Below are 45051 nucleotides of genomic sequence, written 5' to 3' on the forward strand. Positions count from 1 at the left end.
GGAAAGGATCAAACGAAAGACGCTCGAAGCGCGCCGCTTGCAACACAGACAACGCGCCGCATAATCAAACCAACAAGATGAGCCAAACTCTCTCTTAGTTTAGGTCGCCATTGGTTCCAAAAACTCTGACGACCGACAGTCGCTCCATCGCTTCCAACGGTTGTAGAGCGTCTTGTGCGGGGCATATTCCTTCGGTGCATCCCGCCAGCGTAAGCCATTGCGGTTGATGAAGATTATCCCGCTCAGGACCCGCCTGTCATTGACGCGAGGCTTGCCGTGAGACTTGGGAAAGAAGGGTTTGAGACGCGCCATCTGCGCATCCGTAAGCCAGAAGAGATCAGACATGTTCACCGCTCGTTTTCGAGCCGTGAATCATGCCGCCAGCTGAAAATCAATGGGTCCTGACCCTAGGGGATGCCTGTGTGTTATTCTCCAGGACCGTTTTGCAGTCCACCAAAAGGGCGGGCCACTTCCGTTTAGTCAAGATAGCGGAGACTCCTGTTCAAGCCAGCGAATGGCCCTTTTGCGCCCAAAGCTGTCGTTCATGCAGCACGCAGCGAATGACCGCTCCGAGCCCAAAGCAGCCGGATCAAAATCGCACCCTTCGCTCTTGCAGCAAACTGAGCGCCTTGGCTACGCGCTGTATCGCAGCTGGAAAAGCAGACATTGGCCGCGACCGCAGCGAATTTCGAAAGGTCTATGACCGAGTTGCGGACATTGCAGCTGGCCGCGTCTGCGACTCCGCTTCACAGCACTTTCCAAGCCTTCGATTCAACCGAGGTCGCGTGCAATTTACGCTCTCCTGACTGTTATTGCCTTGGTCTGATGGACGAATTGAATTGGTCATCTGTGACATTCAGACGAGATGTCAGCCGTATCTGCCGAATATACCAAACGGTCCGGAGCTGTCGAAATAAAATGCCTGAAAGACGCGGCATATATGAGCTTTATTCTGGCTTAAAAAAAGAGCTGACTGTAAACAGTGGAGGATTAAACACCAGCATCTTAATCAACAGGGAGACAGTGATTTGTCTATACAGAAACTATTGTGGCTGAAGGCCGTGGCTATGACTGCGCTTGTGGCGTTGTCGGGTGCCGTAGCGGCTCAGGACGCCAAGCCAAACATTCTTGTGATTTGGGGCGACGACGTGGGCTGGAACAACACCAGCGCGTACAACCGCGGCATGATGGGGTACGAAACGCCGAACATCGACCGAATCGCCAGCGAAGGCGCGCTGTTTACGGACTGGTATGGCCAGCAAAGCTGTACCGCCGGACGGGCGGCTTTCATCACAGGGCAAAGCCCGTTCCGTACAGGTCTGCTTAAGGTTGGTTTGCCGGGGGCGCCTGAAGGCATGTCAGAGCTGGACCCGACGATTGCGGGTCTGTTGAAAAACCACAATTACATGACCGGTCAGTATGGCAAAAACCACCTTGGCGATCTAGATTCGATGCTGCCGACAAACCACGGCTTTGACGAGTTCTTCGGCAACCTGTACCACCTGAATGCCGAAGAAGAGCCTGAACACCCCGACTATCCACAGGACCCCGAGTTCCGAGAAAACTTTGGCCCACGCGGCGTGATCAAGTCTTCGGCAGACGGTGAGATCGAAGATACCGGCCCGCTGACTAGAAAGCGCATGGAAACGGTCGACGAAGAGATTGTCGCTGGCGCTCTCGATTTTATGGACCGAGCTGTAGCCTCTGATCGCCCGTTCTTTTTGTGGGTCGCCGCGACAAGGATGCACGTGAACACGCACCTCAAGCCTGAATCCCAAGGCGTGACCGGCCTTGGCGTTTACGCAGATGGAATGGTTGAGCATGACGGCCATGTCGGTCAGATTCTTGATAAGCTCGATGAGTTGGAGATCGCTGACAATACGATCATCATGTATTCCTCGGACAACGGGGCTGAGATGTTCACTTGGCCGGATGGCGGCAGCACGCCGTTCCGGAACGAGAAGAACTCAAACTGGGAGGGGGGATACCGCGTACCTACCATGATCAAATGGCCCGGTGTGATTGAACCTGGCACAGTATACAACGATGTGTTCAGCCACGAAGACATGTTACCCACTCTGCTCGCAGCCGCGGGTGAAACTGACGTTAAGGAAAAACTTCTGGAAGGTCACTCAGCTATAGGTCGCGACTATAAGGTGCATATCGATGGCTACAACTTGATGCCCTACTTCAGCGGTGAAACAGAAGAAGCGCCCCGTAAGGAGTTCTTTTACTGGACTGACGACGGTGAGCTGGCAAACTTGCGCTATGACCGCTGGAAGATGGTCTTCATGGAGCAGCGCGAGGAAGGTTTCTCTGTTTGGGAAGAGCCACTCATCACGTTGCGTCTGCCCAAGCTAATGGACATGCGCGGCGACCCGTTTGAGAAGGCGGATGAAGAGTCAGAGAACTATGCCATGTGGCGCTTTGACCGGGCGTTCCTGATCTTGCCTGCGGTGAACTACGTGGCGCAGCATCTGGCGACTTACCAGGAGTTCCCCCCGCGTCAGGAGCCAGGCAGCTTCAACCTGAATGCGGTGCTGGAAACGCTGCGCAGCAATCCAGGCTCGAACTAAAAGACTGAGGTATCCGCTGCTGGCTGGTTGGCGGGTACCTTTCATTTTCGATAGTGTTTTTTCCTGCCGCTGTAACATGATTTTCATCACCTCAGCTGATACCATGCCACTCCCATTCACCACATTGAGTGCTGCCGGTCTTGAAATCGAACTGTTTGCCGCGCAGTTGACCGGACAGGTACAAGATATGCCGCTACTGTTCTTTTAGATCGCAGTGGACAAGTTGCGAGACCGCGTCATCGACCGCTTTCCCGAATGCTTAAATACGAACATAGCCGATTTGTACCTAGGAGTACGGATTTGAGCTGCGGTTCTAACGGGTGAATTCAGTGCAGCGAAGTCTGTCTTCACTGTTCAGTCTCCGAAATGAGGGGCGGCTGTGGGCTCAGAGTGGACTTGCGGCGGTGCAGCGGGGCAAGCTTGAACTGCGCACCGAAAGCGGCCACTCCCTAAACATAGGAAGTTTAACGCTTTCAGCGGGGTGACCCGATGCTCGGGCATTCGGCTGTTCGGAGCGGTCGTAGGACTAAAGGGTCCGGAATGACTGCTCCGAGCCCAAACAAGACAACTCCGTCTGAGCTCAGCAAGAAGTTAGCCCGCTCAGCTCATTCGCGCATATTAAAGCAGATTGGCGGCTATAAGCCAGGAAAGTGCCGCGAAGGCCGAAGCGGCGGTCCGAATGTGGTTCAGCCACGTCCAACGCTTTACATAGTCCGCCCAATAGATGGCCATGTCGCCCGATCGCTCGGATGTGGCATCCAGACGGTTGTTCATCGGAACATTTCCAAAGCCAGTCACGGCTAAGACGCCAACAAGGTAGCTCAGCGTTCCTGTGACAACCAAAGACAACGCTGCGCCATCCAATTGCCAATAGGCCCACAAGGCAAGCGCTATGGAACCCAGTACCAACCCCATAAACAAAACCATGAAGATCGATTTATATACCGTGCGGTTAAGCCCGATCATGCCCGTGGCTCCCGCCATGCCGGGGGCTTGTGCAAGCCCTCTCATCACGAAATCAGAAAAGCTCAGGAACACGCCGGAGATCAGAGCCATCAAAAGACCAGAAACCAGTAGAATCCAAGTCATCATGTCCACCCCCATCAGCTCGACAAGCCAACGGCGCGGCCCAGATACTGCGAGTCGATCACCTGGCGGGTCAGGAAACGTGCCAGTTCTCCACGCGAGATTTTCAGGTCCAGTCCGCGTGCGCTGTTCGGCACATCCTCAATAACAGGGCGCCGGGTAGCCTCATCGGTGAAGGCCGCAGGGCGCACGATCGTCCAGTCGAGTCCGCTGGCCTCGACCAGTTGCTCTTGCAGTTCATGATCGCGAAAAACCGGGGCCAGGAGCGCACCGAACATCACCCGCTTCCACCAGAAGTTTAGATTGGACCAGCTGTCACGAGCGCCAAGCGTGGACTGACAGATAAGGCGCTTCACGCCTTGAGCCTGCATCGCCCGGATGACGTTCATTGTGCCTTGTGAACGAATGACGCTTTTGCGCGACAAGCCCGACCCAAGCGTAATCACAGCAGCGTCATGGCCTTTGACCGCTTCAAGGACGGCTTTGGCATCCAATGCATCGCCAGCGGTTCGAAACAGGTTGGCGTCAGTCAAACCAAGTTTTTCTGGCTTGCGGGCAAAGGCCGTGACTTCGTGGCCAGCCTCGAGAAGCTCTTTCACAGCCAAGTGGCCAACACTGCCGGTGGCTCCAAACACGATGACTTTCATTTTTGTTCTCCTACGGTTTTGGTGCAAGCCCATTGCTTGACGCTGTGTAAAGTTGACATGGCGTCAATAAGCTATAACTTTACATGATGTCAAGTAAGCTGATTAACACCAAAACCCGCATTCTCGATGTGACGTGGAACCTGTTAGAAAATGGGGACAAAACCGTCCGAATGTCAGATATCGCAAAAGCCGCGGGCATTAGCCGTCAGGCGCTCTACCTGCATTTTCCGAATCGCGCCGAGCTGCTTGTGGCCACAACCCGCCACATCGATGTGGTGAAAAACGTGGACGCGCGACTGGCACGCAGCCGCTCGGCGACGTCGGGGGTAGAACGATTGCACGCCTTCATCGAGGGCTGGGGCGGCTACATCCCCGAAATTCACGGCATGTCAGTTGCCTTGCGCGCCATGTGCAATTCCGACACAGAAGCAGCAGCCGCGTGGAATGACCGGATGCAGGCCGTCAGGCACGGATGTGAAGCCGCAATACACGCCATCTCAGAGGATGGTTTTTTGACAGATGGGCTGACAACGGTAACGGCTACCGACCTTTTATGGACTCTCTTATCTGTCGAAAACTGGGAGCGTTTGGTGCGTGAGTGTGGCTGGTCGCAGTTGGCATATGAGCAAACACTCAAGAAAACTGCTGAAGCCACGCTGATATCGCGAACCTGAAGGTCCGGAAAGTCCGCAACTCAGTCATAGGCACTACAGATTTCGCTGCGGCGAACACCAACGGCTGCTTTTCATGCTGCTTCGCGGCGCTCCGCCGAGCCGGCCAACTTGCTGCAATAGCGATGGGCACGATTTCAATCCGGCCGCTCTGGGCTGAATGCCGACTTGCGGCGGCACAGCATCGTCAAACCCGACCCTTCCCCGAAACCGGACATGCGTTTTTCCGATAGGTTGACCTAGTCAACGCAGTGTCGACGCCAGGAGTGGGAGGGACGGATTGAGGAAAACTCATGTCCAAAATCCAACTCCCCGCTGTGAAACCGAAGCGCTGCCCTTGGAACAAAGGCAGGCTTGTAGGTCAGAAACGTCCATTGCTTCCCAAACAGGTTTGGGCCATTCGCGCACGGCTCGAACTCGCAGGCAATCTTCGGGATCTGGCATTGTTCAACCTAGCGATCGACAGCAAGCTGCGCGGATGTGATCTTGTCTGCTTGAAAGTTAGTAATCTCGTTGTTGGAGACAGGGTTCGCGACCGCGTCACCGTAATCCAAAGTAAGACCAACCGACCGGTACAATTTGAGGTCTCTGAAAACACGCGTGAATCCACATGGAATTGGGTCAGTAGTCGCGAGATGCTCGGTTGTGCCTTCCTCTTTCCAAGTCGGCTTCTAGACAGGCCGCATCTGTCGACCCGTCAATATGCGCGAATGGTCCGTGACTGGGTGTCCGCGATCGGTCTTGAGCCGAGCGGCTACGGCACGCATTCATTGCGACGCACCAAGGCGGCGCAGATTTACCGCAAGACAGGGAACCTGCGTGCGGTCCAGCTTCTGTTGGGTCACGTCAAGGTTGACAGCACGGTCCGTTACCTCGGCGTAGAGCTCGAAGATGCGCTGAGCATCGCCGAGAAAATTGACATCTAAGAAACTGGCGAACGGCAAGACCCGCCGTTCGTCTCCCAAGACCGGTCACAAGTTGAGGGGGCTGCGAATGGCGGCTCCGAGCCCGAAGCGGAATTGTTGTTGGTAAGTGCTTTCGCGGGCGCAGCGCATTTTTCGCCAAAGCTGCTAGCAGCGCCGTCTAAACAAAGTGGTTATTCATTCAGAGCGCAGCCAACTTGGAAGGAAGGTGACAATGTTGATTGCTCTCTTGCAGTCACCGCTTTTCTGGAACGACGTACCTATTAAAGATTGGAACCTGCAAGAAAATGCCCTTTGAATGGGTCACAGTTAGAACTGTCATATTGATGTGAGGAACCAGCGTTGCAAAAGGTTTCACGAGAATGCGGGGACTGATCCATGAAGACTGAAGCACGCGAACTGCTCGAAAGACTTTTGCCAATTGGTGCGATTGCAATTGTCTTCTTGATGGGCGCGCTGACCCTCAGTCCCTTTGCGCAGGCGCTTCTTTGGTCTGTTTTTGTTTCAATTGCACTGCATCCGCTGCACGTCAGCCTGTCGGGAAGGCTTGGAGGTCGTCGCGGATTGGCAACAGCCGCCGTCATCATCGGTTTGATCTTCTTTGTTCTGATCCCGATGCTTTTCCTTTTGCGATCCGTCATCGCTGTTTTTCCAGAAGTCGCGATACTGCTTGTTGAGGGCGGACATCTGGAAAATCTCGGACTGGATTTGCCTGCAAACATGCCACCAACATGGGTCGATCTGTGGAGCGGACTGCGAGATGACTTCGAGGCTGTCCGACGCCTCGTAGGGGATGATCTTAGGCTTCTTTTATCGACTTTAATGTTGGAGGGGCGGCTTATCGGCCATTTTGTGCTCGAATTCCTACTGGGATTGATCCTCGCTGCAGTGATCTTGCAAAATGCGGACCCTCTAATCCGGCTTTCCCTCAAGGCTTTCGAAAAACTGGGAGGCGCGCGCGGCCTGCAACTGGCGGTGCGTTCCGTATTGACAATTCGCTACACCGTTCTTGGTGTCCTTGGTTCTGCGGCTGTTCAGACGGCGACTGCAGCTTTTGCATATGTATTTGTTGGCGTTCCACATTGGCCGCTTCTCGCGTTCGCCACGTTTTTGCTTGGCTTGCTCCAAGTCGGGCCGATACTCATCTGGGGGCCGCTGGCTGCGTGGCTTTGGCTGGACGGTCAGACGGGCATGGCAATCTTTCTCGTCGTATGGGGGCTTTTCGTAGTCGGACTGTCTGACAACGCGGTTAAGGCAATTGTGGTCGCGCGCGGAGCCAACTTGCCTACAACGCTGGTTTTCCTGAGCGCGCTTGGTGGTCTTATCATTTGGGGTGTCGTCGGCATCTTCTTGGGCCCTGTCATACTGGCGCTATGCCTCGAACTGATCTTATGGTGGCTGGAAGAAGACACCACCGCGCCCCCGGATACGGCCGCGCAAAAAGTGGAAAGCTGATTGGGCCAACCGATCAGTCCGATGAAAGTTAGGGAGCCATTCATGGAAGAAACAACGCGCAACACAAGCCGAGAGGACTTGGAAAGGCAATTCCAAGTCATTCAGGATGACATAACAAAACTTTCGAAACTGCTGTGCGATATTGGCGATGAGAAAGCCGGAGAAAAACGAGACGCGGCACTTGCAGAGGCTGCCGAGCTTCTTGAAAAATCCCGTTCCAAAATTAACGAGGGCAAGCTCAAAGCGCGTCAGGCAGCATCGTCAATCGAAGATTATGTTCACAAGCAACCCGTTCAATCGGCACTGATCGCGGCTGGCGTCGGATTTCTGGTTGGCATGATTACGCGCCGCTGAGGTACAGAATGATTAAAAATCTCGTTCACATTTTTCTGCAGGCACAAGCCGGCAGTGTTCGTCGCAAGGCCAAAGGAGCCATTCTGGAGGCGGCAGCCTTGGGCATGATAGGGCTATCCGTCACTTTATTCTTTTTGGGTTCGTTCCTGTGGCTTTCCGTCCAGATGGAGCCTTGGATGGCGGCGGTCTTCCTTGGCATTCTGGCGCTTCTGGCAGGGATCATTCTTATGCTTGTGGGGCGATCAGTTTTCAGGCGGAAAGAAGCTGACCCGCATGAGCAAGCGATGTCGGTTGTGAAAGGCTTGGGTCTGCTTTCCGAAGACGGGCAGACAAGTTTAGGCAAAGCAGAAACAGAGCAGGAGTCGGGGCCGATCATGGTTGCGTCAGCTTTGGCGGCTGGCCTGATACTTGGGCGATCCATAAACCGCTGAGTGCACTTTTCGGCGCAAACACCAATCTGATCATGACGTTTATGCTGAAGTCAAAATTTGCAAGGCAGGCGATCGACCGTTTTGTCCGCAAGGCAGTCATTGGAGCAGACTGCAGCGAATGGCTGCTCTGAGCCCAGAACAGTCAGATCAAATTCGCGCCTTTCGCTTGTGCGGCAAGATCGCTCTAGGGCCAACGGCAGGGAATGTGGAGACAAATAAGCGTTCAGCGCGATGACAATCAGATAAACTGGGGGATAACGGTTGGCTTATCAAAAACCGACCTTGCCAACAGCTTTGACGGAATTACTGTATTGTATCTTTGAGGAGAGTAGAATGGGCCAGACGGAAGATAGCAGCAAGAATGCCAAGGTATATCTCAACGGTCTGGGCCTAGGATCTATATCGGCCGCAGTCTATCTGGTGCAGAAAGCCGGTTTTGATCCGGCGAACATCCATATTTTTGAACAAAACCCGGAGAGAGATCTGGTAGGTGGCTCGATGGATGCCTCAATGAAAATGGTCGATGGCAAGCCTGTCTATTTCATGCGCGGCAGCCGGATGTACGAAGACAAGGTCTACTGCTGCACCAAAGAGCTCTGGTCGTTGATCCCCTATGACGAACATGGTTCTTGCCTCGACGATCATGAGCGCAACCATGAAGAATGCCAGGTCGATACCGTCGTCCGCCTGCTGCATGCAGATGGCGAAAAGGACAGTGGCCACGACCTCGGCCTCGGCCCAATTGAGACAGTTCAGATGGCGCGCTTGATGGCGACACCCGAGTCGTCGATTCCCGATGATGCCAAAATTACCGACTATTTCAGTGACGCATTTTTCCGCAGCAACTACTGGTACATGTGGCGCGCCCTTTTCGCATTTCAGCCATGGCACTCGGCGGTCGAGATGCGGCGCTATATGCGTCTGTTCTTCCATCGGATGTCCGATATGGAGAAGATGACCTCGCTAGAGCGTACCCGCTACACTAATTACCATTCCTTCATCTTGCCGGCGTTGCGTTTGTTGACCGAGAAAGGCGTTCAAATCCACTATAACTGCCGCGTTACGGACGCGGACTTCAAAGTTGACGGCACACAGCGCTGGATTGAGCGCTTGCATTTGGAGAGCTCGGACGGTGAGGTCATGGACCCGATCGAGGTTCAGCCGCACGATAGGGCATTCTTGACGATTGGTTCAATCGTATCCAACCACGCCTATGGGTCCCACGACCAACCCGTCTCGATGTCGCCCCCGGAGAAGCCAGGCGGAGCGTACTTACTCTGGCAGAAATTGGTAGCCAAGCAGGCGGACCTAGGCCGCCCTGAGCGCTTCCTGCGGGATACATCACTCTCTAGGATGATGCATTGCACTGTGACCTTCCGCGGCAGCCTTTTTGAGCGAAAGTTCCAGTGGCTTGTAGAGCGGTTGATGGGACGGCAAAGCCCATTACCCCTTACGCACTCACCTTGGATCTTGCATCTACACACCTATCGGCAACCCTTTTATCCTGGACAGGCCGCTGACACCTGCGTGATCTGGGTTTCAGCCCTCGGCGAGGACAACGAAGGGCAATTCGTGAAAAAGCCAATGTATGAGTGTACAGGGCGCGAGATTCTGGAGGAGATCCTTGGTCATCTCTGGGGCGACCTGGACGGGGACGAAAAAGCAGAACTCCTTGACACCTCGTACTGCGTGCCCTGTCGCTTGCCCTATGGCATTTCTCAGTTTTTGCCTCGTGCAGAAGGGGACCGGCCACCTGTCATTCCCGAAGGGTCTCAGAACTTCGCATTGCTGGGGCAGTTTGTGGAGATCCCCGACGGGATCGTGTTCACCACCGAGTACAGCGTCCTCGGGGCGATCTTGGCGATCAAAGGGCTGGTGAACGCCTCGATAGAACCTCCTGCGATGTACTTTGGCCAGCACGATCCATGGACAAACTTGGCGACGGCCAAAGCTATTCTCAGATAAGGCGTTGTACTGTCCCACCCCCAAAAAATGCCATTAGACTGGCCGCAAGAGGTGGGGCGCACTTGTAGCGAAAGCCTGCTTCGTCCCGCATGTTAGACACTCATGCCCAGCACAGCGAACGTCTGGATTGGGGTTTGGCCGAATTGCACGATTTGGATGTCCGGCTTGGGGAAATCGCGCTGCAGTGCCGCGAAACTTTGTGAATCTTGATTGGGCGGGTCCGCCGAAATTTGCTGCATTTGCATCGGGCCGCTAAGTCCGCAACTCAGACACTCGTGCAAGGTGCAGCGAATGTCCGGTACCGGTAAAAAGCAGGCATTCAAACTCGGATTTTTCGAACGACGCCTCGCAATGTCCGCTTAAAGTGATCCAGCGGTCATCTGAGTAAAACAGTCGGATGACTGCCTTGAGCCCACAGCGGAAGTCTTCATTTTTTGCTGCATGCGCTCGCAGCGCGGAAATTTCTGCAAGTGCTCAGTCTAGCGCGCCGCAGCGCGGCTGGAAACTCGGCCATTCGAACATCGCGCAGCGAGGTTTGTCAGAGCAACTCACAGATCGCGGGACTTTGCTGCCGTTCGGGAAGTAGTCATGAAGGGCAGCTTCCGTTGCCAGCGGTTCAGGCGATCCCTGTGCCGATCAGAACAGGTAAAATCTGCCCATCGGTTTCCATAGAGAATGCTCGTTCAACTCGGATGGATTCAAATTTCGCCTTTTGGAGTGCATTTTGGATTTGGTCCTCTGACAGCCCGAATTCGTCGCCATCGGATGCCTGCCAATCCCATTGAACGAACCGTCCGCCAGACCTAAGAAGTCCTGCCAGTGCCAGCACTGCGCCTTCATAGTCGGGCAAGAAGCCGCAGACGGATGACGCATAGATCAGATCAAACCCCGACTGCAAATCCACCTTGCATGGTTGGTCAGGTGCCAGAATGTCGCCATGAACGGCAATCACATTCGGAATGTGTTTGCTTTCCAAAACCGCAATCATTTTCTCGGACGTATCGACGGCAATCAATTCGCCGACAAACGGCGCAACATTCTGGGCAAGCGAGCCGGTCCCGCATCCAAAATCCAGAACCCGCTTCGATGTCCAGTCTGAGCTACGAATATCAGTCGTTGAAACCAAGGACGCAAATGCGTGATCAGCATAGAGTCTGACGGTTGGGTTTTCGTCCCGACCCTTTGCATATTCGTTCCATGTGTCAGTCATCAGGCAGATACCTTTCCATGAAAACGGTGCTGCCACTTCGGGAAACCTCAGCCCATCCCAAATGCTGATACAGCCGGACATTCTCAGGCATATCGACGTGGGTATTCAGACGCATTTCGGTGGATCCCTGCCGTTTGGTCTCGCGTTCTGAAAGCTCGATCAGCTTGCGCCCCAAGCCCTTCCCGCCATGATCCGGATGAACCGCTACGTTCGCCAGTTTCATAAACCCGTTACTGGCGATCAGTACAAGGCCAGCAACAACCTCGTCGCCTTGCACGGCGACCCAGACTTGATTGTTGGCAATGTCCTCCGAACACCCGTCGGAAACGTGGGCATATCGGAGATGCGCTCCGCGTATTGGGCGTATGCCGCGTCAATGCAGGCTGCCAACGCTCTAGCATCCGTTGCTTGTGCGGGGCGTATGACTGGGTTTTGAGACGCCAAATCACTACCGTCCATCGGGCTTGTTAAAGTTGCCTGCGATCATAGCGCAGAACTCAACATCATTGAAGCGGACCTTGGCTGCTTCGCAGAAGATTGGATAAGTGGGCTCCTTGCAGACCAATGCTCGTGCAGAAGTCGCCCATTTGGTTGGCTTCCCAAAACGGGCCTTCAGCCCTGCATGTACACTCGCCCGGTCAGCGCGGTGCTGATGATTGGGCTGGAGGGAGGATCGGAGGGCATATCATGCCAAGAGTCCAACTTCCCGCAGTCACCCCAAAACGCAAGGCTTGGAACAAGGGGCGGGTTATCGGGCAGAAACGTCCGTTGCTGCCAAAACAAGTGTGGGCGATCCGTGCACGGCTCGAACTTTCGGGCAATTTGCGCGACCTGACTTTGTTCAACGTCGCCATCGACAGCAAACTTCGAGGCTGCGATCTGGTTAAGCTAACCGTGACTGATCTTGTCAAAGACGATCGCCTCCGGGAACGTGTTTCCGTGTTCCAGAGCAAAACCAAACGGCCTGTTCAATTCGAACTGTCGGAAAACACGCGTGAAACCGTTCTGACCTGGGTCAGAAATCCAGAGATGCTTGCTTGCCGGTTCATGTTCCTAAGCCGGTTTCACGACCGACCACACATCTCAACGCGTCAGTACGGTCGACTTGTCCGCGACTGGGTGAAGGCGATTGGTTTGGAGCCGAGTGGATACGGTACACACTCGCTTCGCCGAACAAAGGCTGCCGAGATCTATCGCAAGACTGGCAACCTTTGCGCGGTGCAACTGCTCCTTGGTCACACCAAAGTTGACAGCACGGTGCGTTATCTTGGTGTCGAACTGGAATATGCTCTGAGCATAGCCGAGCGCATCGACATCTAACAAACCCTGGCGAACGGTCTTGCCGTTCGCCATTTCGAAGTGGTTGTCCGTCTGTCATGCGGCGTTCGAGCATTCTGATCCCATGTTTGCCGACTTTCAGAATTGCAGCGAAAGCCTGCTTCCGAGAAAAGGTAAATTATAGCGGGCTCGGGTGCGGCCCTGAACTGACATCCAACGGCAGGCTGCGATGCTGCAGCAAGGCTAGTCATTGCAGACATTTGTTAGACCCGCGAACTGCTCATGTTTCGGCGCGTTGCCTAAGTATCCAAACGAAAAAGACACCACCAGTTAACCCTGTCACAATCCCAATCGGCATGTCTTCCGGTGCCATGATTGTCCGCGCGACGATATCCGCCCACAGCAGAAAGATCGCGCCAAGCAACGCAGACCAGGGCAAAACACGCTGGTAATCGCCGCCAAACAACAATCGCACCACGTGGGGCACCATCAAGCCTATAAAACCAATAAGGCCGGAAAACGCGACCATCACGCCGGTGACAAGTGCGCCCGCAACAAAGACCAGCCTCCGAAAACGCGTCACAGGGATACCCAAGGTGGAGGCCGTCTCGTCCCCCACTGTCATCGCATTCAGCGACCCGGCTTGGGTGAACAGCCATGCACCGCTCAACACAAGGATCGCCAGCGGGTACACCAGCTGATCCCATTGCGCGAGGCCAAGACCACCCAGCATCCAGAACACCACCGTATGCGTGGCGCGCGGATCGCCCAAGAAGATCAGCACATTGGCGCAGGCCATGATGATGAACGACACCGCAACGCCCGCAAGGACGAGCCGGTCAGCGCTGGCCGCATCCGCAAACCGTGTGACGCCCAGCACGATGGCGGTGGCCATCAGGGCACCCAAAAACGCCATCAGCGGCACCGTCAGCAACCCAATGAACAGACCGGTGTGTAATAGTGCAAGGATCGCCCCAAACGCACCGCCAGACGATATCCCCAGAAGATGCGGATCAGCGAGCGAGTTGCGCGTCACCGCCTGCAGGCTCGCCCCCACGATAGCAAGCCCCGCACCAACCATCATCGCCAACAACGCTCTGGGAAAGCGTATCTCCCAAACGATCGCCTCCCGCCCCTGCGACCACGTTTGCTCAACAAGGTCCGGGATCAACTGGTTGGCAAACACGCCCCACACTGTGGACAGCGGGATTTGCACAGCGCCCACCGAGATCGCAACTGACAGCGACAAGAACAGCGCCGCAAAGCCCAGCAAAGCAGCTGTGGATTGCTGACGCAGCCGCTGTCCAAGTGTTTGACTATGGCTCACAGCCTAGGCCTTGCGCTATTCGCTCCAGAACGCTTCACCCAATGTCTTGATCGCATTGATGTTGCGCGGCCCCGGTGTGGCTTCCACATATTCCAGCGTCACGAAACGGTCGTTCTTGACCGCATCAAGATCAGCAAAAGCAGGGTTATTCATCATAAACGCGCGCTTTTCCTCTGCGGTGACGGAACCGTAGTTCACGATCACAATAACCTCCGGGTTCCGCTCGACCACTTCTTCCCAAGTCACGGTCGCCCAGCTTTTCTCGAAGTCTTCCATGATGTTCACGCCACCCGCAGCTGCGATCAGCGCGGTGGGCATGCCATACTTTCCGGCCGTAAATGGCGTGTCTTCACCACTGTCATAGACGAAAACCCGTGGCGGATCGCCGATCTCCAACGTGTCGGAAAAGGCCGCAAGCTCGGCCTTGTATCCATCAATGAGTGCCGTGGCTTTGTCCTCAACGTCAAAGATCGTACCAAGGTTTGCGATGTCGGCGTACATGTCATCAATGGTGACCTTGGCCTTATCCATGATGTGTGTGCAGCTTTCGGTCAGCTCATAGACTTTGACGCCAAAGGGCTCCAAGGTGTCCGGAGTGACTTCGCCGCCCACTTTCATGCCGTAGTTCCAGCCTGCGAAGAAAAAGTCAGCATCCGCACCAACAATGACCTCTTTGCTGGGGTATTTGGCGGACAACTCCGGCAGCTCTTCCACACCCGCGCGCATCTCTTCGTCCAGCGTTTTCCACCCCGACACGCCCGTGTAGCCGACCATGTGATCGGCAAGGCCAAGAACCAACATCATCTCGGTCAGGTTCACGTCGTTCGAGATCGCGCGCTGCGGCGGGGCGTCAAAGGACACGGTGCGATTGCAGCTTTCAACCTCGACGGCCCATGCGCCCGTTGCGCTGAAAGCCAAAACGAGTGGCAAAATGTATACTGTTTTCACTGGGAAACCCTTTCCTCGTATCGGTGAAATGTCAGGTGATCGGTTTGCGAGATCGAAAGCTGTTCGCGGCGCGCCATGACATTAAAGGCGCAAGAAACAGCGTTTTCGGACAACACTTTTTGTGGCGGACCAAAGCCAAGCGGCTTGCCATTCATCAGCAACAGAATGTCCTCACAGATCCCCGCCGCGAGGTTCAGATCATGCAGGGATGTGACAATTGTCAGTGGCAGACTGCGGATCAGGTCCAGCACTTCCAGCTGATGATGGATATCAAGGTGGTTGGTGGGTTCATCAAGGATCAACAGCCGCGGCTCTTGCGCCAAGGCACGGGCCACCATCACCCTTTGACGCTCTCCGCCCGAAAGCGTGCCAAAATAGCGATGCGCCATGTCGTGTAGCCCCAAAATGTCCAGGGCATGGTGGATGACGTCATTGTCACGCGCCAGCGTATTGGTCGCAAAACTGGTGCGATGCGGGGTGCGGCCCAACCGCACAATCTCGTCAACCGTCAGTGCAAAATCAGTCGGCTGTTCTTGCAGGACAGCCGCCACTTTTTTCGCGACAGCACGCGCAGGCAAATCCCAAATGTTCTCGCCATCGATGCGCACGCTACCCGCACTTGGCTGGTGATACCGATAAAGCATACGCAACAGCGTCGTTTTCCCGGCACCATTCGGCCCAACAACGCCTAGTACACGGCCTTCGCGCAAGCCAAAGCTGGTCGGGTGCAAAACCATCTCAGCCCGGCTATTTGGCCGCCAGGCAATGCCATCGACCTTCAGGTCTGCCGCTCTCATTGGTTTGCCGATTGCAATGCTGGCACGCGGGCAAGCGTAGATTTGCGCAGCTTGCTGGGCCGATCAACAGATGAACACCAGCCATCAGACAACAGGGCATAATCGCGGGCGAAGGCAAGTAAATCACCCAGATCTTCAGATGGGTCGATATCGCCAAAAAGATAGCTCGCTTTGCGCGGCGCCTGAAACGCGACCGTACAGGAATGATCACAACCTGCCATGCATGACGCGCCGCCCACCGCATAGCGCTCCGGCATCTCATCACGCGTCTCGGCAAGGGCCGTACGCAGATGCAGGATCAGTTCCTTTCCCGGACGCGTCGCGGTCCCTTTCAAACGACAAGAGGTGCAGACAGTGATGCGATGCGTCATCACGACACCTGCAGACGAAAGACACCCACTTGGCCCTGCGCCGTGCCGAATACGAAGGACCCATCGGGGGCTTCCGCAAGCGCTGTGACAGCTCCGCCGTTCGCCGGGCGCACGATCTTCGCAGTGCCCTTCGTCGTCTCGCCCACGATAATGCTACCGTCGGTATAGCCTGCGGGCATGATAGTACTGTCGCACTGGGGCAGAACCGCGCTGATCGTTTGTTCAAAGGCATAGCCGATCTCAACCGGGGGAATCGTGCCCGGATCAGAAGACAGCGCCCAAGCCACAAGCACATCGGCACCGGTGGAATACAGAAACGGCGCATCGCGGGTCCAGCCAATGGCACCAACTTTGCGTTGATAGCCGCCAAGCCGGTAGTCTTTGTCGGTCACCAAATCCCAGATATGCACCTCTCGGTCCTGCGTTGGCCCCGCCACAAAACGCTCGTCAGGCGAAATCGACACCCCCGTCATCGAACCGCGCCATGTCAGCACGACCGGGCGGGCCAGCTGGGCGTACTCCCAAAGGGAAACACCGTTGTAATGGCTGATCGCAATGCGCTCACCAGCGCCAAAGAACTGAATACCTGTCACAGTCGAGGGCAAATCATCCAGCCGTGCGACAACCTTGCCCTCCGCGATGACCTCAACCCGTTTGCCATATGCGACAGCAAACCGGGTCTTGTCGGCGTTATGGCACAGGCAGGTGATCCAGTCGTCTTTGCCGGAAAGGACATCCTTGCCATCGACGCAGACACGCCCATCTTGCCCCGCCGACACAGGCGCTTCATCAGCCCCAACCGAAAGCGCTGTCACAACGCTCTCATGCTGCCAAAGCGTCGTTGTCTCGCCGTTCTTCAAGCGCATCACACGGCCATCACCAAGGCCGAAAAAAGCCCCGCTTTGCGCCACGCAAAGTGCGGTTACATTCGCGCCCACGGTCACCTCATGACATTCGGTTCCGGGGGCAACACGCACGATCCCTTGGTCGATAGTATCAAGTTGGGTCATGCCGCGACCTTGGCCAAACAGCTTTCAAAGCCCGCACGCAGTTGCGCCTGATCAAGACCGCGCCCGATGAACACAAGGCGGCTATCGCGCGTCTCGCCGCTGTTCCACGCCTCGCCCCACTGGCTATCCATCACCATATGAACGCCTTGAAAGACATAGCGCTTTTCAGCACCATCGAAATTCAGGATCCCTTTGGAACGGAATATCTTGGTACCATGTTCTTTGACGACCTGACGCATCCACCCTGAAAAGCTCTTGGCATCCAGCGGGATGTCCGAGGTGAAAGAAAAGGATGTAACAGTATCATCATGCTCATGATCATCCGGGTCTTCTTCCAAAAGACCCGGTTCAATCGCCAGAATTCGGTCCAGATCAAACGCCCCCTTGTCGAGCACGGCATCCAGCGGCACATCCGAATTCTTCGTCTCGATCAATTTCACCTGCGCGTTCAGCTCTTTCACCTTTGCGCGGACAGCGTCCAATTGCGCGGGCGTGACAAGATCAATCTTGTTGAGCACGATCAAATCGGCAAAGGCGACCTGTTCTTCCGCCTCATGGCTTTCATCAACCTTTTCAAGGAAATGCAGGCAGTCAACGACAGTGACCACCTGATCAAGCGCAACGCGGCCCCGCAAGTCATCATCCACGAAAAACGTCTGAATCACTGGGCCGGGGTCAGCCAGCCCAGTGGTTTCGATCAGAATGCCGTCAAACCCATCAGCCCGGTCCAAAAGGCCCGAGATGATGCGGATAAGATCGCCGCGCACGGTGCAACAAATGCAACCGTTGTTCATCTCAAAAACCTCTTCGTCGGCGCCGATCACAAGGTCGTTGTCGATCCCTTCTTCACCAAATTCATTCACGACCACGGCGTATTTCTTGCCATGCTCCTCGGTTAGAATCCGGTTCAAAAGCGTGGTTTTCCCAGCGCCCAGATAACCGGTCAAAAGCGTCACAGGGGTGGTGGATGCGGCTGTCATAACTGTCTCCTTTGGTAGGCAACGGGCCCGCCGTCATCAGCGGGCCAAGGGCTTTGACCCCAGGGTTTAGAAGGTTTTGTAGGGCAGGAATTTGCCTGTCATCTCGACCTTGACGCGATCACCGGCGGGGTTTTCCTCGCGCTGGATATCCATGGTGAAATCGATGGCCGACATGATGCCGTCGCCAAACTCTTCCTCAATCAGGGCCTTCATCGTGGTGCCGTAGACGGCCACGACCTCATACAGGCGATAGATCAGCGGGTCGGTCGGAACAGCGGTAGGAATAGAGCCGCGATAAGGCACCACCATCAAAAGTGCGATTTCTTCATCGGAAAAGTTCAGGCCAAGGGCATTTCCCGCAGCCGTGGCTTGTTCCTTCGTCAAAGAAATCTGGCCCATCAGTGCAGCTGTGACCCATTCCTTGGATTGTCCCACTGCTGCTGCGACATCTTTCCACTTGATGTCGTTGAATGTTTTGTGGGCGACGATTTTCTCGGTCAGTTCGGCGCGTGTCATGATGATGTCTCCTTAACTTGCAACTTTGTTTGGGGTGCTGCCGTCTGCGACAGGGCGCACAACAGGCGGGTTCTTGGGGTCGTAACTGGCGCTGGCCAGCTCTTCCCGGAACGATTTGGACCGGTTCACAAGGAACTCGATCAGGTGATTGCGCATCGGGTAGTAGTTCGGATGCGTATGCATGTCGGAACGGGTGCGGCTTTTCGGCAGGGTGTTTTCAACAATCTCGCAGACCCGTGCCTCTGGCCCATTGGTCATCAAAACAATCCGGTCAGACAGCAGGATCGCCTCGTCGATATCATGCGTGATCATGAAGGAAGATTGGCCGCGCTCTGCAATGATGCTCAGCAACTCGTCCTGCAGCGACCCGCGCGTCAGCGCATCAAGCGCAGAGAACGGCTCATCCATCAACAGTACCTTCGGCTCAATCGCAAGCGCGCGGGCGATCCCGACACGTTGTTTCATCCCGCCAGACAGCTGCGCGGGCTTCTTGTTCTCCGCCCCCGTCAAATGCACGAGATCGATAAACTGCTGGCAATGCTTGCGCCGTTTATCCTTGTCCCAACCCGGCCACCGGGATGAGACAGCAAAGTCGATATTCGCCATCACCGTCATCCACGGCATCAGGGCGTGACCCTGAAAAATAACAGCCCGATCAAGGCTTGGTTTCTTCACCTCAAACCCATCCGCAATCACATTGCCCGATGTCGCGTGATCCAGCCCCGCAAGGATGTTCAAAAGCGTGGTCTTGCCGCAGCCCGAGTGGCCGATCAGACAGACAAATTCACCTTCATGGACATTGAACCAGACGTCGCCAAAAACCTGCGTGTCGCCCTTGTCTTCGGTAGAGGGAAAGCGGCGCTCCAGCCCTTCGACCTTGATGACCTTCTTTGCATCATTCATCGTCATCACTCCGCATAGGCCACGAGTTTGGCGGCTTGACCGAGCACCAGATCAAGAACCATACCCACTACGCCAATAAAGAAAATCGCGGAGATCACGCCGGTGATGGACAGGTTGTTCCATTCGTTCCAGACGAAATAGCCAATGCCGGTCCCGCCAACGAGCATCTCCGCCGCAACAATGACCAGCCACGCGATGCCGATGGAAATGCGCATGCCTGTCAGGATCGTCGGCGCGGCCGCTGGCAAGATCACACGCCAAGCAGTGCGCAGCGGTCTGACCTCCAGCGTCTTGGCAACGTTCAGCCAGTCTTTGCGGACGGCAGACACGCCAAAGATCGTGTTCAGCAGCATCGGCCAGATCGAGCAGATGAAGATCACAAAGATCGACGAAATTTCACTGTCTTGAATGGTATAAAGCGCCAGTGGCATCCAAGCGAGCGGTGACACGGGCTTCAAAAGCTGAATGTAGGGATTGATTGCTCTGGCCGCGATATTGCTCATCCCAATCAGGAACCCCAGCGGGATCGCAATAAGCGCAGCAAGCCCAAAGCCGGTCAGCACCCGAAAAATGGAATAGGCCAGCTGGATGCCGACGCCTTTGTCATTCGGCCCCGCATCGTAGAAAGGATTGGTGATGTGGCCCCAGATTTCTGACCCCACATCACCGGGTGTGGGAAGGGCGCTTTCGCCCTTCGCCTGTGGTCCGAGCAGTGCAGCAAGTTCGGGATCCATGTCTGGCGCAGGGCCACTTTGTGCGACCACATAGGCATTCCAGGCGATCAAAAAGATCACCAGAAATCCAACTGAGGCAGCAAGGGCCTTAAGCCTGTCTTGAACGTCTTGCGACATGAAATTCCGTACTCCTTGCGTGCCTGTGTCAGCCGCGCTTGATGGCGAAGCTGTTGATGTACTCTTCCGGTGTTGATGGATCGAAGGTCTTGCCCATGATCTCGTAGGATTCGTACGTTGTGGTTGGGGGTGTCATGCCCATGTCGGTCATCACCGTCGCCGCATCCGTGGCGAGGTAGACCTGTTCGGCCAGCCCCGTGTAATCCACGTCGCCTTCGATATAGCCCCACCGCTTCATCTGGGTCAGAATCCAGACCGCAAACGAATGGTAAGGGAATGGATCAAAGTCGATCCGGTCCGGCTCATTCCGCACATTCCCGAGGCCGTCCGCAAAGCGCCCGGTCAGGACCTGTTCGATCACCGTCGTCGGCTGGTTGAGATAGTTCGCCGGTGAGATCGCCGCCGAAATCTCCGACCTGTTTTCCGCCGCCGAACTGAACGCAGTCGCATCCAGAATAGACCGGAAGAGGGCCAGGAACGTGTTCGGCGTCTCGGTGATGAACTTCTGGCTTGCCGCAAAGGCGCAGCACGGGTGACCCGGCCAGATTTCCTTCGTCAGCTTGTAGATAAAGCCGATCCCGTCATAAACCGCCCGCTGGTTGAACGGATCGGGCGACAGATAGCCATCTAGGTTACCAGCCGACAGGTTTGCGACCATCTCGGGCGGTGGAACCACACGGATTTGGATGTCCCGATCAGGATCAAGGCCCGCCTCAGCCACGTAATACCGCAGCAGGAAGTTGTGCATCGAATACTCAAACGGCACACCAAAGGTGAAGCCTTTCCACATCTTCGGGTCTTGTTTGTCGAGGTGTTCGTTCGACAGAACAATCGCCTGACCGTTGATGTTTTCAACAGCGGGCATCGTCCATGGTGTCGCGGCTGACCCGGCACCAGCAGTGATCGCCAATGGCATTGGCGTCAGCATATGGGCCGCGTCATATTCACCGGACAAGGATTTGTCGCGGCTTACCGCCCAACCGGCTGTTTTGATCACCTCAACATTCAGGCCATACTTTTCGTAGAACCCCATCGGCTTGGCCATGATGATTGGCGTCGCACAGGTGATCGGCACGAAACCAACGTTCAGGTCGGTCTTTTCCAGCGGGCCATTGGCATCGAGGATATTCGCAATCGCTTTGTCGATTGGAATGATTGAGGCGATGGCCGCAGCAGCCGTCGTACTGCCCACCGCGCGGAGGAAGTTACGGCGGTTCATGTCAGTGCCAAACAACCCCTTCAACAGAGCGGATTTGGCGACATTGGCCATGACCTCTTCTTGGTTGTCCCAAGACGGGCCTTCTGATTGCGCCGCAGGGCTTTGCAAATCGCTGAGCGTATCAAGCTCAGGCCCCGCATCGCGACGCTGCGCGCCTTCCGTGCTTTCCGCCGCATAAAAACGGCTGCCTTCTGCACCAGACAAAGCTGCCTGATGTTCGTACATGGTGGCGTGCAACCCGCACGGACACCCTTTCCAGAGGATTTCCTCTGGATCATAGACGTTACTTAAAGCTCCCATGAGCTCACTTCCTTCTTGGTCGAAGGTTCGGCCATCCTCAGCCATTTGCCCTCCGGCGCCGCCATTAGCGCTGGAAGACCATTCCAGTGGTTTCGTTGTGCGCCCCCATTAGCGCCGAAACCGTTGCTCGCTGGGCCAAGGCTCAACATAGCAAACTCTCTGCGTCGATGATCTGCCCAGCCATATCGGCCAGTGGCAAATTGCGTTCCATCGACATCTGCTGCACCCGTCGGTGCGCTTCTTCTTCATCAATCCCGTGCCGCGCGATCAGGATCATCTTCGCGCGTGCGATACGTTTGACCTCGCTCAACGCCGTTTCTGCCTGTATCTTATCGCGCTCGATCTGGCGCTGCTTGCGGGCTTGTGCCAGCGCGCTTGATGTGGCGATGCTGAACCGGTCGGCTTGCAGGCCCAGCGGCAGCACATGGTCCGCCCCAGCTTCCAGCAACCTTTCGATGTCCGCCTGTTCAGCTTCATCCACGAGCGCCAGAACGGCACAGGCTTTGCAACGGCGCAACCGCGCTAAATCCGCAAGTTCGCTCCCGCCGGCACGCTCCACATGCACCATCGCAAGCTCCGGTTCCAACCGATCCGCGATAGCTTTGTCGATGCTGTCAAAACATCCCTCAAGCGAGATGTTCCGGTTCCCCAGCATCAATTGAAATGTGTCGCGCCGCGCATCATTGCTATCGATCAAAATCGCACGTTGCTGCTGCGGTTCGTCAAGATGCAGGAACATCACCCTGCCTCCGTCTGCATGGCTTGGCCAAGAAAATCCAACCGGTCCTGTCCCCAGAACCGTTGCCCGCCATAAACGTAGGTCGGAGAGCCAAAGACCTCGCCCGCAATCGCCTCTTCGGTGATCTGCTGCACCTCTGCGGCGATGGCATCCGTCGCAGCAAGGTCCAGCACCTTGGCCGCGTCACAGCCCGCGGCATCCAGAATGTCCGCAAGGGTCTCGGTTTCCGCGATATTGCGCTCTTGCGCCCACACGGCTTTCAGACATCCAAACGTGATGACATCTTGATCCAACCCCAGCTGACCTGCCGCAATAATTGCCTTGCAGGCAGGGCCGGGATCAGTCGGCCAATGCGCAGGCGTCGCCGTCATGGCCAAGCCCTTTTGCGCCGCCCACCGCGCCTGATCTTCGATCCGGTATGATTTGCGCGGGGCACTTTGGGCGAAAGGGGGCGTTGTCTCGCTCGCCGCAAAGACCTTGGCGATCATCAGCGGTTTGAACACCACCTTTGCCCCGTGATCTTTGGCCAATGCCATCAAGGACGGGTGCCCCAGATAGGCATAGCCGGAAATTGGCGCAAAGTAATATGTGATCGTGCCCCCCATGCTGTGCGCTATTCTGCGGCGAAGGGCAGGCCCGCTTCGATCGGCAGGCTTTCGTCGCGACTCCATTCGTTCCAAGACCCGAAATAGATCCGCACATCCTTCACGCCCGCTTCTTTCAACGCTAGGAAACTGTTCGAGGCCCGCGCCCCTTTGAAGCAATAAATGTACACCGGTGTTTCCGTCGTAATGCCCACGGTTGCACATTCAGCCAGCACCTCAGCGGGCGACTTCATCATCGGACCGGCAGGCGTTGGCTTCATCAAGCGATACCATTCAATCCAGACCGCCCCGGGAATCCGGCCCTTGCGCGGGCAAAAGTCTTTGCCGTAAGGCGAAGAGCTGTCCGCGATCCATTCATCCACGTCACGCACGTCCAACAAGGCGACCGAAGGGTCGTCCAGCGCGGCTTTGACGTCTTCAGCCGTCAACATCAGCGCAGCACCGGCCGGATCGATTGGGAAGGTCGCAGGCGCAGGCGTCACAACCTCTGTTGTCAGATCAAACCCGGCGGCTTCCCAGGCGGCCAAACCACCGTGCAGGACTTTGATGCTCGGGTATCCAAGATAGGACAGCAGATAGTAGCCGCGGCAAGACTGGCCAAAGCCCGTGTTCATTGACTGTTCATAGATGACAGCCGTCTTTGTGCCATCAAGCCCGGCTGCGCCAAAGGCCTCGGCGAACTTACCGCTCAATTCCGCCATGCCTTCCGGCGTGGACGTGGCAAGAAAAGTGAAAATGTCATGCAGGTTCACGGCATCCGCGATATGCCCGGCGGCAAAGCTTTCGGGGTCGCGGGTGTCGATGATCACAACGTCATCGGCTGCGTTCAACTCTTCAGGCGTCATAAGTACGGAAGGCATTTCAATCCCCTTTTCGGTCAGGCGTATGGTTCGGTCAGGCTTTTGGTAAATCATGCAGCATCTTGCGCAGCTGCTTGGTCGCAGGCGTGACGATGCCGATGAAATAGGCTTCGCGCAGGCGGCGCTGTGCCGCACCGCCAGAGACATACCCCCGCGCGCCTTGGTGCAGCATCGCGGCATGGGCGGCTTTCATGGCGGTTTCTCCCCCTTTCAGACGCAACGCGACGACGCGGCGGAAATACGAGATCGACGTATCGTAAGGCGTCAACGCAAGCGTAGACAGCTCTGCTTCAGCCTCACCCAATATCTTTTCAAAATCCTCGGGCTGGTCTTCCAGATACTTGTTCACATGACCTAACTGCCCATCAACTTGCCGCATCAGCGCGATGGACGACCGGATCATGCCAATCGCCATGCCGCATTGCATCAAGACAAAGCCGGGGCGGATCTTTTGCAGGTAACCATCAATGGGGTCCGCAAGGATCATCTCGTCAGGGATAAACGCATCCCTGAATTGCACCGCGCGGGTGGCCGTGCCGCCCATCGCCATAAACTCATGATCCAGAACGGTTTTCACACCGTCTTGGGCGCAATCGGCAACCGCCATGATCCGCTTTGACGTCTCATCGGTGGTTTCAAACACCATCCCGAAAAAGCCGTCTTCCCCAACGTTGGACACCCAAGGCAATGCGCCTTTGACGGTATAGCCACCGTCCACGCGGGTGCCTTTGAGCCGCATTTTTTCGATGCCAAAAAACGTCTTCATCGGGTTGGAAAGACCCGTCCCGCCCAGCACCTCTCCGGATCCGGCCTTGTCAGCCAAGGGGGCCAATGCGGTGTTGTCAGACGAGGCGATGTACCAACCCAAGGCATTCTGACACCACATGCAAAACGCGGTTGAAATGCAGTGTTCGGCAACGGTCGAGATCGCTTCAATCGTGTCGGTCAGCGTCACGCCGCCACCGCCCATATGCGCGCCATAGGCCCCGGCAGAGCCCAGCGCGCGCATGATGTCTTCAGGATAGGCACCTTCGTCAATCTCCCGCACGCGCGGGCAAAGCGTTCGATCTGCGATGGCGGACACGTCCGCAAGCATCGTTGAAGGCTGTTCCAATACGGCGGTGGCCGGCATAGCGGTCTCCTTAGATGGTTTCAGCAACCATGTTCACGGGGCGAGAGAAGGTGTTGAATACGGGAGAGTATTTGATGACATGCGCCACCAGCTCATCCACGACCGATTTCGGCGTGTCTTCGCATTCCATATCCACCTTGATGCGCACATCGGTAAATCCAATCGGCTTCGCCTCATTCAGATCGCCCGTGCCCCAAACAGCGGTGATGTTCAGATCACCTTCCAGTTCAAGCTCCAGCTTGTTGACGGTCATGCCGCGATGCACCGCGTTGGCATGCAGGCCGACAGCCACGCAGGACCCAAGGGCAGCAAGCGAGGCCTCCGACGGGTTCGGCGCAGTATCATCGCCAAGCAGGCCCGGCGGCTCGTCCACGATGTAGGGCTCAAGGTCGCGGATATAGTTCGCATGGCGGAACTTGCCCTCAGCCACGGTTTTGCACTTCAGGGTCTTGATGACCTCTGGGTTGGCCTTGCCGTTTTGGATCAGGGTGTTCAACCCTGTCTTGTCAATCGGCGCGAGACAGCCCGTTAGGACAGTTGCAGTTTCAGACATGTGGTCCTCCTTCATTTAACTCTCACGCACCCAGTTCAGGTGCTGAACCGCCTTTAAGCAGATGTAATCTAAGAAAAATCCGATGATCCCGATCACCACCACGGTGGCCGCCAGACGGGAATAATCCAGCGTGTCGCGGGCATCGTTGATCGCGTAGCCAAGGCCGGACGTGACACCAAGGTACTCCGCCGGGACCAGCACGATCCACGCCACACCAAGGGCAAGGCGAATGCCGGTAAAGATATCGGTCGCAATCGCGGGCAGGATCACGGTGGTCAGTTGGTGCCAAGGCGACGCACCCAGATTGCGCGCCACCTTCAGCCACGCCGGGTCAAGCCGGCGCAGGCCGGCAGCCGTGGAAAACATGATCGGCCAGACCGCCGCGACAGTGATCAAGAAGATGATCGCGGCATCCCATGTGGCAAAGGCCATCACGGCAATCGGCATCCACGACAGCGGGGAAATCATACGCAGGAATTGGAACGGGATGTTCGTCACTTCACGCAGGATCACCATGCGGCCAATCGCGATGCCCACTGGCACGCCAATCGCGATGGCAAAAACCAATCCAAGACCAACGCGGTACAGCGACGGGATGGACATCTTCCACACCTCGCCAGATATGATCATGTCCCACAGGCGCGTCAAAGCAGGCTCTGGCGCGAACATGGAAAAGGCAAACATACCGGGTGAATTGGCAACCCACCGGCCACCCAGCCACCAGATGAACAGCAGCCCGGCGACCCCGACGAAACCGCTGACAACCCCACGGTAACGACCGAAGGAAGGCAGGCGGAATGGGTCAGGAATGGCCGGGCTGTCGGTCATAGTTTCAGGATCTCGTCACGGTTGAACGGATCGCCCGGGTTCACCGACGGGTCATTGACCCAGGATGGGTTCGCATCCAGCGCGTTCTTGACGAATTCGTAGTTCACCAGATCATTGGCGACGAATTCCGGGTCTAGGCCTTGCAAGAACGTCGTATCGCCAGACACCACCGTCTCGCCCATCGCCTCCACAATCAGTTTGGTCGCAGACGGATATGGCCACGGCTGGAAGTCGATCCGCCCGTTTTGCCATTCAGCTTGGTGATGGATCACGCCACTTTCCTGATAAGCGTCGTCATCCTGATAAACGGTCATCGCGCGCTGCACGATCGGGGCCGGCGCAGGCAGATACCCCTCGCCGTCCTTCGACAACAACGTGGCCACTTCCATCTTGTTTTCAGAGGCATAGATCGCGCCCCGCACAACAGCGTTCATGACCTTCTGGGTCCAGGCCGCCTTGGCGGTTGTCGCCTCTTCGTGCATGCAGACAACGCAGCACGGATGGTTCTTCCAGATGTCGCCGGTAAAGCGCAGCATCCGCGCGCCCGCCATCAACTCGCCCAAAGCATTGAAAGGCTCAGCCACGATATAGGCGTCCAGCTTCTTGGCCGCCAAGGCAGGCGGCATTTCCGGCGGCGGCATGACCTGCAAATTGCATTCATTCGGCGCCAGCGGCTCACCCTGCGCTTTGATCACAGGGGTCACCCCACTTTGGCGCAAGGCATATTGCAGCACGATGTTATGCATCGAATACCAGAACGGCACGGCGACTTGCTTGCCACCCAACTGGCTGAAATCAGTGATGTCAGTGTGCCCACCCACCACAAGGCCAGATCCGTTGGTATGCGCCCAAGACACTATTTTTACGGGGAAGTTATTGTTATACCGCATCCATACCGGGATCGGCTTGAGGAAGTGCACAAGGTTGAACTTGTTCGACACGAACCCTTCGATCAAAGGCGACCAGCCGCGGATCAGCGTCGGGCGCTCTGCCTCTAACCCTTCGTCTTCGAAGAACCCCTTGGCATGCGCCACCAAAAGCGCCGTTGCGTCAGTGATCGGCAAATAACCGATGCGCACAACTTCGTCGTCTTGCGCGTAGGCCTGCTGCGGCAAACCCGCCATCATCGCGGACAACGAGGCGAAAAGCCCCCCTTTTGCCAGCATATCCAGCGTATCGCGGCGGGTGAAGTCAGAGGCGAAGTATTCCTCGTCATCCCACTCGGTCGTCGTTTTATCACTTCTATCTGTCATCTTTTTCCCCATCATTTACGTCAACCCATGCCCGCGATCTCTGCGTAGAGCGTGCGCAGGCGGGTCGTTTCCAACTGAAATTTCTTGGACTGTGAAAGCCTGTCGGCGTCCGAAACGTCGATCTTCGTATCCCCGGACACCTGCCCCGGCCCGCTGGACAACAAGACAGCTCTGTCTGCTATCTGCACCGCTTCGGTCACATCATGCGTCACCAAGACCACAGTCAGCCCAAGCCTTTTGGCAATGTCGCGCACGTCGTTTTGCAACGCACGGCGCGTGAATATGTCAAGCGCAGAAAACGGCTCGTCCAACAACAACAGCTCTGGCTCCGGCGCGATCGAGCGCGCGAACGCCACCCTTTGCTGTTGCCCGCCAGATATGTCTTGCACGTTCCGGTCGGCGAAATCCGCCATATCCGTCAGATCCAGCACCTCGCGCACACGGGCGTCCACGCCCTCCGTTTTCTTCGCATAACGCAAGCCTAGCGCGGCGTTCTGCGCAACCGTCATCCACGGAAACAGGGACGGTGCCTGAAACATCATCACCCAAAGAGGTGACGGCTTTTCAACACGTTGCCCCCCAATATGCACCGCACCCTCAGAGGGCTTCATCAAACCGGAAATCATATGAAGCAAGGTCGACTTGCCACTTCCCGAACGCCCGATCAAAGCGACAATCTCACCCCGTGGAATAGTCAGGTCGATTGATTTCAAAACCGTGGGGCCGCTACGGGTGTAGGCATGCCCGATCCCCGTCACTTCCAAATAACGACGACTGGCCTCCGTCATCGGACCATCAGACGCAACGCCTGCATCGGTCGATGCGTCGACGGCCTTCAGGCCCTCTTGTTTGGATCTCAGTTGCAGCATTATCCCCACGGCGCAATCAAACAGGTCTGTCCTACCTAAGGGTCAGTCGCGAAACAGATTCGTGTCAAGCAGCGGACGGGGTCGCCCCCGGTAACTTGGTAAATTTGCTCAGTTTGCGTGATTTTTCTTGCCAAAGAGGTCCAACTTGATGGATTTATAGGCACTACAGAATCTCTTGACGCTTTGCAGGAGAATCGAACAGACCGGTATGGAAACGGCAGCGTGACGCAACTAGTCCATGAAAAGACGAAACGATGACAATCGAAATGAAGAGCGAAACATTTGAAACCTCTGCAGCCTGGACGTGTATCGGCCGCCAGGCGTCATCCGCACGGGACCGCGTGGTAAACGCGGCAACGGAATTGTTTTGCCATCACGGGTTTGCAGCCACGGGCGTCGACACAATCGCCAGCCGGGCGGGAACCGCCAAATCGACGCTCTACGCGCATTTCAAGTCCAAAGATAAATTGATCGACGCTGTCCTCGAACGTGAAGGGCAAGCGTGGCGCGATTGGTTCTTTGGTCAACTCGGACAGGTGAAAGGCACGCCAAAAGACAAGCTTTGCGCGGTCTTTGACATCCTGGAAGACTGGTTCGGCGATCCAGAATTCTACGGCTGCCCTTTCATCAACGCAATCGGAGAGGCGACATCAGAAAACGAGTCTCTGCGCAACGCGGCCAAGACGCATAAGTCTCACGTCAATCTGTGGATTCATGCGCAAGCCATGGAACTTGGGCACAAGGACCCAGACACGCTCGTCCGCGAACTGACCGTCCTGATTGACGGCGCAATCGTGGCGGCGCAGGTGACGAGGGATGCAACGTTTTCAAGAGTCGCCAAGTCACTCATCGCGCATCGCCTGACTAGTTCGCTATCGTCGTCAGCGCCATACGGGGTGGCAAAATGAGAATCCGTAGCTTTTTATGTCCACGATCATCTCATTTCGATACCTAAACTCTGCGATGCGCAGTAACCTTAATTGAACGTCTGGCTTCTCGGCCAGGCATCGCTCCTCCGCATACGCATCGCATGTCTGCTTCCGTACTTGGAGTTATCGGCCGCGCAAGCAGTCTATCGAAAGCGGCCATTGGTTGACAAAGCTCAGAGGTCGGTTTCGTCCGCGTCTGAGTTGTAGGATCAAGGCGCAGCGAAAAGGCGGTTTCGGTTCGAGTGAATTTGAAAGCCGCGAATGTCCGGAATGACGACATGTGCTGTGCCGCAGCGCGGAACGTGCCGCATTCGCAAACTATTGCTGCGTCAGCGAAGCGCCAAAATCCAATGTCGGAAATGTCCCGCAGAGCGGTCGTTCACCCAGGCTGTAGCGAATGGCTGCTTTGAGCCCGAAGCGGACATACTGCGGTGCCGACATTTGCAGGTGATGCAATGTCGTTGACCAAATCGTCGCACTGCGACGCAGCAAAAATAATCAGTAGTTTGTTACCGTCAAACGTAGGATTTGGGAGCGTTTGTCGAGCACGAATCACTGCGTGCTGCCATTTTCATATAACGTTCTCTTTTGTTGCGACATCGATCAAAAATTGAAGAGGGCGCCAAGCCTTCAAGCCTGAGTTGCGAGTTGTTCCCGCATTTGGCGTAGCTTAACTAACGCGACAAGGAAATGAGGCAAAATTGTGGCAAAGACTGCCTAAAATCATAGACTGCGCACGCTTTTCTTTAATAAAATATAATAAGGAGAGCATAGGAAGGTATAATGATGAATAAAGTTTTAATGACAATCAGCGCGATACTTATGTCAGCAAGTGGCGCGATGGCAGCCACTTTCGATCCAATTTATATCGAGAGTACTGGAAACCGTCCCGATGCAACGGGGGACATTACCGGTACCACCGACTTGGGTCTTATCACTTCTGGGGCAGATGTAGGTATTGCCGGTCGTATCGTTACAGCGGTAGATAAGTGGAGGTTCCAGACAAACACTGGATGGTTTATCCGGTTTGTAGATTTGCCAATCGATGATCAACTGTATTTTGACAGTTCAGATATCACAAACCCTGCTGGCAGTTTCGCCGGCAACGGTGACACAACAACTGCTATTTTCTCGATTCTTGATGCGACAGACGACTCGGTTCTCTTCACAAATACGGTGACTGCCGCAGCATTTGGAGCCGGTACAGAGAACGCACTCGACTTTACCGGGACTGCAGGTAGTTTCATTCTTAAAATCGATGGCCAAAACGGTAGCCCCGGCGCCACCTACGACATAGGCTTGTCAACGGTGCCGCTTCCAGCCGCAGCTTGGTTACTCTTGGCTGGTGTGGGTGGCTTGGCAGCTGTAAAACGCCGCCAAAAGAAAATCTAGTCAGTCATCGAATATTACTCGATGGTAAAGGCGGTGTTAATTCACCGCCTTTTTTGCATGTTCTAACTATAAGTGAACATCCTAACCTGAAAGCTGAGTGCACCTTTTAGGCGGCTTTGTCCGCAGAGCGGTCGTTCAAGCAGAGAGCAGCGAATGGCCGCTTCGAGCCCAAAGCAGACATGGTCTGGCACCGATACTCGCAGATGCAGCAATCTAGTTGACCTAACCATCAGCTGCGCTGCAGCGAGAAAAGCGGACATTGGGTCCGCCTGCAGCGAAGTTCGATGGGGCTATGACCGAGTTGCGGACTAAGCAGCCGTTCGCTACAAGCGGGAAGGTACGGTCAGCCTGAGCGGCTGATCGCGCCTAGTATCGTGAAACTAAGTACGACGTCGCCGTCCGGCCCATGCCATCAAACCACACCCGAAAGCCAGGAGTGGCGCAGATGCAGGCAGCGGCACAGCCGACACCGCTGGGGCCTCACCGATTTTAATCGTGATCGTGTCCCTTGGTAGAGTAAACAGGTAGGTTCCTGATGCCAAACCCATGTTTACAAGGGTCTCTGTAGCCCAGAGCGAGTCCGTAGTGATGGTATCGCCGTTAGTGTAACCCTGATCGACATTCACAATCGTTGTGTTCGCTGCCGACCCACCGAAGCTCATGCCGAAATCGCTGCCCAGGGATGATGAAGGTGGACTAGAACTAAAAAGTGGCCCCAGAGTGGTTGGCGTGGTGACGGAATTAAACTGGTAGCTGTCCATGACGTCCGTTGCCCCATCACGGCCTAGGAGAAAGGCAGATTGCGAGAAAGAACTGCCGCCAGTGGAGTTAAATTGACTGTCATAACCGCTCATGTCCAGTGATCCGCGGACTTGAGCCCTGACATCGGTGCCATCTTCCCAGACGTTCATAACTACCGCTGCTTGAGCGGCTGTAGTGGCCGTGATGGCAAGAGAAACCATACCAATTAATTTTGTAAGCTTCACAATTTTTTTCCTCGTTCTGTATTTCTATCAAAATCGAATAACGTCTTATTATCGCGAAAAGATGCTCGAACTTTGGTTTGTGTAAGGCATTGTTGATCTTTGTTGTCCAATCGCCGAATTATGGGCCGATTGGCTAGGCTTTGCTTGTTGCCGCAGGCACCCAGAACCGCGTGCATCTTTCACCGAACCTCCCATTTGCGGCTGGCGTTGGAAATGTCGGCAATGGGCTCAGAGCGATCGTTCGCTGCGCTCTGCCTGAACGCTACAAACCCGCCCTCCTGCCCGCTTCAAGCTGGTTTCTTCTGACAGTGCCTTCCGAAGTGACAGCGGGAATCGAACATACATCATCACGGCAAGACGGATGATTTCCCGGCTGGTTTTAAAGTAGCGAAATGGGGAGCGTTTTGTCATCTCAACAAGCTACAAAACCGCCCTGCCCGTCTCAAGTTGGTTTTGTCTGACAAGACCCTTCTGACAGTGCCTTCACGTGGGATCTCTTTGTTATGGCCGGCAATCCGTGTAGCCTTGAACATTTCTCGTTCTGGCCGAGATCTTGCCTAAATCGCGCTCTAGGTGGGACATAAATAAGCATTGTCGCGCGGTATATCGTCCCAAACCGACGGGCTACCTATCCCACCGCCCATCTAAGCCAAAATATAAAACGTTGGGGGCCAAGATCGATGCCGAGCATATCCATAACCAATGCGAGTTTTGAAGGTCAGGATCTTTCAAATGGTGACTGGACATATGGCGGTGCTGGTAGTGGCCAGATTGATGGCTGGACAATCACCTCCGGCTCCGGTGGCGTTTATGACCCTGACAATGGCGAGATAGGCAACACTTCTGGTTCAGATGTCGCTTATCTTTATGATGCCGGATCAACACTGGAACAGCAGTTAGGCTACACTTACGACGCTAACGAAGAAATAACCTTTTCGATTGATGTCGGCGATCCCGATTATGAGGGTGCCCAGAACTATCGAATTGAAATTGTTGTCGGCACTACCGTTATTGGTGCGACATCCGGCAATACTGGCGACAATGACACGCTGCAAACAGCAATTGTTGTAAGCAATGTTCAAGACACGGCGCTAAACGATCAGCCGGTCATATTGCGGCTCGTGAAGATCGGCAATGACAACGAAGAGTTGTTTTTTGATAACGCTCAAGCTTCCTATGAGGTCTTAACTAGCACCGTGGACGGCACGGCAGGGGCCGACGCCATCGGTGCCGGTTTCGTCGATGTCGATGGTGACGCGATTGATGGTGCGGATGGCGATGTCGAAGTTGTCGACGCCAGGGCTGGTGATGACACGATCAACGCGGGGGCGGGTGCGGATACAATTCTGGCTGGTGACGATGCCGACACAATTCAACTGAGCGATGGATTTGGCGATGACATCGTCTTTGGTGGCGAAGGTGGCACGGACCAAGACGCATTGGATGCCAGCGCGTTGACCACAGGCGCGACGGTTACGATGACCGGCGCCGAGGCCGGCACCCTGACAGACGGAACCGACACGGCGACGTTTTCGCAAATTGAGGACATTTCGCTAACTAATCAGGGTGATATCTTTGATGGCACGGCCATAGTTTCTGGCGTGGATATAAGTGGCGGCGCCGGCGATGATACCATGACCGGTGGCAGCGGTGAAGACACCTTGGATGGCGGCAGTGACGACGACACCATAGAGGGCGGCGCGGGCAACGACGACATTGTTGGCGGTGACGGAAGCGATACCATCTACGGTGACAGCCCACCTGAGGTCGTGATCGGTGAGGTTACATCATTTTCGTGGCAGGACCAAGGAATTGCAGACGACGCCGACATCAAAGGCGGCATTACTGGAAACACGGTAAATGGCGACATTCAGGTCAAACTCTCAATTACTCAAGAGACGAACTTCACCGAAGCGACGATGGATACGACAACTCCTCTTTATGACTTTGATAACCGCGACGATACCTCCTCGATTTATCTTCGCGGTGGAAGTAGTGGGACGGACGAAAACGCGCTGACTGCCAGTATCGACTTTACCGATCCGGGAAACCCTGCCACAGCCATTGATGTCGAAGATGTCTCGTTTGGTCTTTTTGACATCGACAATTTTGCCGACCAATTTTTGGACCAAGTTATCATCACTGCATATGACGCCAATGGCAATCAGGTCCCGGTGACCATAACGCCCGGAAATGCTACGACCATCACCTCAAGCACTGGCCCCGGCGGCACCGCGACAGCGACCGCTACGACAGCGGTGGGCGGGGGCGGCAGTTCTGATGCGGACGACATAGACGGCTATGCCCAAGTAACGGTTGCGGGCCCCGTTTCCTCAATCATGATTGACTACAACAACGCCGACCTCGATTTCGGCAACCACGCGATCGCCCTTGGCGACTTGCAAATGACGACCACGTCCGTGGCTCCCCCCAAAACCGGCAACGACACAATTGACGGCGGCGCAGGAGATGACTTCATCGATGGTGGCACTGGTGACGATGCGCTTGTTGGAGGTGATGGCAATGACACGTTCATCTATGGAACGGGAGACGGTCACGACACCATCTCTGATTTCAATGCAGGAAACACCGGTGCTCTTAACGATGGAGATGACACCAACAACGACTTCATAGACCTTTCATCCCACTATGACACCTTGTTCGAGCTTTGGGCAGACCAGGCGGATGATAGTATCCTCAACCAGTCGAACGCGCTGGATTCGCTAGGCAATACTGTTGATTACTCTGACAATGACCAATTTGGAGCAGGAGATTCACTTGCGTTCACTGGAGCTGCGGCGGACAACAGTTTCTTTACTGACGAGAACACCGGCGTAGTCTGTTTTGGTCCTGCAACGCAGATCGACACACCTTACGGCCCACGCGCGGTTGAAACCCTCAAAAAGGGAGATCCCGTCTCGACTCTGGATCAGGGCGTTCAGGAGATCATCTGGATCCACAAAGATTCTCATCCGATCGATGGCGATGAGGATTGCCCAATTTTGATTCAAGCTGGTGCGCTGGGCCTAAACCGGCCCGTGTCCGATCTTGTCGTTTCACCACAGCACCGCATTCTCGTAGGTGAAGAAGGTCAGTTGGAGAACCATTTCAATGTGTCTACACTTGTTCCAGCTAAGAGCCTGACCTCACTTCGCGGAATTCGGAAGATGCGGGGGAAGCACCGGATCACTTGGTGGCACTTTGCGTGCAGAGATCATGGTATTGTCACCGCGAATGGGGCCAGAACTGAGAACCTCTTATTGGGAAAGATGGTCTTTCTCGGGTTGCCGAAAGAAGATAGAGACCAACTTCTAACTCTGTTTGGAACCGAACAAGCGCATGACGGTGCACTAAACGGCAAACCATCGCGACCATTACTTAGGGCAGGACAAGTACGTCGAGTTTTGACGGGAAGGATGGGCGCCAAGTCACTGATAAAGAAGACCGGTATTTGCAGATCCCAAACATCAGGTGAGGTTGAGGGTGCTGGCAGACTAATTCGAACCAGTCTCCACAAGGACAGTGACACTGTCCATTAACTCGCGCCAAGACAGCGCCACTCGGAAAGAGCGGCAGCGCGGTTGAGCTCGAAATTGGTTCGACTTGAGAGGCAGCGTTCCTGATTAAAGTGATTATAGACGGAAGCGTGAACGGCGGCGAATTTCTGCAAACTTCGCATTCGTCTGAAACGAAGCATGGCGCGTTCTCGTCGTCGAAACGGCAGGTGAGAATTCTCCGCTATATTGTTGAGCCAGCGACCGGTTTCCTGCTTGTCGGCATTGCCAATATCCTTCAACGCCGCGCCTTAGGATCGGAGATTGTCGGTCACCAGTATATGAGGGCGACCGTAGCGCTTCATTGATTTCTTTATAAATTTCGATGCTGCCTTGCGATCCCGTGTCTTCTTGACGAAGCTTTTCAGAACCTCCCCTTCATGATCAACGGCACGTTGCATAATCAAACCAACAAGATGAGCCAGACTGGTGCTGCCAGACTAATTCGAACCAGTCTCCGCAAGGACAGTGACACTGTCCATTAACTCGCGCCAAGACCACGCCACTCAGCCAAAGCGGCGGCGCGGTTGAGCTTGAAATTTGGTCTCGTTGAAAGGCTGCGTTCCTGATTGAAGTGATTGTAGACGGAAGAATGGACGGCGGCGAACTTCTGCAAACTTCGCATGCGTCGGAAGCGAAGCATCGCCCGTTCTCGTCGTCGGAAAGGCAGATGTGAATTCTCCGCTCGGTTGTTCAGCCAGCGGCCTGTTTCCTGTTTGCCAGCTGCACCGATCTCCTTCAGGGCCGCACCGTACGAGCGCAACAGATCCGTGACGATCACCTCAGGGCGACCGTGTTTGCGCATTGTTTTCTTTAAGAATTTCAACGCGGCTTTCTTGTCACGTGTCTTTGTGACGAAGCTTTCCAGGATTTCGCCTTCATGATCGACAGCCCGCCATAGATAATGCCGCTCGCCGTTGATCTTCACGAAAACCTCGTCCAAATGCCAGCGCCACTTGCTGGATTTCATGCCCGCAATCCGCCGTTTTCTGATCTCGGACGCGAACATCGGCCCGAACCGATGCCACCAATATCTGACGGCTTCATGGCTGACATCGATGCCCCGTTCATGGAGCAAATCTTCAACATTGCGAAGGGACAGAGGAAACCGGACATAAAGCATTACCGCCAGGCGGATAATCTCACGACTTGTTTTGAAATAGCGAAATGGGTCAGATTTTGTCATCTTTAGACGCTACGAAACCGCCCTGCCCGGCTCAAGCAAGTTTCTTCTGACAGTGCCGCAGTTCGCGCAAATCATCAGAGGACGCCTCACGTCTTGTCGACAGCGGTGGTGGGGTTGCCGGATAAGCCGTCAAAAAGCAGACCGCTTGCGAATCCGTCGTGGTTTGGCCTCTGTGCAACTTAACCCTTCGCACCTTGGCCGCGAGAATAAACATCCTCGTACCGAATGATGTCATCCTCACACAGATACGAACCTGTCTGCACTTCGATCAGAACCATAGGCACTTTGCCTGGGTTCTCCATGCGGTGCACAGCACCCAGCGGAATATAGACAGACTGGTTTTCACTCAGCAGCTTAACTTCTTCATCCACGGTTACCTTTGCTGTACCTTCGACAACGATCCAGTGTTCGGCGCGGTGGTGATGGCTTTGCAGGCTCAGCGCTGCGCCTGGATGGACCACAATGCGTTTCACCTGAAACCGGTTACCGATCACAAGACTTTCGAACCAGCCCCAGGGTCTGTGATCCTTGGGGAATTGTTCGGCCTGCAAAGCACCTTGCGCTTTCAGAGATTGCACGGCCAGTTTGACATCCTGTCCGCGTGAAGCATCGGCAACAAGGACTGCGTCGTTCATGGCGATAGCGACTATGTTCTTGAGCCCGATCCCAACCAACGCCAATTCGTCGCTTTCGGAACGCAGCAACGTAGAGTCACAATCGATGGCGGTAGCATGGCCATGGGTGGCAACGCCGCGCTCGTCCTGCGGGCTTTCCCGTAACACGGCATCCCAACCCCCAAGGTCAGACCATGCACTGGTGTAGGGGACAACAGACAGATTGTCGGCACGTTCCATCACGGCGTAATCAATCGAGATATCTTCGACCTTGGACCAAGCCGTCGGTGCGAGGCGCAGGAACCCAAGGTCGACCTCGGCGCTGTCCACCGCCTCGGTCACTGGGTCGATCAGGTTGGGTGCATGTGCCTTGAACGCATCAATAATGGCGGACGCCTTGAACATGAAAATCCCTGCGTTCCACATGTGCCGGCCTGACGCAACGAGCGTCGCAGCGGTTTCTGCATCGGGCTTTTCGACAAAACGCGACAAAGGGGCAGGGTGGCCGTCGCTGGCCTTTTCCAGTTCGAGATAGCCGTAGCCCGTTTCAGGATAGGTCGGTTTGATACCAAACGTGACCAGCTGACCTGTCCGCGCAACTTCCAGGGCGGTCATAGCAGCGGCATGAAAGTCATCAGTATCAGGAATCAGATGATCAGACGGACACACCAACATCACAGCGTCCGGGTCCTGTGCGTATAGATAAAGTGCGGCCGCCAAAACAGCGGGCGCCGTATTGCGCCCCTCGGGTTCGATCAGGATCGCACCCGGATCAACCGCAAGAGCGGAAAGTTGTTCGGTCACAATAAAGCGGAAGTCAGACCCGGTGATGACCAGCGGTTTCTCAAAAGACCGCAACCGCTCCGCCGAGGCCTGAAACAGAGTCTGTTCGCCCAGAAGCGGCACGAACTGCTTGGGATAGCTTTTGCGAGACAGCGGCCAAAGCCGTGTGCCCGAGCCGCCGCACAAAAGGACCGGAGTGGGATTCATAGAAATAGCCTTCTTAATTTGTCGTTGCGATGTCGACCATATTGATCAGTGACGGAAAGATCTGCGACACCCTCCGGCTCTACGTCGTAATGGGCTGTTGCGCAACAAACATGACGTCATCAGGGCGCATCTGGAAATTCGTCATCAAGGTGAAATTTGCAGCGTTTCGTGCATCCAGATGCCAAGCCGTCATAGCACCAAACTCCCTCGGGTCCTGCGAAGCGCGCAAAACGTAGATTTGTGAAATGTCTGCGGACTCAACTGAGACACCGCGCGCAGTGTCAAACATGGCATCCGCCAGATTAGCTGTGCGTCCAAACGGCAGCGCAAAGCGGGATTGGTCGCGCATCTCGCCCATAAAATTTACATAATCAAGATTAAGGGATTTCCCATTTGTGGCCGGCGCGCGCTACCGTCCTCCAGCACTTCGGCCGTCGGCATATCGATCAAGCCGAGCGTGCCAAGTGTCGAGAGTGTTTGCGCGCTGACAGGCTCAGCTGCGGCGAGGCCAAAGCAACCAAACGTTACTGCCAGGTATCGCAGCTTCATTGGCTGCCCTTCTCACTACTAAATGCAAATTTATCAACCAAAGGTGGAAGCCTTCACTTCCCGATCCACAATCCCTAAGACTGTCAAGACAGGTTACGTCTCTATTGCAACACCACTTACCTGAGATTGGCGTATGATCAAAAGGCTGTTTAGGCGATTTGTTGCTAGCTCGGACTTTCCGGCAACAGCCCCTGAAAGCCCGTTCATTGCTGTAGGCGACATTCATGGGTGCGTCGATTTACTCGAGCGTTTTATAGGCCTTGAACCCGCCTACCCGGTGATCTGTGTAGGCGACTACGTTGATCGCGGGGACCACAGCGCCGAAGTTCTGAACATCCTTCACGCACGACCCGACATCATTTGCCTGTCCGGCAACCACGAAGAGATGATGTTGGATTTCCTGAAGGACCCCACACGTTTGGGGGCGCGTTGGCTGCGCTATGGGGGATTGCAGACGCTGGCAAGTTTCGGCGTTGCCGGTGTCACGGAAACCAGTAGCACCGACGCGCTGGTCCAGGCGCGTGATCAGTTGCAGGAGGCTATGGGCCCAGACCTGATCACATGGATGAAAAGACTGCCAAAGTGTTGGCAGTCTGGCAATATGGCTGTTGTCCATGCAGGCGCCGACCCTGCGCAAAGTATAGAAAACCAAACCGACAAAGTCTTGCACTGGGGCCACCCGGACTTTGCCAAGGCCACAAGGACAGATGGTGTTTGGATCGTCCACGGCCACACAATTGTTGGGGAACCAATCGCCACCCGGGGCCGTATTGCAATAGACACCGGGGCCTACGCGACCGGGCGTCTGACGGTTGCTCTGATCGAACCGGGCAAGACGACATTTGAGACGATCACCTGAATGTGCGGCCTTTGAGATCACGACACACCCAAAACCCCTAGAATTTTTCTGTCTCCGTTTACGAACTTTTAAGTTCCACAATGCTTAAAGAAGGGTAACCGGTGTGTGGGTGGGTTCACATGACGGAGCCTTGCCATGGCGCAGCTTGACTGCTGTTTGATCGTCAAAACGCAATCAGTTTACTACCGAACAGCGCTTTTTTGGCGCATCGGAAAACGCTTCCTCGATCTGGCGTTGGCCCTTTTTTGCTCCATTTACTTTTGCCAGTGATCGCAGCGATAATTCTGGCTACACGCTGGCAAGGGAGACCGGCCCTGTATGCGCATATGCACCGCAACCGGCTGCTCCGGCTCAATCTGGCCATTGCGGGCAAAGGCGCTGCCCCAAAAAGTGTTGGCATTGACGAGCACACGATAGGATGCGTCGGTTGCATTCCTGGCATCAAATTCCGCATGGATCGTGCGCTTTGCGTTAAAAAAATCGCCGTCCTGTGCGCCCACACCGTCACTGGAGTCGTTCCCGACTCGATCAACGTGGAAGGCTGGGTGGGACCAAACGGCCGGGGCGATCAAGTCACGCGGGTTCAGATCGGTCTCAAACCGCCCACCAGAACGGGTCAAATCAAACCCAAACCGCCCCTGATCCCAGGTAAAGCCAGTAGGAAACGGGACCGCGACACGGCTGCTATATTGCGGCTGCATACCCACCGCGACTGCCAGCATCAAATCAGCCCCTTAATGCCCGTCGCCGTCGTCCCGGTGACTGCCACCTGCGTGGCGCGGATCGGATAGATAACGCCGGGCGTCAGACTGGGCAAAATGATGACATCACCATTCTTAAGCGTAACTGTCACATCCCCTTCACCGCTCACCATCAGCGCACGGGTTACTTTGGCAAGATCGGCACCATCCGCAGGTGTAATGTCAAAACCACCCTGAACAGGACTGCTCGAACAAGTCGCATAGTCATGAAAATTGTCGGAAATAGGCATCACAAGCCTCTTTGCTTAAAGACTTGGGCAAAATGCAGAGGCGTGGGTAAGCATTTGTTAACGGTTCGCACGCTTGAGTGCATTTCCGCAAGATATTGCCGGCGGCAATATTTTCTAAGTATCTGAATTATATAAGGTTTTAGGATTGTCAGCTGACAAATGTTTCTTGTGCACCGCCGTTATGGCTTCTGATACGCCATCTTTGTGGTTCATAAGATACTGCAGGTAGACCGATACTGCGATATGCACGAATAGCAGCTACGCGCAGAAAATGCACTTTGCGAGTTCACGACGATAACACAAAGACCGTTACTCTGGCGAAAGGCTGATGCAGTCTTCAATTCCACATCACGATTTCAATGGTGCCCTACGTCTATCAACGAGCCTTGTGCATAATAAAAGGCCCAAAAGCATCTTTTTATTAGCTTATGAAACGCTTGAACATTTTTGCTTCCTGCGTCTGACGAGCCCTGCCACACCAAGTGCAGATAGCAGCAAAGGAGCTCCAGCGGGGACTGGAACAGGAGTAGCCGAAATTGCAATGTCATATGCGGAACCAGCCTTACCGGTTGTTCCATCAATGGTGAACGTGTAGGTGCCCGCTGCTACGTTGGAAAATATTGATGTTCCTGCGGCGATGGTGCTCGAAAATACCGCGGATAGAACGTGATCAACACCATTGCTCAAAGAGAAAATTGCCGTGCGACCGGGCTCATTGTTCCTTGAACCAACACTACAGTCGCTGCCATCGAAGCCTTCGCAGCCATCAATATCCACTCCCGCCGTGTCGAGGAGGTTCGCGAAGTCCACGTTGAAGCTGGTATTGTATGTGAACGAAAACGTGTCGACCGCGTTGACGATTCTACCGGCAATCCCAGCGGTTAACCCGGTAATGTCGCCCAATTCTTCGATTCCCTTGACGTCGGCAAGAGCGGCTCCGTTGGCACGATTGCCATTACTTTCAATGGTGAGCACGTCAGGCGTAACGGTAGCGGCCGAGGCCGATGTTCCTGCAATAACGCTCCAAACAGCGAACGCAGAAACTGCAAAAAAGTTCATTCTCATTTCCAAAACCTGTGACTTGTTACGCGGTGCATAACTATTTGGTAACTTCAAATTTTCCATACTAGGCGGCTCACAAGAGAGTGCAAGCATTACCGCCTCATTTTCAACACTTTATGGTCAGACTTTTCGGTGGAACCCGCCAAGCTTGAGCGAATTATTCAACAAAATTAATCCAAAGTGGCCGCTCGATGGCCCTCCAAAAGTCGGAGCAAAGACAACCACTATTCTAAGCTAAAAACCAAAGCCATTGTCAGGCAACTGAATCTCGAACACAGGTGGCTCCGAGGGCGGTTCCGAAGGTGGGTTTTCTGGCGGAGACTCTACTGGATCGCCGCCTCTCTCATGCGGTTCCTCGTCTTCCAAAGACGCCGTGGCAGTATCGGTCAACAGTCCTGCAAGCAATGGACAAGACACATAGGTGTAGTCCAGTACCTCACCAAACTTCCTGTCTCTCTGGATCCGCGAAATGAAGGACACTGTAACTTCCTGGCAGGCGCAGATTGCGGACAAATCATCGGTTCTCAGAGTCTGACGGGCGTACTTCGCATCGCAAACGGTTGCCGTTTCAGCTGCTGCGATAGGTAGCGGCGTGAACAGCACCAACGAAGCCAAAATTGGTACGGCGAAGAAAGTTGTACGACCAAGCATCATGCTATCCCGCCTGCTTTGCGATTGCGATACCGTGAAAACGCAAAACACCCGCCAACCGCAGTCAGCATGAACATTATCGAGGAAGGTACCGGCACTGGCGCTACGAGCCGAACCGCCCCTATGCCAGACAACAAAGGTTGGCTTGTCACTCTTCCTGAAATAGAATACGCTCCTGCGCTTAAAAAAAGCGAACCGGAGCTCCAACGATTGTCAAGGAAAGCATTGTCCCAATCGTCCCCAATGTTTGGAACAGCATCAAGCTTGGCTTGAAGTGCTGCAACTGCATCCGCATCAGACATGTTGACGTTCAAATGAAAGCCAATAGTCGATTGTGACGTTTTACCCAAAGAGCTGCCGTAGTTGAAAACTTCAAATTGGTCGCCGAGCGTGTAGCCGTCCGTAATCTGAAGTACGGCATTCCTATCGAGAGTAAAATCAAACGACAGAACCTCTAAGTCGGCACTTTTATTCGCTATTTCGTCTGGAGTAAGTGCGCGGCTGTCCATCCATGCCCCGCCCTTGTCGTCTTCAGAAAACCTGAAAGTAGACCAACCACCACCGATCTCGAGCGGTAGAGTTGCAGTACTGGCGATGTTGGGAATGGCAACAACACAAGCTGCTGCGAAAAGATTTTTGACGGGCATTTTAGTCAACCTGATATTAAATCGTTACAAACATGCGATTGTGCAAACATAAACACACACCCGCTCTCTCACGATGGTGTCATGCCACACATTCGCTTCTTTGGCAACACAATCTAGTCACAAATGGTAAGGGTGGGCGGCTTATTGCTGACCAACGGTTTGCTTTTATAAATGACGACGGGAGCGGAACCAAAGAAATCCAGGAAGTCCAGCCGCTGCAACGAATGAGTGTTTGTGTTCAACCAACAAGTTGATGTCTCTACGGTTGCTGGTTTGGCGGAGATGCGGTGCGAAGTTCGCTGACTTCCATTAAGGTTGTTTGCAGCGTCATGAGAATATGATTGTGGCTGAACAATTGCGTTTGTTTGCACCCAAACTCTAACGCTAACCGTTTATCACTAAAGCGACCCATTTTTCAGGCCTATCAGGGTCTTGCATTCGCAAAAATGTGTAATTTGTCTTTCGCCAAGGCTTAATCTGATTTGAGAGATTATCGAGTACGAAATCCCCTGCGTCTGTACGAAGTACTAGCACGGCGTGCGACCGTCGCTTGTGATCCAACACGGTCGCCAGAAGCAGTCTTTGTGGGGCGACTCCGGCACGCACAAGCTCGAGTTTTTTGAGTAAAGCAAAATCTTCGCAATCCCCTCCGCCCGACTTAGGCAGAGTCCAATAATCTTCACGCCGATACTGTACGACATCTGCTACGTTTCGGATTTGACGATTTACGCGACGATTGACTGTATCGATAAGCTCTAAGTCACTCTGGCTTAAGCGGCTGTTGACGCGAGACGTAGAGCAGACCCAGTCATATTTGTCGCAGATACCCTGTGCGCCGGTGGGGGCTTTCATAGCCAGTTTCACTTTGAGAAAGTCGTTTGTTGATGAGTTAGCAGCTATTGGTAGGAAAGCTGCCAAGCAGCAAATGAGAAAAATGAATGTGCCCGTCTTAAATATTGAGGATACGCCAATTTCGAAGGCTAAGAGCTGCGAAAGCTGGTTCTGATATGTCATTGCGACAGCCTCGATGGTATGACTTTTTTCAACAGACGGGCCGCCTTTGAAAAATTCATTGAACCGGCTTGTCCTGTCCATTTGATGGCAACCAACGATGGCGATTGTTGGGCCCAATTTTGTCCAGAAAAGTGACGCCGCAACCGTTTGTGACTTAGCACCATCCTGACTCGCCAGGCTTTCGTGTAGAGGTTTAGCTCAATTCTCATTTCTTTTGCTCGAAGACGATGGGGCTCTAGAGGGTGCTGCCAGACTAATTCGAACCAGTCTCCGCAAGGACAGTGACACTGTCCATTAATTCACGCCAAGACCACGCCACTCAGCCAGAGCGGCGGCGCGGTTGAGCTTGAAATTTGGTCTCGTTGAAAGGCTGCGTTCCTGATTAAAGTGATTGTAGACTGAAGCGTGGATGGCGGCGAACTTCTGCAAACTTCGCATACGCCTGAAACGCAGCATCGCCCGCTCTCGTCGTCGGAACGGCAGATATGAGTTCTCGGCCCTGTTGTTCAACCAGCGACCGGTTTCCTGTCTGCCTGCAGCGCCGATCTCCTTCAAAGCCGCGCCATACGATGCCAGCCCGTCCGTCAGGACCACGTCAGGCCTGCCGTGCTTACGCATTGCTTTCTTTAAGAATTTCAATGCGGCTTTCTTGTCACGTGTCTTTGTGACGAAGCTTTCCAGGATTTCGCCTTCATGATCGACAGCCCGCCATAGATAATGTCGCTCGCCGTTGATCTTCACGAACATCTCGTCCAGATGCCAGCGCCAGCGACTGGATTTCATACCTTCGATCCGGCGCTTTCGGATCTCCGCAGCAAACACCGGGCCAAACCTATTCCACCAATAACGGACAGTTTCGTGGCTGACATCGATCCCGCGTTCGTGAAGCAGGTCTTCGACATTCCGCAGCGAAAGTGGAAACCGAACGTACAGCATCACTGCAAGACGAATGATCTCGGGACTGGTTTTG

The 45051-nt window shown here is 54.8% G+C and carries 46 protein-coding genes and 3 pseudogenes; 12 read left to right on the plus strand and 37 right to left on the minus strand.

Annotated features, from left to right (window positions below):
* Positions 1-138: 138 nt before the first annotated feature.
* Positions 139-345: pseudogene (locus ABJD00_RS13510) on the minus strand (transposase); the annotation flags it as partial.
* A gap of 722 nt (positions 346-1067) precedes the next feature.
* Here ABJD00_RS13510 and ABJD00_RS13515 point away from each other — a divergent pair.
* Complete coding sequence (locus tag ABJD00_RS13515; protein ID WP_413849576.1) at positions 1068-2576, plus strand: arylsulfatase; 1509 nt, start codon at positions 1068-1070, stop codon at positions 2574-2576.
* Positions 2577-3194: 618 nt separating this feature from the next.
* On the opposite strand, the gene ABJD00_RS13520 is transcribed toward ABJD00_RS13515, so the two are convergent.
* Entirely contained in the window at positions 3195-3668 is a 474-nt protein-coding gene (locus tag ABJD00_RS13520) for a DUF1772 domain-containing protein (protein WP_413849574.1), read from the minus strand.
* 11 nt (positions 3669-3679) lie between these two features.
* Entirely contained in the window at positions 3680-4309 is a 630-nt protein-coding gene (locus tag ABJD00_RS13525; RefSeq protein WP_413849572.1) for an NAD(P)-dependent oxidoreductase, read from the minus strand.
* A gap of 83 nt (positions 4310-4392) precedes the next feature.
* Between ABJD00_RS13525 and ABJD00_RS13530 the strand changes: the two genes are divergently transcribed.
* The 6 genes from ABJD00_RS13530 (at position 4393) to ABJD00_RS13555 (ending at position 10108) form a co-directional block, all read left to right on the plus strand.
* Positions 4393-4983: a TetR/AcrR family transcriptional regulator gene (locus tag ABJD00_RS13530; RefSeq protein ID WP_413853603.1), complete on the plus strand. Its 591-nt coding sequence runs from the start codon at positions 4393-4395 to the stop codon at positions 4981-4983.
* A 290-nt stretch (positions 4984-5273) separates the two neighbouring features.
* A complete protein-coding gene (locus tag ABJD00_RS13535) occupies positions 5274-5906 on the plus strand; it encodes a tyrosine-type recombinase/integrase (RefSeq protein ID WP_413849568.1) in 633 nt (210 codons plus the stop codon).
* Positions 5907-6281: 375 nt separating this feature from the next.
* Positions 6282-7358, plus strand: a complete 1077-nt coding sequence (locus tag ABJD00_RS13540) for an AI-2E family transporter (RefSeq protein WP_413849566.1) — start codon at positions 6282-6284, stop codon at positions 7356-7358.
* Positions 7359-7712 (plus strand): DUF883 family protein, encoded by a 354-nt coding sequence (locus ABJD00_RS13545; protein WP_413849564.1) that lies wholly within the window; start codon positions 7359-7361, stop codon positions 7710-7712.
* An 8-nt stretch (positions 7713-7720) separates the two neighbouring features.
* Positions 7721-8143, plus strand: coding sequence for a phage holin family protein (locus ABJD00_RS13550; protein ID WP_413849562.1), 423 nt, complete (start codon positions 7721-7723; stop codon positions 8141-8143).
* A 333-nt stretch (positions 8144-8476) separates the two neighbouring features.
* Positions 8477-10108, plus strand: coding sequence for an oleate hydratase (locus ABJD00_RS13555; RefSeq protein WP_413849560.1), 1632 nt, complete (start codon positions 8477-8479; stop codon positions 10106-10108).
* A gap of 616 nt (positions 10109-10724) precedes the next feature.
* Here ABJD00_RS13555 and ABJD00_RS13560 read toward each other — a convergent pair.
* Positions 10725-11318 carry a class I SAM-dependent DNA methyltransferase gene (locus ABJD00_RS13560; RefSeq protein WP_413849558.1) on the minus strand — a complete coding sequence of 198 codons (594 nt, stop codon included), beginning with the start codon at positions 11316-11318 and terminating at the stop codon, positions 10725-10727.
* On the minus strand, positions 11311-11595 hold the full coding sequence (locus ABJD00_RS13565) for a GNAT family N-acetyltransferase (protein ID WP_413849556.1): 285 nt from the start codon (positions 11593-11595) through the stop codon (positions 11311-11313). The genes ABJD00_RS13560 and ABJD00_RS13565 overlap by 8 nt, the downstream gene beginning before the upstream one ends.
* 410 nt (positions 11596-12005) lie before the next feature.
* On the opposite strand from ABJD00_RS13565, the gene ABJD00_RS13570 reads away from it, so the two are divergent.
* On the plus strand, positions 12006-12638 hold the full coding sequence (locus ABJD00_RS13570) for a tyrosine-type recombinase/integrase (RefSeq protein WP_413849554.1): 633 nt from the start codon (positions 12006-12008) through the stop codon (positions 12636-12638).
* Positions 12639-12876: 238 nt separating this feature from the next.
* Here ABJD00_RS13570 and ABJD00_RS13575 read toward each other — a convergent pair whose 3' ends face one another.
* The 18 genes from ABJD00_RS13575 to ABJD00_RS13660 form a co-directional block, all read right to left on the minus strand.
* Positions 12877-13923, minus strand: coding sequence for a FecCD family ABC transporter permease (locus ABJD00_RS13575; protein ID WP_413849552.1), 1047 nt, complete (start codon positions 13921-13923; stop codon positions 12877-12879).
* A gap of 15 nt (positions 13924-13938) precedes the next feature.
* Positions 13939-14856: an ABC transporter substrate-binding protein gene (locus tag ABJD00_RS13580; protein WP_413849582.1), complete on the minus strand. Its 918-nt coding sequence runs from the start codon at positions 14854-14856 to the stop codon at positions 13939-13941.
* Between the two features lie 11 nt (positions 14857-14867).
* Positions 14868-15668: an ABC transporter ATP-binding protein gene (locus ABJD00_RS13585; RefSeq protein WP_413849550.1), complete on the minus strand. Its 801-nt coding sequence runs from the start codon at positions 15666-15668 to the stop codon at positions 14868-14870.
* Positions 15665-16039 carry a DUF1636 family protein gene (locus ABJD00_RS13590; RefSeq protein ID WP_413849548.1) on the minus strand — a complete coding sequence of 125 codons (375 nt, stop codon included), beginning with the start codon at positions 16037-16039 and terminating at the stop codon, positions 15665-15667. Before ABJD00_RS13590 ends, ABJD00_RS13585 begins: the two co-directional genes overlap by 4 nt.
* On the minus strand, positions 16039-17049 hold the full coding sequence (locus ABJD00_RS13595; protein WP_413849546.1) for a WD40 repeat domain-containing protein: 1011 nt from the start codon (positions 17047-17049) through the stop codon (positions 16039-16041). The genes ABJD00_RS13590 and ABJD00_RS13595 overlap by 1 nt, the downstream gene beginning before the upstream one ends.
* Positions 17046-18029 carry a CobW family GTP-binding protein gene (locus ABJD00_RS13600; RefSeq protein ID WP_413849544.1) on the minus strand — a complete coding sequence of 328 codons (984 nt, stop codon included), beginning with the start codon at positions 18027-18029 and terminating at the stop codon, positions 17046-17048. Before ABJD00_RS13600 ends, ABJD00_RS13595 begins: the two co-directional genes overlap by 4 nt.
* 66 nt (positions 18030-18095) lie before the next feature.
* Complete coding sequence (gene cynS / locus ABJD00_RS13605) at positions 18096-18545, minus strand: cyanase (RefSeq protein WP_413849542.1); 450 nt, start codon at positions 18543-18545, stop codon at positions 18096-18098.
* A gap of 12 nt (positions 18546-18557) precedes the next feature.
* Positions 18558-19448: an ABC transporter ATP-binding protein gene (locus tag ABJD00_RS13610; RefSeq protein WP_413849540.1), complete on the minus strand. Its 891-nt coding sequence runs from the start codon at positions 19446-19448 to the stop codon at positions 18558-18560.
* A 5-nt stretch (positions 19449-19453) separates the two neighbouring features.
* Entirely contained in the window at positions 19454-20299 is an 846-nt protein-coding gene (gene ntrB / locus ABJD00_RS13615) for a nitrate ABC transporter permease (RefSeq protein ID WP_413849538.1), read from the minus strand.
* 28 nt (positions 20300-20327) lie between these two features.
* Entirely contained in the window at positions 20328-21818 is a 1491-nt protein-coding gene (locus ABJD00_RS13620; RefSeq protein WP_413849536.1) for a CmpA/NrtA family ABC transporter substrate-binding protein, read from the minus strand.
* A gap of 142 nt (positions 21819-21960) precedes the next feature.
* A complete protein-coding gene (locus ABJD00_RS13625) occupies positions 21961-22557 on the minus strand; it encodes an ANTAR domain-containing response regulator (RefSeq protein ID WP_413849534.1) in 597 nt (198 codons plus the stop codon).
* Entirely contained in the window at positions 22557-23162 is a 606-nt protein-coding gene (locus ABJD00_RS13630; protein ID WP_413849532.1) for a 2-hydroxychromene-2-carboxylate isomerase, read from the minus strand. Before ABJD00_RS13630 ends, ABJD00_RS13625 begins: the two co-directional genes overlap by 1 nt.
* An 8-nt stretch (positions 23163-23170) precedes the next feature.
* On the minus strand, positions 23171-24022 hold the full coding sequence (locus tag ABJD00_RS13635) for a sulfurtransferase (RefSeq protein ID WP_413849530.1): 852 nt from the start codon (positions 24020-24022) through the stop codon (positions 23171-23173).
* 34 nt (positions 24023-24056) lie between these two features.
* A complete protein-coding gene (locus ABJD00_RS13640) occupies positions 24057-25154 on the minus strand; it encodes an acyl-CoA dehydrogenase family protein (RefSeq protein ID WP_413849528.1) in 1098 nt (365 codons plus the stop codon).
* Between the two features lie 10 nt (positions 25155-25164).
* A complete protein-coding gene (locus ABJD00_RS13645) occupies positions 25165-25707 on the minus strand; it encodes an OsmC family protein (protein ID WP_413849526.1) in 543 nt (180 codons plus the stop codon).
* A 15-nt stretch (positions 25708-25722) separates the two neighbouring features.
* Positions 25723-26535: an ABC transporter permease gene (locus ABJD00_RS13650; protein WP_413849524.1), complete on the minus strand. Its 813-nt coding sequence runs from the start codon at positions 26533-26535 to the stop codon at positions 25723-25725.
* Entirely contained in the window at positions 26532-27788 is a 1257-nt protein-coding gene (locus tag ABJD00_RS13655) for an ABC transporter substrate-binding protein (protein WP_413849522.1), read from the minus strand. The genes ABJD00_RS13650 and ABJD00_RS13655 overlap by 4 nt, the downstream gene beginning before the upstream one ends.
* A gap of 20 nt (positions 27789-27808) precedes the next feature.
* Positions 27809-28657 (minus strand): ABC transporter ATP-binding protein, encoded by an 849-nt coding sequence (locus ABJD00_RS13660; RefSeq protein ID WP_413849520.1) that lies wholly within the window; start codon positions 28655-28657, stop codon positions 27809-27811.
* Between the two features lie 254 nt (positions 28658-28911).
* Here ABJD00_RS13660 and ABJD00_RS13665 point away from each other — a divergent pair, with 254 nt between their 5' ends.
* Positions 28912-29565, plus strand: coding sequence for a TetR/AcrR family transcriptional regulator (locus tag ABJD00_RS13665; RefSeq protein ID WP_413849518.1), 654 nt, complete (start codon positions 28912-28914; stop codon positions 29563-29565).
* Between the two features lie 804 nt (positions 29566-30369).
* Entirely contained in the window at positions 30370-30978 is a 609-nt protein-coding gene (locus ABJD00_RS13670) for a VPLPA-CTERM sorting domain-containing protein (protein WP_413849516.1), read from the plus strand.
* A gap of 380 nt (positions 30979-31358) precedes the next feature.
* On the opposite strand, the gene ABJD00_RS13675 is transcribed toward ABJD00_RS13670, so the two are convergent.
* Both ABJD00_RS13675 and ABJD00_RS13680 read right to left on the minus strand, forming a co-directional pair.
* Complete coding sequence (locus ABJD00_RS13675) at positions 31359-31964, minus strand: PEP-CTERM sorting domain-containing protein (RefSeq protein WP_413849514.1); 606 nt, start codon at positions 31962-31964, stop codon at positions 31359-31361.
* A 315-nt stretch (positions 31965-32279) separates the two neighbouring features.
* Positions 32280-32375 (minus strand): annotated as a pseudogene (locus tag ABJD00_RS13680) (IS6 family transposase); the annotation flags it as partial.
* Positions 32376-32644: 269 nt separating this feature from the next.
* Here ABJD00_RS13680 and ABJD00_RS13685 point away from each other — a divergent pair.
* A complete protein-coding gene (locus ABJD00_RS13685) occupies positions 32645-35503 on the plus strand; it encodes a Hint domain-containing protein (protein WP_413849512.1) in 2859 nt (952 codons plus the stop codon).
* Here the strand turns inward: ABJD00_RS13685 and ABJD00_RS13690 are convergent.
* The 5 genes and pseudogenes from ABJD00_RS13690 to ABJD00_RS13710 all read right to left on the minus strand — a co-directional run.
* Positions 35500-35913: pseudogene (locus tag ABJD00_RS13690) on the minus strand (DDE-type integrase/transposase/recombinase); the annotation flags it as partial. The gene ABJD00_RS13685 and the pseudogene ABJD00_RS13690 sit on opposite strands and share 4 nt — an antisense overlap.
* 86 nt (positions 35914-35999) lie before the next feature.
* Positions 36000-36704, minus strand: a complete 705-nt coding sequence (locus ABJD00_RS13695) for an IS6 family transposase (protein ID WP_413853605.1) — start codon at positions 36702-36704, stop codon at positions 36000-36002.
* Between the two features lie 179 nt (positions 36705-36883).
* A complete protein-coding gene (locus ABJD00_RS13700; protein WP_413848611.1) occupies positions 36884-38308 on the minus strand; it encodes a mannose-1-phosphate guanylyltransferase/mannose-6-phosphate isomerase in 1425 nt (474 codons plus the stop codon).
* A 79-nt stretch (positions 38309-38387) separates the two neighbouring features.
* Entirely contained in the window at positions 38388-38666 is a 279-nt protein-coding gene (locus ABJD00_RS13705; protein ID WP_413853607.1) for a hypothetical protein, read from the minus strand.
* A gap of 5 nt (positions 38667-38671) precedes the next feature.
* Entirely contained in the window at positions 38672-38857 is a 186-nt protein-coding gene (locus ABJD00_RS13710; protein WP_413848615.1) for a hypothetical protein, read from the minus strand.
* Between the two features lie 133 nt (positions 38858-38990).
* Between ABJD00_RS13710 and ABJD00_RS13715 the strand changes: the two genes are divergently transcribed.
* On the plus strand, positions 38991-39716 hold the full coding sequence (locus ABJD00_RS13715) for a metallophosphoesterase (RefSeq protein ID WP_413848617.1): 726 nt from the start codon (positions 38991-38993) through the stop codon (positions 39714-39716).
* A gap of 254 nt (positions 39717-39970) precedes the next feature.
* Here the strand turns inward: ABJD00_RS13715 and ABJD00_RS13720 are convergent, their stop codons facing one another.
* The 7 genes from ABJD00_RS13720 to ABJD00_RS13750 form a co-directional block, all read right to left on the minus strand.
* Positions 39971-40438 carry a hypothetical protein gene (locus ABJD00_RS13720; RefSeq protein WP_413848619.1) on the minus strand — a complete coding sequence of 156 codons (468 nt, stop codon included), beginning with the start codon at positions 40436-40438 and terminating at the stop codon, positions 39971-39973.
* Positions 40438-40707, minus strand: coding sequence for a spike base protein, RCAP_Rcc01079 family (locus ABJD00_RS13725; protein WP_413848621.1), 270 nt, complete (start codon positions 40705-40707; stop codon positions 40438-40440). The genes ABJD00_RS13720 and ABJD00_RS13725 overlap by 1 nt, the downstream gene beginning before the upstream one ends.
* A gap of 426 nt (positions 40708-41133) precedes the next feature.
* A complete protein-coding gene (locus ABJD00_RS13730) occupies positions 41134-41862 on the minus strand; it encodes a VPLPA-CTERM sorting domain-containing protein (protein WP_413853609.1) in 729 nt (242 codons plus the stop codon).
* Positions 41863-42003: 141 nt separating this feature from the next.
* Entirely contained in the window at positions 42004-42423 is a 420-nt protein-coding gene (locus ABJD00_RS13735) for a hypothetical protein (RefSeq protein ID WP_413848625.1), read from the minus strand.
* Positions 42420-43067 (minus strand): hypothetical protein, encoded by a 648-nt coding sequence (locus tag ABJD00_RS13740; protein ID WP_413848627.1) that lies wholly within the window; start codon positions 43065-43067, stop codon positions 42420-42422. The genes ABJD00_RS13735 and ABJD00_RS13740 overlap by 4 nt, the downstream gene beginning before the upstream one ends.
* Before the next feature lie 384 nt (positions 43068-43451).
* On the minus strand, positions 43452-44162 hold the full coding sequence (locus ABJD00_RS13745) for a transglutaminase-like cysteine peptidase (protein ID WP_413848629.1): 711 nt from the start codon (positions 44160-44162) through the stop codon (positions 43452-43454).
* A 213-nt stretch (positions 44163-44375) separates the two neighbouring features.
* A complete protein-coding gene (locus tag ABJD00_RS13750; RefSeq protein ID WP_413858881.1) occupies positions 44376-45035 on the minus strand; it encodes an IS6 family transposase in 660 nt (219 codons plus the stop codon).
* Positions 45036-45051: the final 16 nt, after the last annotated feature.

This window comes from Tateyamaria sp. (genome assembly GCF_039945315.1).
GTDB lineage: Bacteria > Pseudomonadota > Alphaproteobacteria > Rhodobacterales > Rhodobacteraceae > Tateyamaria.

Coding starts and splice junctions, on each gene's coding strand:
- ABJD00_RS13535 (WP_413849568.1), top strand. CDS start 5,274: ATGTCCAAAATCCAACTCCCCGCTGTGAAACCGAAGCGCTGCCCTTGG.
- ABJD00_RS13730 (WP_413853609.1), bottom strand. CDS start 41,862: ATGCTTGCACTCTCTTGTGAGCCGCCTAGTATGGAAAATTTGAAGTTA.
- ABJD00_RS13665 (WP_413849518.1), top strand. CDS start 28,912: ATGACAATCGAAATGAAGAGCGAAACATTTGAAACCTCTGCAGCCTGG.
- ntrB (WP_413849538.1), bottom strand. CDS start 20,299: ATGTCGCAAGACGTTCAAGACAGGCTTAAGGCCCTTGCTGCCTCAGTT.
- ABJD00_RS13670 (WP_413849516.1), top strand. CDS start 30,370: ATGATGAATAAAGTTTTAATGACAATCAGCGCGATACTTATGTCAGCA.
- ABJD00_RS13720 (WP_413848619.1), bottom strand. CDS start 40,438: ATGCTGGCAGTCGCGGTGGGTATGCAGCCGCAATATAGCAGCCGTGTC.
- ABJD00_RS13710 (WP_413848615.1), bottom strand. CDS start 38,857: ATGAAGCTGCGATACCTGGCAGTAACGTTTGGTTGCTTTGGCCTCGCC.
- ABJD00_RS13630 (WP_413849532.1), bottom strand. CDS start 23,162: ATGGGGGGCACGATCACATATTACTTTGCGCCAATTTCCGGCTATGCC.
- ABJD00_RS13525 (WP_413849572.1), bottom strand. CDS start 4,309: ATGAAAGTCATCGTGTTTGGAGCCACCGGCAGTGTTGGCCACTTGGCT.
- ABJD00_RS13570 (WP_413849554.1), top strand. CDS start 12,006: ATGCCAAGAGTCCAACTTCCCGCAGTCACCCCAAAACGCAAGGCTTGG.
- ABJD00_RS13640 (WP_413849528.1), bottom strand. CDS start 25,154: ATGCCGGCCACCGCCGTATTGGAACAGCCTTCAACGATGCTTGCGGAC.
- ABJD00_RS13635 (WP_413849530.1), bottom strand. CDS start 24,022: ATGCCTTCCGTACTTATGACGCCTGAAGAGTTGAACGCAGCCGATGAC.
- ABJD00_RS13540 (WP_413849566.1), top strand. CDS start 6,282: ATGAAGACTGAAGCACGCGAACTGCTCGAAAGACTTTTGCCAATTGGT.
- ABJD00_RS13650 (WP_413849524.1), bottom strand. CDS start 26,535: ATGACCGACAGCCCGGCCATTCCTGACCCATTCCGCCTGCCTTCCTTC.
- cynS (WP_413849542.1), bottom strand. CDS start 18,545: ATGACACGCGCCGAACTGACCGAGAAAATCGTCGCCCACAAAACATTC.
- ABJD00_RS13655 (WP_413849522.1), bottom strand. CDS start 27,788: ATGACAGATAGAAGTGATAAAACGACGACCGAGTGGGATGACGAGGAA.
- ABJD00_RS13600 (WP_413849544.1), bottom strand. CDS start 18,029: ATGACAGCCGCATCCACCACCCCTGTGACGCTTTTGACCGGTTATCTG.
- ABJD00_RS13705 (WP_413853607.1), bottom strand. CDS start 38,666: ATGGGCGAGATGCGCGACCAATCCCGCTTTGCGCTGCCGTTTGGACGC.
- ABJD00_RS13515 (WP_413849576.1), top strand. CDS start 1,068: ATGACTGCGCTTGTGGCGTTGTCGGGTGCCGTAGCGGCTCAGGACGCC.
- ABJD00_RS13625 (WP_413849534.1), bottom strand. CDS start 22,557: ATGTTCCTGCATCTTGACGAACCGCAGCAGCAACGTGCGATTTTGATC.
- ABJD00_RS13735 (WP_413848625.1), bottom strand. CDS start 42,423: ATGATGCTTGGTCGTACAACTTTCTTCGCCGTACCAATTTTGGCTTCG.
- ABJD00_RS13685 (WP_413849512.1), top strand. CDS start 32,645: ATGCCGAGCATATCCATAACCAATGCGAGTTTTGAAGGTCAGGATCTT.
- ABJD00_RS13555 (WP_413849560.1), top strand. CDS start 8,477: ATGGGCCAGACGGAAGATAGCAGCAAGAATGCCAAGGTATATCTCAAC.
- ABJD00_RS13740 (WP_413848627.1), bottom strand. CDS start 43,067: ATGCCCGTCAAAAATCTTTTCGCAGCAGCTTGTGTTGTTGCCATTCCC.
- ABJD00_RS13700 (WP_413848611.1), bottom strand. CDS start 38,308: ATGAATCCCACTCCGGTCCTTTTGTGCGGCGGCTCGGGCACACGGCTT.
- ABJD00_RS13560 (WP_413849558.1), bottom strand. CDS start 11,318: ATGACTGACACATGGAACGAATATGCAAAGGGTCGGGACGAAAACCCA.
- ABJD00_RS13620 (WP_413849536.1), bottom strand. CDS start 21,818: ATGGGAGCTTTAAGTAACGTCTATGATCCAGAGGAAATCCTCTGGAAA.
- ABJD00_RS13595 (WP_413849546.1), bottom strand. CDS start 17,049: ATGACCCAACTTGATACTATCGACCAAGGGATCGTGCGTGTTGCCCCC.
- ABJD00_RS13695 (WP_413853605.1), bottom strand. CDS start 36,704: ATGACAAAATCTGACCCATTTCGCTATTTCAAAACAAGTCGTGAGATT.
- ABJD00_RS13725 (WP_413848621.1), bottom strand. CDS start 40,707: ATGCCTATTTCCGACAATTTTCATGACTATGCGACTTGTTCGAGCAGT.
- ABJD00_RS13520 (WP_413849574.1), bottom strand. CDS start 3,668: ATGATGACTTGGATTCTACTGGTTTCTGGTCTTTTGATGGCTCTGATC.
- ABJD00_RS13530 (WP_413853603.1), top strand. CDS start 4,393: ATGATGTCAAGTAAGCTGATTAACACCAAAACCCGCATTCTCGATGTG.
- ABJD00_RS13715 (WP_413848617.1), top strand. CDS start 38,991: ATGATCAAAAGGCTGTTTAGGCGATTTGTTGCTAGCTCGGACTTTCCG.
- ABJD00_RS13610 (WP_413849540.1), bottom strand. CDS start 19,448: ATGAATGATGCAAAGAAGGTCATCAAGGTCGAAGGGCTGGAGCGCCGC.
- ABJD00_RS13590 (WP_413849548.1), bottom strand. CDS start 16,039: ATGACGCATCGCATCACTGTCTGCACCTCTTGTCGTTTGAAAGGGACC.
- ABJD00_RS13645 (WP_413849526.1), bottom strand. CDS start 25,707: ATGTCTGAAACTGCAACTGTCCTAACGGGCTGTCTCGCGCCGATTGAC.
- ABJD00_RS13550 (WP_413849562.1), top strand. CDS start 7,721: ATGATTAAAAATCTCGTTCACATTTTTCTGCAGGCACAAGCCGGCAGT.
- ABJD00_RS13745 (WP_413848629.1), bottom strand. CDS start 44,162: ATGGACAGGACAAGCCGGTTCAATGAATTTTTCAAAGGCGGCCCGTCT.
- ABJD00_RS13660 (WP_413849520.1), bottom strand. CDS start 28,657: ATGCTGCAACTGAGATCCAAACAAGAGGGCCTGAAGGCCGTCGACGCA.
- ABJD00_RS13585 (WP_413849550.1), bottom strand. CDS start 15,668: ATGAGAGCGGCAGACCTGAAGGTCGATGGCATTGCCTGGCGGCCAAAT.